Origin of the sequence: uncultured Amphritea sp. (assembly GCF_937127095.1) — a bacterium.
Lineage (GTDB): Bacteria > Pseudomonadota > Gammaproteobacteria > Pseudomonadales > Balneatricaceae > Amphritea.
On the sequence record NZ_CAKZLP010000075.1, the window covers coordinates 1 to 57,671 of the forward strand.

A 57,671-nucleotide genomic window follows, 5' to 3' on the forward strand; every position below is an offset into this window, starting at 1 on the left:
TCTCTATAATGTTCCTGCAGGTTGGGCGGCGCCTGAATACTGATAGTCGGATCAAGAATCAACCGGGCCACAGCCAGCGTTTTCAGCATATCCTCATAACTGGGCTCAGGTGCATGGGCCATCGCCGTACCCGGTTTAGCTCTGAAATTCTGAATGATAACTTCCTGGATATGTCCGTACTGCTGATGGATCTCATTAATAGCAACCAGGCTATCAATACGCTCCTGCCAGGTCTCTCCAATACCAATCAGAATGCCGGTGGTAAAAGGCACGTTATGTTTACCGGTGAGCTCCAGCGTGCGTAATCGCTGCAGAGGGACTTTATCCGGACAGGCATAATGAGCTTGTCCTTTCTCCATCAGCCGACGGCTGACATTTTCAAGCATCATCCCCATACTGGCTGACACCGGGCGCAGTTTAATAATATCCTGCTCCGACAAAGTACCGGCGTTTACATGGGGCAACATGCGGGTGTTCTCAATAACCATCAGACACATATCGTAAAGGTAATCGATAATCGTACTGTAGCCTCGATCAGCCAGAAACTTCCTGGCTTCAGGGTAGGTTTTCTCCGGCTTCTCTCCCAGGCTGAAAAGAACCTCCTTACACCCCTGTTTTTCTCCCTGATAGACGACTGCCATCACCTCTTCTGGTGTCATGATGTTAGCCTCAGAAGAGCCAGGAGGTTTTACAAAGGTACAATAGCCGCAGGTGTCGCGACACATATTAGTCAAAGGAACAAATACTTTCCTGGAGTATGTGACGACATCACCCCAGTGAAGGTCACGCAGTGCTGACGCCTGCTGTCTGAGTCGTTCAATCTGGCGACTATCGGCATATTCAAGGTTATACGCTTGCTCAACAGAGATCATCGAAAAGCCTCCTGGGTTATTTTTTTTGTCATCAGGCAACTTAACTACGCCACCAGAAAGTATCTATGATCAATATAGAATAATTTTACCACTTGGTCAAATAAAACAAGCCCCTACATTAACTAATACTTTCAACAACTTAAGCTTACAGCCAACTGAGTCCTGTTCTGCACCCTGAGTTTTTTAAAGATATCGGATACATGCCTTTTAACTGTCGACTCCCGTATCCCCATTTCAAAGGCGATCTCTTTATTCATCAGGCCTACTTTCAAATACCTCAGTACATCGCGTTGTCGGTCAGTCAGATACTCAAGCTTGTCTTTAGTGAAAAAGGTGTTGGTCATCGGGATCTGTTTAACTAAATCACCCGCCGTTTTACTCTTTTCAGTTTCATGATAAGCCTGATATGAGAAGCGCTCTGATTGACTTCTGCGGGTAAGAAAAGCGAAGACTCGGCTGACGATCTCTTCAACAGGCTCCCCATTTTTTATAATGCCTGAAATGTTTAAAAACTTTAGTTTTATATCCAGTTTTTCACTGACTTCATCACAAATAACGATAATGGGATTATCCGTTTTATACAGATAGGACGTAATCATTCCATGATTAGCGGTCAATAAAATGCTTTCATGGACGATGATAAGGTCAAAGGTTTTACAGTGCCGGGCAGTTTTCACAAACTCGCACTCGTTACCTGCATCGGAAAAACCGATGGCATAGTCTCTTTGTCGGAGAACGCTTTTTAACCCCTCTCTTAATAAGGGCCTTGGGTCGATAATAAGAATTGTTTTGAGCTGCATTTTTTACCTTCATTATTATTTTTATAAAGGCGCCCCGACTTATCATGATGGGAAATCATATATCGGAGAAGTTGAGAATCAGATCACATAACAGACCCCTTAGGGTCTGTTATGCAAAAAAGAGTTACCGTCTCAGCTAGGAAACGAAAAAGAAACACCTTCACGCACGCCGCTTGAAGGCCAGCGCTGTGTGATCGTCTTACGCTTGGTGTAAAACCGAACCGCATCAGGGCCGTAGGCATGCAGGTCACCAAACAGTGAACGTTTCCAGCCACCGAAGCTGTGATAAGACACCGGCACGGGCAACGGCACGTTGATGCCGACCATACCCACCTGAATATTGTCAGAGAAGTAACGTGCCGCCTCACCGTCGCGGGTAAAGATACAGGTACCGTTACCGTATTCGTGATCGTTGATCAGTTGCATCGCCTCTTCCATGGTATTCACCCGTACAACCTGCAATACCGGCCCGAAGATCTCTTCCTGATAGCTCTGCATATCGGCCGTCACCGCATCGATCAGCGTCGCGCCGACAAAGAAACCATCAGCAAAACCTTCAACTTCAGGATTACGGCCATCCACGACAATCTTCGCACCATCGGCTTCAGCGCTATCGATATAATCGTTCACTTTCAGCTGATGTGCCCGGGTGATCACCGGACCAAAATCATTCTCACGATTGCTGTAAGCACCAACCTTCAGTGGCGCCATCGCCGCGCGCATCTTCGCCACCAGTGCATCCGCCGCTTCATCACCTACAGCAACGGCTACGGAAAGCGCCATACAGCGCTCGCCTGATGAACCAAACGCAGCGCCCAACAGTTGGTTGACCGCGTTGTCCATATCAGCATCCGGCATGACAATGGCGTGGTTTTTAGCGCCGCCCAGTGCCTGACAACGCTTGCCATTGGCATTCGCGGTGCTATAGATATATTCCGCAATCGGTGTTGACCCGACAAAGCTAACCGCTTTCACACGGGTATCGGTCAGCAAGACGTCTACCGCTTCTTTATCACCGTTCACCACGTTGATAACACCGTTTGGCAGACCGGCTTCCTGCAGCAGCTGGGCGATAAACATGGTTGAGGACGGGTCACGTTCAGAAGGCTTCAGCACAAAGGTGTTACCGCAGACAATCGCCATTGGATACATCCACAGGGGCACCATCGCCGGGAAGTTGAACGGGGTAATACCCGCCACCACACCCAGTGGCTGAAACTCACTCCAGGAATCGATACCGGGGCCAACATTGCGGCTGTGCTCGCCTTTCAGTAATTCTGGCGCACCACAGGCGTATTCAACATTTTCAATACCCCGTTGCAGCTCACCGGCGGCATCATGGGCGATCTTGCCATGCTCTTCGCCGATCAACTGGCAGATCTTATCGGCATGCTCTTCCAGCAACGCTTTAAAACGGTACATCACCTGGGCACGCTTTGCCGGAGGGGTGTTACGCCAGGCTGGAAACGCCTGTTCAGCCGCAGCAATCGCCTCTTCAACGGTGGCCACAGATGCCAGGGCGACCTGTTTGCTCTCTTCACCGGTGGATGGATTATAAACAGGCTGTGTGCGAGCCGCGTCTGTACGCATCTCGCCGTTAATCAAATGACCTAAAGTTTGCATAGTAACCTCATCAGTAGTTATTTTTTTATCGGGGTGTATCACGTTAGCAACGTCGGTTAATCGAGTTCCATGATCGATTCGCCAATAGCATTAATGACGTTATCGATCTCTTCCCGCTCCGTTATAAACGGCAACCCCAACTGGATAGTGTCGCCGCCGTAACGCACATAGAAACCCTTTTCCCAGCATTTCATCGCTATCTGGTACGGACGCAAAGCCGGTTCTCCGGGGGCTGACTCAATCGTAATGCCGCCGGCCAGGCCATAATTACGGATGTCGCTGATGTACTGAGTCCCTTTAAGGCTATGCAGCGCCTGTTCAAACACCGGACTCATCTCTTTCACCCGAGGAATCAGTTTGTCATTTTCCAGAACATCCAGAGATGCCAGCGCCGCAGCACACGCAACTGGATGGCCGGAATAGGTATAGCCATGTGGAATCTCCATCATGTATTCCAGCCCACCGGTCTCCATAAACGTTTGATAGATTTCGGCTTTAGCGATCACCGCGCCCATAGGCACAGCACCATTGGTTAACTGCTTTGCGACATTGATCATATCCGGCACAACACCGAACTCTTCAGCACCGGTATAAGAGCCCATGCGACCGAAACCGGTAATGACCTCATCGAAAATCAGCAATATATCGTGTTGATCACAGATCTGCCGCAGCCGTTGCAAATAACCCTCGGGCGGTGGAATGACACCCGCTGACCCCGCCATCGGCTCGACAATAACCGCGGCAATATTGGATGCATCATGCAGCGCGATCAGCTCAAGAAGCTCATCCGCTTTCTCGACACCCTGCTTCGGTATTCCCCGGGAAAAAGCATTTTCTTTCAATAGGGTATGAGGCAGATGATCAGCATCAACCCCCAGGCCGTAGAGGGTACGGTTAGCGCCGATACCTCCCACACTGAAACCACCGAAATTAACCCCGTGATAACCTTTTGAGCGCCCGATCAGCTTGGTCTTTGTCGCTTGCCCTTTCTTCCGCCAGTAAGCCCGGGCGATCTTCAGGGAGGTATCCGCGCTTTCAGACCCCGACCCGGTAAAGAACACATAATCAAGCCCGTCGGGAGTCAGCGCTTTGATTCGGTTTGCCAGCTCAAACGCTTTAGGATGTCCATACTGAAAAGCAGGTGCGTAATCCAACTGCTGCAGCTGCTTCGATACCGCTTCAGCAATCTCTGGACGACAATGACCTGCACCACAGGTCCATAAACCTGACAAGCCATCGAATACCTGACGACCGCTGGCATCGGTGAGATACGCACCTTTTGCTTCAACAAACATCCGAGGATCATTTTTAAACTGGCGATTCGCGGTATAAGGCATCCAGTAAGCTTCCAGCTGATCACGGGTCATACCCGCGGCTTTGCCAGGATCAAATTCAAACATATCAATCACCTCGTTAAGGTCTTCTTATTATCAGGCTATCGCTCAGACACCATGACGTTCTGTCTGGATGTAAGCGCTTAACTCACCACATCATCTACCCCGTCTGGTAACGGTTAAAGCCAAAAGAATTTACTTTCAGGCAACTAAATACTTACCATTTGGTAAAATTAATGTGTATTTTATAACCATCTAACAACACTCAGTCAATCGATGTTGAGGTGTATATGACAAATAAAAATGTAATAGGCCATATCGCCGGAGCCGATCTCAGGACGATCAAAATCTTTAAAACCGTGGTTAGCTGCGGCGGGTTTTCTGCTGCAGTATCAGAACTCAATATCAGCAGAGCTGCGATCAGTATTGCGATGTCTGACCTTGAACAACGGCTATCGTTGAAACTTTGCAACCGGGGAAGAAGTGGCTTTTCCCTCACCGATGAAGGGGAACAGGTTTACCTTGCCGTCCTTAAGCTTCTCTCCTCTCACCAGGAGTTTCAGCAACGTATCAACACGATCCATTCAGAGCTTAAAGGCGATCTGGCAATCGGCATTACCGACTGCCTGATTACATTGCCCAGGATGTATATTACCGATTCACTTAAGGCGCTGAAGCAGCAGGCCCCTGAGGTGAATATAAATATTGAGATGATTCCGGCTAACCAGGTGATAAAAAACCTGCTCAGTGGCCAGATACAGATAGGGGTTGCGCCGGTCATCAGTAAAAATCTGAATCTACAATATGTTCACCTCTACGATGAAGAATCCTGTCTTTATTGCGGACATGAACATCCCCTGTTTAACACCTCAGACAAACACATCAGTTCGGAACAGATTGCTGAATATGACATGGTTGCGCCCTCGTATCCGCAATCATCAGAGATCAGAAATCATCTGAGTCAGTTTAGTAAGAGTGCTCAGGCATCCGATAGAGAAGGGATCGCTTTCCTCATATTAACCGGTTGTTATATTGGCTATCTGCCCACGCATTTTGCTCAGCGATGGGTGGAAAAAGGTTTACTAAAACCCCTTTTGATTGAACGCTTTAAGTTTGTCACGCCCTATGCTGCCATCGCACGAAAAGACCTGGCGCCCAACCTGATTCTCTCCTGTTTTATGGACCGGTTACATCAGTTAATTGATACACCTTTGGCGCAATAACAGGCGAACAAAAATCATATACACATCTAAAGTAGTGCTCGATGACCGGTTCTATACATAACAGAAAGACATTATAAATCATATACTTAAAAACAATATCGGATTGTTCTAGCCGTCGTATAAATAAATTTGCCATAGGCGTCAATAAAAACTATATTTACCAAACGGTAAATTTTTGACCGCCGTAAAAACACTCTTTACAACACTAAAGTCCATTAAGAACTTTAAAAATAAGAATAAGAGGAAGTCCAATGAAGAACGCATCAGCTGACTCTTCATCCGCCATAAAAGTGGGTGAGTTCTACGAGCTTAAGACCGGCTCTGATGTCTCCGAAAGTGCTCACTACAACGAAGATATTGCCCCCACCCAGGTTAAAGAACGTACCTGGAATGTCTGGAATGTCGCTGCTCTTTGGGTGGGTATGGCGATCTGTGTTCCAACCTACACCCTGGGCGGTGTATTAACTGCTTATTTCGGTTTGTCCGTGATGGAAGCACTGATGGCTATTCTCGTAGCCAATATTATCGTGCTGATTCCACTGACGCTGAATGCCTTTCCCGGTACTAAATTCGGTATCCCCTTTCCGGTACTGCTGCGATCATCTTTTGGCATGGTCGGCTCCAATATTCCCTGTCTGATCCGGGCGATGGTCGCCTGCGGCTGGTTCGGGATTCAGACCATGTTCGGCGGTCTGGCTATCCACATCATGCTGTCGCACCTGATTCCCGGCTGGGAATCTCTCGGCGGTACCGGTGAAGTGATCGGCTTTTTCACCTTTCTGACCATCAACCTCTATATCGTGATTAAAGGGGCCGAGTCGATTAAGGTTCTGGAAACCCTGGCAGCGCCGCTGCTGCTGGCGGTGGGTATTGGTCTGATGATGTGGGCCAGCCCGAAAATCTCCTATGAAGCGTTGCTCTCTATCCCGGCAAGCCGTCCTGAGGGCGCGTCCTTCTGGGGTTATTTCTTTGCGGGTGTCACCGCGATGGTTGGCTTCTGGGCAACCCTGTCCCTGAATATTCCTGACTTCAGTCGCTATGTCCGTTCACAAAAGGATCAGATTGCCGGACAGATTATCGGCCTGCCACTGACGATGTTCTTTTTCTCTGCCCTGGGTGTCGTACTGACAGCAGCATCAACAACCCTGGTCGGGGAAACGATCTCTGACCCGGTCACCCTGATCGGTAAGATTGACAGCCCGGTCTGGGTAGTTATCGCCATGGTGATTATTATCATTGCGACCCTGTCGACCAACACCGCCGCGAATATTGTCTCCCCCACCAATGATTTCCAGAATGTTGCACCGAAGAAGATCAATCAGACCCGTGGCGCACTGCTGACCGGCCTGATCGGTATTTTACTCATGAGCTGGGAGCTGCTGAAAAAGCTCGGAGTGATTGAATCGGATGTCAGTGTTGAGGCGATGTACAGTGGCTGGCTGCTGGGCTATTCATCCCTGTTAGGCCCGATTGCCGGCATCATGATCGTGGATTACTTCGTGATTAAACGGCAACAACTGAGCCTGCCGGATCTGTATAAAACCCACGGGATATACAGCGGTTTTAACATCAATGGCTTTATCGCATTTGCGGTGCCTGTGGCGCTGACCCTCTACTCCCTGATCACCGGACAACTCGGCTGGTTCTATCAGTATGGCTGGTTTACCGGGTCCATCCTGGGTGGTTTAACCTACTGGTTATGCGCTAAAAGCTTTGCAGCAGAAACTGCTAGCCTGGTAACGCAAAACGACTAAATCATTGCCCTCTGCTTACCTGCAGAGGGCTTTTTTTACGCGTTAGCGTTTAAATTTTTAACGGCAGACAGCGGTCTGTCAAACAGTAAAACATTGAGGAGTTGTGCCTATGTCCATTCTTATCCGAAATGGCACTGTCGTTAACGCCGACCAGACGTTTCGTGCAGATATCTATTGTGAAGATGGAAAGATTGTCGCCATCGGAACAGAGCTAGACGTTCCATCCACGGCTGAAATCATTGATGCGGCAGGTCAATATATTATGCCCGGCGGTATCGATCCTCATACCCATATGCAGCTACCTTTTATGGGCACTGTCGCGACCGATGACTTTTTTACCGGCACCGCTGCAGGACTGGCCGGTGGTAATACCACTATCATTGACTTTGTTATCCCAGCACCCCAGGAATCACTCCTGGACGCTTACAAAAAATGGCGTGAGTGGGCTGAAAAATCAGCGGCTGACTATAGTTTTCATGTGGCGATTACCTGGTGGGATGATTCAGTCGCCGCGGATATGGAAACCCTGGTTAAAGAGTATGGAGTTAACAGTTTCAAACACTTTATGGCGTACAAAAATGCCATCATGGCGAATGACGAAACCCTGGTAAAAAGTTTCCGCCGTTGTATGGAACTCGGCGCTATTCCAACGGTACACGCCGAAAATGGCGAGCTGGTATTCCAGCTACAGCAAGAACTGTTGAGCAAAGGCATTACCGGTCCGGAAGGCCATCCGTTATCCCGTCCGCCTATTGTGGAAGGTGAAGCGGCTAATCGTGCGATCCAGATCGCACAGGTCATGGATGTACCGATCTATATCGTACATGTGTCATGTAAAGAATCCCTTGATGCCATCACTCGTGCCCGCAATGAAGGTCAGCGGGTGTATGGGGAATGCCTGGCGGGCCATCTCGCTATCGACGACAGTGTTTACCGCAATGAGAGTTTTGAATTTGCGGCAGCCCATGTCATGAGCCCACCATTCCGTTCCAGTGAGCACCAAAGCGCACTGTGGAAAGGTCTCCAGGGTGGCAACCTGCATACCACCGCCACGGATCACTGTGCATTCTGTGCGGATCAAAAAGCTGCCGGTAAAGATGACTTTTCCAAAATACCTAACGGTACCGCTGGCGTAGAAGATCGTATGGCCGTTCTGTGGCATGAAGGAGTCAACAGCGGTAAACTGACGATGAATGAGTTTGTCTCTGTCACCTCGACCAATGCAGCCAAGATTTTCAACATCTATCCACAGAAAGGCTCCATCTCTATTGGTGCTGATGCGGATATTGTGGTGTGGGATCCGGAGGCCAGCCGAACAATCTCGGCAAAAACGCATCACCAGAATGTCGACTTTAATATCTTTGAAGGGAAAACGGTTAAGGGCATTCCCACACACACGATCAGCCGGGGCAAAGTGGTCTGGGCCAATGGTGAACTTAAGGTTGAGCAGGGCGCTGGACAGTATATCAACCGGCCCGCATTTAATCCGATTTTTGAAGCACTTTCAAAGCAGGCTGAACTAAATGCACCACTGGCAGTGAAACGCCAATAAAGCCTCTTCAGCCAAGACCAAAGAGGAGGAGCCACCGCCTTCTCTTTGGCTTAAATCATCAATACGGGAACAAAAACGCCATGATCGTTTGGTTGAGTATGCTTGCAGCACTGATAGCCGGAAGTATGTTACCCCTCCAGGCAGGGGTGAATGCACAACTTGCCCGTGCCGGTGGAAATGCGCTGTGGGCATCGGGCATCTCTTTTTTCGCAGGCACCCTGACACTGCTGGTGGTATACAGTAGTCTTCGGTTACCCTGGCCTGCGTTGAACGACTTAAAAGAAGCCCCGCTGTGGGCCTGGACTGGCGGCCTGATGGGCGCATTCTTTGTCACCTGCATGGCCTTTTTCGCTCCCAGACTGGGGGCAACAACACTGTTGGCACTGGTGATTACCGGGCAGATCCTGACCTCTCTGGTGTTAGATCACTTTGGTGCTGTCGGCTTTAATGTGCATGAAATTAATCTATGGAGAGTCTTTGGCGTCATCCTGATAGGGACGGGCGTTTTTTTAGTACGAAAATTCTAACGCGGCGATCCTGCCCGATCTTTAATTAACACATCCAGTTCAGCCCACCAGCGCACTCCATTGGAGCAGGCCGCACCATAAATAAGCAGAAAAACAGTTATATTACCAATAATCCTTCGACTCAAGCCCCCTAAGCAGCTATACAATCCACCGATACTCCCTTTTAACCTACGGAAATAAAGGGTTATTTTTACCAAACCCATTTAATTTTACAACTGGTAAAATATTGGCATATTATCTGCAACCCCCTTATTAAAAGCTATCAGGCTCAACATGAGGAAGAAGGATGAGTATACATAAGCCAGGCAGATCATCTGCCGTACAAGTTGGAGAGTTCTACGAGCTAAAGACCGGCTCTGATGTCTCCGAAAGTGCTCACTACAACGAAGATATTGCCCCCACCCAGGTTAAAGAACGCACCTGGAATGTCTGGAATGTCGCTGCCCTTTGGGTGGGTATGGCGATCTGTGTTCCAACCTACACCCTGGGCGGTGTATTAACTGCCTATTTCGGCTTGTCCGTGATGGAAGCACTGATGGCTATCTTAATAGCCAACATCATCGTGCTGATTCCACTGACGCTGAATGCCTTTCCCGGTACTAAATTCGGTATCCCCTTTCCGGTACTCCTGCGCTCATCGTTTGGCATGGTTGGCTCCAATATTCCCTGTTTGATCCGGGCGATGGTCGCCTGTGGCTGGTTCGGGATACAGACCATGTTCGGTGGTCTCGCCATCCATATAATGCTTTCACACCTAGTACCGGGGTGGGAATCGCTCGGCGGTACCGGTGAAGTGATCGGCTTTTTCACCTTTCTGGTGATCAACCTCTATATCGTCATTAAAGGCGCAGAGTCGATTAAGATCCTGGAAACTCTGGCGGCTCCTCTGCTGCTGGCGGTGGGTATCGGTCTGATGATGTGGGCCAGCCCGAAAATATCCTACGAAGCTTTGCTCTCTATCCCGGCAAGCCGTCCTGAAGGGGCTTCTTTCTGGGGCTACTTCTTCGCAGGTGTTACCGCGATGGTGGGCTTCTGGGCAACGCTGTCACTGAACATCCCTGACTTTAGCCGCTATGTCCGTTCACAGAAAGACCAGATCGCTGGTCAGATTATTGGCCTGCCACTGACCATGTTCTTTTTCTCGGCGCTCGGCGTAGTACTGACCGCAGCGTCTACTACCCTGGTAGGCGAAACTATCTCTGATCCAGTCACTCTGATCGGTAAAGTTGACAGCCCGGTCTGGGTGGTTATCTCGATGGTAATCATCATCATTGCCACCCTGTCGACCAACACAGCAGCGAATATTGTCTCTCCGACCAATGATTTCCAGAATGTCGCACCGAAGAAGATCAACCAGACCCGTGGTGTGCTGCTGACCGGCCTGATCGGTATTTTACTCATGAGCTGGGAGCTGCTGAAAAAGCTGGGGCTGATTGAGTCTGATGTCAGTGTTGAGGCGATGTACAGTGGCTGGTTGCTGGGCTATTCGTCCCTGCTGGGCCCGATTGCCGGCATCATGATTGTGGATTACTTCGTGATTAAACGTCAGCAACTGAGCCTGCCAGATCTGTATAAAACCCACGGGATATACAGCGGGTTTAATATCAATGGTTTCATCGCGTTTGCCGTTCCTGTGGCGCTTACGCTCTACTCCCTGATCACCGGACAGCTCGGCTGGTTTTATCAATATGGCTGGTTTACCGGGTCCATTCTGGGCGGTTTAACCTACTGGTTCTGCGCTAAAAGTTTCTCCTCTCAAGTCAGCAAGATGGTCGCCCAGGGCGAATAATCCCCTATGACGCCTCCGCCCCCTGTCTTCATCAGGGGGCTCTTTTTCTCATGTCATCTGCTCACTAACAGACCGTGCAATTCAGGGTTTTCAGCTTATTGTTTGTTAACAGTACGAAGCTGTGAATAATCACGGCAGAACAGATAAAGCCCACTGCCAATCACAATCACGCCGCCCAGATAGGCGGGCAGATCAGGCAGATCTCCGAATATTAACCATCCCAGTCCCAATGCCCAGAAGATCTGCGAATACATAAAAGGAGCCACGGTAGTGGCTGGCGCATATTTATGCGCGCTGATGATCAGGCTATGAGCCATTCCGCCAAAGAGCCCGATGCAGAGAAGCGCAATCCACGCCAAAGTGGAGGGCGGCACCTGCCAGACAAAAGGGACAAACAGACTCGTTGTTATGGCGCCGACCATCGCGGTATAAAACAGCGTCACCTGCAACGGGTCATTACCCGATAGTTTTCGTGTCGTCACGTTATAGATAGCAGCGCAGCACGCCGAGCCAAAGATACACAGAGCACCGAGCCCGGTCTGCGCAGAATCAAGATCGTTAAGGCCGGGGCGAACAATAACCAGGGTACCCATGAAACCGACGGCAATAGCAACAATCGATGCGACCTTAACCCGCTCACCCAGCAGTGGAACTGAGATCAATAACACCAATAATGGCACCGTGAAAAAAATCGCGGTGGCTTCCGCCAGCCCCAGCATCGTCAGGCCAAAAAAGAACAACACCGTATCAATCAACAGGATCAGTGAGCGCCCCACCTGTGTGGATAACTTTTCGGACTTCAGCAGGGTCACACCATGCTTCGGCCAAAGCCAGACGACCATCAACAGCAGATGCCCTAAATAGCGCGCCCAGACGACCTGTGCGACCGGCAGAAACTCGCCCAGATATTTTGCTAAGGCTTCCTGCACAGAGATAAACAGCATGGCACCCAACATGCAAAAAATTCCGCGAAGAGGGTTGGTTTCCATAAGACCTCAAAACTGAACAAAACGCCTGAAAGGAGTAGAGGAGTTGTATAATCCCAACACCTCATCAACAGATAAATAGTTACAGCACGATGGTCATTCAATGTAAGAATGAGCTATCAACCACATTAAGACAATAAGACGAAAACAGCCCGGCCTGTCGCTATTCAGCCGGGTTGTTGATCTATCGTTTTGGATCAGGCGGTTTCGTGCAGTGCCGCCGTCAAATCCATGATGGCCTGTTTTCCATCGCCAAACATCATCACCGCATTGTCCATGGCGAAGAGCGGATTTGGCAAACCGGCAAACCCGGGGCTAAGGCTTCGTTTTACGATAACCACGCTTTTTGCCTGGTCGACATTCAGAATCGGCATACCATAGATCGGACTGCCTTTATCTTCTCTGGCCATAGGGTTGGTCACATCGTTAGCGCCAATCACAATCACCACGTCTGTTTTACAAAAATTGGGATTCGACTGCTCCATGGTTTTCATAGCGTCATAATCTACTTCTGCCTCTGCCAACAAGACATTCATATGGCCAGGCATCCGCCCGGCAACCGGGTGAATCGCAAACTCAACGGTCACACCCCGGCTCACCAGAGTATCAGCAAGCTCGCGCACCGCATGTTGTGCCTGCGCCATTGCCAGTCCAAACCCCGGTACAATCACCACTCTTTCAGCATCCTCCAGCATCAGGCTCACGTCATCCGGCGACGCTGAAGTCACCTTACCTTTATAAACTTCGTCAGCATCAATGCTATTACCATCAGCGACGGCCATTTTACCGAACAGAACGTTCAACAGAGATCGGTTCATCGCGACACACATGATCTGAGTCAGAATAATACCTGAAGCGCCCACCAGTGCACCTGAGATAATCAGAACAGTGTTGCCCATAATGAAACCAGCTGCAGCCGCCGCTATGCCTGAGTATGAGTTCAGCAAGGCGATCACCACCGGCATGTCAGCACCGCCGATAGGCATGACCAGAGTGACCCCCAATATCAGTGCTAAAGCCACTAGCAGAACAAAACCACCGATCCCGGCCTGACCGGTTACCAACAGGAAAACAGCGGCCAGGGATGCCAGCAACAACCCCAGGTTGATAAACTTCATTCCACTGAAGCCGAACGCCTGTCCCGACAAAATCTCCTGCAGCTTACCAAACGCCACCGCACTTCCGGAAAATGTCACGGTACCGATCAAGACCGCCAGCATCACTGCACAGTTCGCAATCAGCAGAACGTCACCGGAAACGGTGCTCTCGCTGGCAACAAAGGTGAAATAACTGGCAGCAGCCACTCCCAGAGAAGCACCACCCCCCAGTCCATTGAGGATCGCAACCATCTGAGGCATCGCAGTCATCTGAATCTTCGCCGCCATCAACGCGCCGATCAGGGTGCCAAGCGCAAGTCCTGCAACCACTATCTGATAGTGGATCACCTGCTGATCCAGCAGAGTAACGACGATAGCCACCAGCATTCCCAAAGCAGCCAGCCGATTACCTCTGACCGCCGTTTTCGGACGTGTCAGCCCCTTAATGCCGACCACAAACAACAAAGCGGCAACAAGATAGAAGAGGTTAATTATCATACTATTCATCATCAGCCCCTCCGCTTAAACATCTTAAGCATGCGATTGGTGACCATAAAGCCGCCCACCACATTGATCGTTGCGAAAACAATGGCAATAAATCCCAGCAATTGCACAAGGACACCGGGCGCTTCACCCGAACCGGTTGCCAGAATAGCGCCCACAATCGTAATGCCAGAGATAGCATTACTACCCGACATCAACGGGGTATGCAGGGTGGGTGGAACTTTAGTGATCAACTCAACGCCGAGAAACACAGCCAGCGCAAAGAGCGAAAGCAGAATAATAAAGGCATCCATTATGCGACCTCCTCCAACAGGGATTCACGAACCAGTGGAGGCAGATTTAACTTTTCACGCATCCGGGTGTTAAGGATATCCCCTGCATGGGTCACGACGGCTTCCTGAAGTATCTCGTCATCAAAATCCAGTTCATAGTGACCCTGATCATTGAGCAGGTGGTTGAGCAGGTTCTCTATATTATTGCCGTACATCTGGCTGGCATGCTGTGCGACGGTGGACGTGATGTTGTCAGGGCCGATAATCGTCACTCCATGCTCAACGATCACTTTGCCATGCTGTGTCAGTTCACAGTTACCGCCCCGCTCTGATGCCAGATCGACAATCACAGCGCCACGTTTCATCTGCGCCACCATAGCGGCCGTAATCAGCACCGGAGACTTAGCCCCGGGAATAGCGGCGGTGGTGATGACGATATCCTGCTGACTTAGCACTGCAGTCATCAACTCCCGCTGACGCTGTAGAAACGACTCGTCCTGCTCCTTAGCATAACCGCCCTGGCCTTCGGTGGTTTCGGCCTCAAGCTCCAGTTCAATGGGTTTCGCGCCAACAGAGATGATCTGTTCCCGTGCCGCGGGACGAACATCATAAGCCTCAACAACCGCGCCCATCCGCTTGGCGGTGGCGGCAGCCTGCAAACCCGCGACACCCGCGCCCATAATGAATACCCGGGCCGGACTCAGGTTACCTGCCGCCGTCATCATCATCGGGTAGATTCGCTGTGACGCACTGGCCGCCAGCACAACAGACTTATAACCGGCAATCGTTGCCATCGAGGAGAGCACATCCATACTCTGAGCCCGGCTGATCCGAGGAATCAGCTCCATGGCAATGCTACTGACGCCCTTCTCAGCCAGATCGAGAAACCGCTCTGGCTCCGCTAAAGGATCCATCATGCCAATGAGTAGTTGTTTGTTTTGCAGCGCAGCCGCTGTCTGATTCAGCATCGCACCGGACAGATTAACCCGCACCAGGACATCCGACTGTTGATAAATATCGTCAGCCGATGGTTTTATCTCTGCGCCAGCCTCCTGATACTCCTGATCGCTAAAACCGGCCGCCAGACCTGCCCCATGTTGAACCGAAAAAGTAATCCCTTTCTCAGACAGACGGGCGACATTTTCAGGCGTCAGCGCAACTCTGGATTCATTTTCCGATGTTTCTTTTGCAATACCAATTCTCATATCGATACTCCCTAAGCGGTCCCTTTATTCAGGCAATAGGAAGCCTGTGCGCGTGTTTTTACACGCACAGGGATCTCTATTTATGAAAAAGTGTCTGGAACCAGACTTAGCTATTTTTTAGATTTATTATTAGCGTTTTTTTGAAGGGATCAGTTACAGGCCTGATTCAGAACAGCCTGGAATAGTACATTGCACCCGGCATGGAGGTCTTCGGGCTTAGCGTTTTCTTCTTCATTATGGCTGATACCATTTTCACATGGCACAAACACCATACCAGTTGGCGCTACACGGGCGATATAGCAGGCATCGTGACCGGCACCGCTGACAATATCACGATGACTATAGCCCGCATCCGTTGCCGCCTGGCGTACGGAATCAACACAACCTTTATCAAAAGGAACCGGTGGCGAATACCAGATCTGCTCAAACTTCATTTTCAGACCGATCTGATCTGCAATCTTTGCAGTCACTTCGCGCAACTCCGCATCCATTTTAGACAACACATCATCATTCGGATGACGGAAGTCGATGGTGAAAAAGACTTCTCCCGGAATAACATTACGAGAGTTCGGGAATACCTGCAGCAGACCGACGGTCGAACAGGCATTAGGCTGGTTCGACAAACCGATGCGATTGACTTCATCAATGATCCTGGCAGCCCCCAGCAGTGCATCTTTTCGACGCAGCATCGGTGTAGGGCCCGCATGAGCTTCCTGGCCCGTCAGAGTGACCTCATACCAGCGCTGTCCCTGGGCATCCGTTACAACACCGATAGTGGTTTCCTCCTCTTCAAGAATAGGTCCCTGCTCGATATGCGCTTCAAAAAAGGCTTTTACCGGGCTGCCAACCTCATGTTCACCGGCATAGCCAATTCGCTGTAACTCTTCACCCATGGTCTTGCCATCAAGATCCGCACGGCTTAAACCATACTCAAGATCGAATACTCCGGCGAAAACTCCCGACGCCACCATCGCAGGGGCAAAACGGGAGCCCTCTTCGTTGGTCCAGATAGAAGCCTCAACCGGATGATCTGTTTCGATATTATGATCATTCAGGGTACGGATCACTTCCAGGCCGGATAGTACGCCATAAACCCCATCAAACTTACCGCCGGTAGGCTGAGTATCAATATGGCTACCCATCACCACCGGAGGCAGATCATTATTCTTACCCGGACGGCGGGCAAACACATTACCCATCTTATCAACACGTACGGTGCAGCCTGCCTCTTCACACCACTGAGTGAACAGATCACGTGCCTGCTTATCCAGGTCGGTCAATGCCAGTCGACAACAGCCACCTTTCTCGGTGCCACCGATTTCGCCCATCTGCATCAGGCTATCCCAAAGTCGTTGCTGATTTGTAGTTATGTTTTTCATCGCTAAAGGCTCCTATTTAACTCTATTGGGGATGCCCGAAAGAGGGCCGGGTAAAGTTTCCCATCAAGTAAAGCTAGTTTATTTTTACCACTTGGTCAAATTAATTTTTACGCCTATCCGAAGAGACAAAAGATCTCTCAGATTCAATAAAATCAGGCTTAAAAGTCGACAGATACAGAGGCCGGTACCCCTGCAGAAACGCTATGGCCACCCAGGGCCAGAGCGCATAAATCCGGTAAAAAGACTGAAAAGTACTACAGATTAACCAGATGACCCATGCGGATCTGTTTCGTTTTCATATAACCCAGATTCTGATGATGATAATCGGCCTGAAGTGGCAGACGATTAACTTCCAGCCCGTGCGCTTGCAAGCTGCTAACTTTTTCCGGGTTGTTCGTCAGTAAGCGTAGTTTTGATATCTTCAGTGCTTTCAGTACGGCGGCGGCAATCACATAACTGCGACTATCAATAGGCAAACCCAGTTGTAAATTTGCATCGATGGTGTCCAGCCCCTGGTCCTGTAACTGATAAGCTCTGAGCTTATTCTTTAAACCTATGCCCCGGCCTTCCTGCCGCAGATAGATCAGAACACCGCATCCCGCATCACTGATGATTCTCAACGAGCCATCAAGCTGTTCACCACAATCGCAACGGGAGGATGCAAACAGATCACCGGTGGCGCATTCCGAGTGAATCCGGATGATAGGTTCAGACACCTGGGCAGGATGCCCCATCAGCAGATAAATATGTTCTTTACCATCAGCAGGGTCGGTAAAGACAGTCATCGAAAACTCACCATAAGCGGTGGGCATCGGCACCGTAACCGGATCAGAGAGGTCCGGCAGACTGGTATGTTCAGACATAGAAACTCCGCATAACCGTATGGGTAAAGCCCTTGGCTCCAACATCGTCCTGACACAAGCCGGGTTGAAGTCAATATGCAGAACCGACCCGGGCCCACAAGGGCCCGGGCATCTACAAGATTACTGAGTGAATTTTGGAATAATATGCTTGCCGTATTTCTCTACAATACTTTCCTCATCACCGTTATCCAGATAGATATTGAACTGAGTAGTCCCTGCTGCTTCGAGATCTTTCAGCTTAGCAATATGATCATCTACAGAGCCCAGAACACAAAACTCATCAACGATATCAGGAGTAATGAAGTCCAGGAACGGGTTATCGCTCTGTCCATGCTTAGAGTAGTCATAACCCTGACGGTTCTTGATATAAGACGTCAGGCTTTCGGGGACCTGGCCACTGCTGTCACCATACTTTTCAACAATATCAGCCACATGGTTGCCCACCATCGCCGGGAACCATTTGGTCGCTTCCAGGCAACGCTCTTTGGTACCAAAATAAGCAGGCGCAGACGCGATTACCTGATAGTTACTCATATCACGACCCGCAGCTTCACCGGCTTTGATCGCCTGATCTTTAAACCATTCAACCAATGATGGAGAGCCTATCTGCAACACCACACCATCACCGACTTCACCCGCAGTCTGCAGCGCTTTAGGACCATAGGCTCCAATATAGACAGGCAGTTCATAACCTTGCGCCCATGGGAACTTAACCGGTGCAGGGCAATCGTCATACATCACCTCATCACCCCGCACCAGCGCCTTAACCTTGGTGGTAAATTCGGCGACCCGCGCCAGGTTAGCAGGTTTCTTACCCAGCACCCGTACACCGCTGTCACCACGACCCAGGCCGATATGAAAACGGCCATTACTTTGCAACGCCAGACTACCGAACAAACTTGCCGCCTGAGACCAGTCACGGGCATTCGGATGTGTTACACAGGGACCAAAACTGATCTTAGAGGTGTGCTCCATACACATCGCCATAGCAGGGTATGACTCGCGCCAAAGAACATGCGAATCATAGAACCAGCAGTGTGTAAAACCTGCGTCTTCTGCTTGTTTAGCCAGGTTACGTGCCCGTTCCGGGCTAATAAAACCTTTAAAAGTAATACCGAAATCCATAGTTATTCTCCTGATAAGGATTTTTTTGTTGTCGTGTCAGTGGTCGCGATTAATGTTGAGGAGCCCAGATCTTCACCCCAGCGTGGGAGAAGGGCACCTTTTTAGAAATATTCAGACGAATCAGAATCGGGGTAATTGCTTCGATGCAGCGGGCATTAACCGCGGGCCCGGCGTTATAAGCATTCACACCCAGAGTGCTAATCAGCTCCATCACTTTCTCTTTGGCAGCCAGATCATTACCGCATACCAGAATGTCACAGTTGATTGCCTGCTCCAGCTTGTTCAACGTGGCGGCCGATACATTGTGCAGAGCACCGACCACTGGAATATCGTCACCCAGCAGCGCCTGTGCGGCCTCAGTGGCAGAGCCTTCAGCCGGCATATCCACTGCTTTGGGATCACCGTCTGCCAGAGGGACAACAATATCCACCAGAATTTTCTGACTCAGGTCTGCCTTAATCGCCTTAAGCGTGGCATTGTGAGCTGAAAACGGCACCGCCAGAATAACAATTTCGTCTGCTGCAGCGGTTGCTCCCCGGTTATCAGTCCCACTAATTACACCGGATGCTGCTGGCTGTTTCTCATTCAGTTCATGAGCAATCTCTGCGGCCCGTTCACCATCACGAGAGCCAAGAGCAACATCAATACCGGCAGCAGCAAAACGCAGAGCCAACCCTTTCCCTTGCGGGCCTGTTCCACCCAAAATAGCAATTTTCATCTAAATAGATCCTCTTGTTGTGGGCGCACCAAATCACGGGCAGAACTCTCACAGCTCTGCCAGTCAACGCCTTTAAATATCAAAACCGGCTTTTTACCGTTTTTACTCATCAGCAAGCCGGAAGCTGCTGCAATCTCATCCGCCAGCGCGGGAACCGTTACTGAAAGAACCCGGCCATAGGCGTCCTTATCCCCAGCCATATCGACTTTTGCGGGCACATTGGCCAGCCCGACAGCGACATTCACCAGACCCATGCGCCAGGGGCGTCCGAAGGTATCGGTGATAATCACCCCCAATGCTTTACCGGTTGCCTGCTCAATCGCACCACAGATCTCTCTGGCACTCCGGTCAGGGTCATGGGGAAGAATAATGACTTTGCCCGCGTCATCGACATTGGACTCATCGACGGCAGCATTGGCACAGATAAAGCCCAGACGATGCTCCGCAATAATGGTGCCTTCCTGCTGATCGGCACGTTTAGATGTTCTGACTAAACGCTTCGATTCGGATAACACCACCTGCACTTTTCGCGGGTCCTTATTCAGGTCTGCACCCAGTTTCAAGGCTTCATCGGTGGGGGTAACATCCTCCAGAGCAATAATCTGGCCTTCCTGTTTTGAAACAACTTTATGGGCGATAACAATGATGTCGCCATCATCGAGGCGATATTGGTTTTTATCGATGGCCGATAGAATGATGCCGGGCAGATCATCTCCGGGTTTAATATCCGGGATCCCGCTGAGTGCATGAATACTGACCTGATCGTGATTGTTGTTATTCATAATAAAGATTCCTAAGCCGACATTTTTTCAGACCAGACCTCAGCACGGCCTAAATCTTCGGGTCGATCAACATCATAAGAAAGGTTTTCAAGAAACAATCGGGTGCTTTCCAGTCCTTCTGCAAAAGCCGACAACAGATGTATCTGGCAGGAATCAGGCCCGAAACTGAACGGCATAACATTAGGGGGGGTAGTCATAATGGCGTTTGTCCCACCATCGTAAGAGGGACAGACAACAACCGATGGGGTCGCAACACGATGGCTCAGCAGACATTCAATCTCATTAAAATCGATAGCTTCGATATCACCCGGAATAACCAGCTGAGTCTCTACGCCCCGTTTCGCGTTGTATTCTGCCGCCATCGTGACTGCAGCATTGAGTCCGGCCAGTTTCCGCTCCTCAAGCAATACCTCTGCACCATGGCTTTCGGATATCTCCTGAATGCGCTTAGATTCGGTCACCACAAGCAGGTTATGTTGTGGATAATACTGACGAAAAAAACTCAGGTTTCTTTCAAACAGACTAAGGGTTAACTTTTTCCGCTGACTCCGGCTTAACACTGCTGCCAGCCGGCTCTTAGATCGTTCAGGGCTTTTCATCGGAATAACAATAGATAACTTCATAGCCATGTCCTCCGCTACACTGCGATCTGTTGGCCAGAATCGCTGGACATATGGGATGACACTGGCGGTGAAAACCTCTTTTTTGACTTAGCAGCCTGGTAAACATGCACCAGGGTTTCTGCCAGCCTGATCTTGTTTTGCCGGTTAAACATCAGGGTGTCGGTGGCCAACACATGCTCCACGCTAGCGGACAGTTCAGAAACAGCATTGCGATCCTGCTGATCGATCACCAGCGCATCAATCAGGCCGTTATAGACATCGGCAACACCCAACACGTCGCTGCGATAACCGGCTACTTTCATCATATGATCAGCAGGCCCTTTGACGGTTTCACCATTAATCAGAGGAGAGACGGCAACCTTAAATGCAGTAGAACTTAACAGCGCTTCGGTCATACCCGGAATGGACAGAATCGGTTTAATACTGACAATCGGATTACTGGGGGCAATCACTATCAGGTCGGCTTCAGCAATCGCTCTCAGTGACTCAGGCGTAGCTGTCGCTTCGTTGATACCGTCTATTTTGAAATCCAGAATTTCAGGGAGACAGGCATACTTTACGAAGTAATCCTGAAAATCGATCCAACCACTGTGAGTCATCACTTTATTCTGAATACAGCTGTCTGTGGGCAGGATAATCGGCGTTTTCACACCATATGAGCGAGCGATCCTGGCGGCGATCTCACTGGGCCGCACCCCCTGTTTGCGCAGCTCTGTACGAAAGATATGGGTGGCGAAGTCTTTGTCGCCGAGATACATCCAGGTATCAGATCCCAGTTTTTTCAACTGCTCCAGAACCTGGTTAGTCTCGGCTTTTAAACCCCACCCCTTATCCGTATCGATCTCTTCAGCCAGGGTGTAAGTCAGGGTATCAATATCCGGCGAAACCCAGAGACCATGAAACGCCTGATCATCGGCAACATTACCAATCACACTGAACATCTCTGCATGCTGGCTGAAGGCAAAGCCTTCCGCCATTTTGGCACCACCGACACCGCCGCTCAGCAACACAATATTCAAGGGCTTATTCATGACGCTATCCTTACGGCATCAGCCGAGGTCGCAATCAGTTCAACAGTAGAATCTCTGTGAATCAGTGAGCGATTGCCGTTGTCTCGCTCATACTCTTCAACAACGCCATAAAGGGTGTTGCGACGAACAGGATCGCGCCCCGCAGCACTGATCATGCGGATCATATCTTCAGGCACAATTTCCTGTTCGTTCTTACCCCCTGCGGCCCGGGAGATACTTTCGTTCATCAGCGTACCTCCGAGATCATTGGCGCCGGCCTGCAACATCTGTTGAGCATACTCAGGCCCCAGCTTGACCCAGGAGGCCTGGATGTTATCAACCCAGCCATTCAGCATCAGACGGGCAACCGCATGCATTTGCAGATTTTCTTCTGGCGTGGGGCCAGGCCGGACATTGGGAATATTCATGTAGAGCGGGGATTCGTAATGCACAAAGCCCAGCGGCACAAACTCGGTAAAACCACCGGTCTGCTTCTGAATCGCTCTGATCTTGCCGATGTGGGATGCCCAGTGTTCCGGGCCATCGATATGGCCATACATAATCGTGGCGGTGGTAGGTAACCCCAGCTGATGAGCCGTGGTGATAATCTCTACCCACTGCTCGGTGGTCAGCTTATCCCGGGTTAACTGCTGACGAATCTCAACATCCAGAATCTCAGCCGCAGTGCCGGGCATGGAGCCCAGACCATGATCAATAAGATCCTGAATAAACTCAGCCACTGAAACCTTACTTTTCAATGCACCAAACCAGATTTCAAAGGGAGAAAAGGCGTGGATATGCATACCCGGAATACGGTTTTTGATCGCCTTCAGAATCTCTCGGTAATGGCTGCCATCAATATCAGGATGCAAGCCCCCCTGAATACAGACTTCGGTAGCGCCGCGGTTCCAGGCCTCTTCCGCCCGATCTGCAACCTGTTCAAAACTGAGCAACTCGGCAGTCGATTCATCTTTGCGTTTCGCAAAACCGCAGAACTTGCAGCCCATATAGCAGACATTGGTAAAGTTAATATTGCGGGTAATAACAAAACTGGCCTGATTGCCAACCGCCTTCTGACGAATGAAGTCTGCAGTCGAAATAAGCGCATCAAGCTCGGCACCCGTCGTACCGAACAGGGTCACTGCATCAGCCTCTGATAACTCAGCGCCCTCTATCACGGAGGTCAATATAGTGCGGATGCTCACGTCAATACCATCTAACAGAGCGCTCAGACTAGGCTCATCAGCTACGCAATGATTCAAACTTAAAATACTGGGAGCGTTCATATTCCTTTCCTTAACTTAAATTCAATGGCACCTAAGAAAAGACGTGGTGTTCATTTTGTGTGGGCAATGTTGAACTGCCGACACTGAACGAACCGTCCGGGAATAAGACTTCACAATAGACAAAACGATGGCAAAAGGTCCTTGCTCGATGACACATCGACACGAGCGGACTGAGGAAAAAGCTGTCTTACATAGCAGCTGCTGATGACTCAAAATAACTTCAATATTCATCAGTCCCATTTCTCCGTGTTTATTCTTATTCTCGGTATAGGCCTGCATCCACAAACTTTTTACCAAACGGTAAAATAATACTAGACTAATATTTACCATATGGTCAAGAGTTTATTCGAAGATATTTACACCCTATCCGAAATAAAGATAAGTCATTGAAATTAAATAAGTTAAGCTATTAAAATCCGGCCAAAATTTGATTTCATCGGACATTGAAGACAACACTAATGAGTAACCAAACTCAATTTCCAGACAGACAAATTGATAGACAGCAGCAATAATCGGGGACTTAAAAAGGCAGAGTAAAATGAAGAGGGGCTATCTACCAGATATAAAAAAACCAGATAAAACCCGGTTACGGGTATTATCTGGTTCCTGTTTTTCGTTGATACTAATGCAAGAGCTTACTTACTTCATACCAAGCCCTTTGATTACCAGATGTGTTAAAAACTCGGTGGCATTATCAAAATCATCGTCCTGCAGTTTTTCTTTTCCCAGAGAGATGCTTATCTGAGATGAGAAGTCCGCATAGGTTTGGGTAGACGACCATATCATGAAAAAAAGATGGTATGGATCGACATCATCCATTATCCCGTCGGCAATCCACTCTTTAACCAGTTTTACATCTGCATCCAATGCCGGGGTCAGGTGTGATTTGAGATATTCCTTCAGGTAGGGCGCCCCATTAATAATCTCTATCGCGAAAACCTTTGAAGCATTCGGATTACTGCGGGATAACTCAACTTTGCCGCGTATATAATTACGCAACATCTGCTTCGGGTTCTCTCCGAGTTGATCCAGCAAAGCCATCTTCTCGACCCACATATCGAGAATATTTTTCAGAACCTGTTGATAGAGAACCTCTTTAGAAGAAAAGTAATAGATCAGATTTTGCTTAGACATTCCCGCTTTTTCAGCAATCGTTTCAAGCGCAGTTCCGTTAAAACCATTCTGAGAGAAAAGATGCTCTGCCACGCTGAGAATTTTATTCTCATGCCCCTCCCGAATACGGGAGCGGCGACGAGGTTTGTCAATAACGACTTCTTCCGATGAATTCGGCATGATGAATGAATACCCGATATAAAAACCAGTGGCTATTTTACCATGCGGTAATGACCGAATCGACCAGCGATCTCTACACAAAACGTAGAATCAATCAGCGGTCCGCTCAAACATCAGGTCCCAGACACCATGGCCGAGACGTTCACCGCGCTTCTGGAACTTGGTTACCGGGCGCCATTCTGGCTGAGGTGAATACTGACCTTCACCGGCGACGTTGTTATAACCGGGCGCAGCGGACATCACTTCCATCATATGTTCCGCATAGTTTTCCCAGTCGGTGGCCATATGGAATATGCCGCCGACGTTGAGCTTCTTACGGATGGTTTCAGCGAATTCGGGCTGAACAATACGTCGCTTATGATGCTTTTTCTTATGCCAGGGATCGGGAAAGAACAGTTGCAGTGTGCTCAGGCTGCCATCGGGGATACAGTTGGCCAGCACCTCAATTGCATCATGACAGAACACCCGGATATTGGTCAGGCCCTCTTTTTCAGCGTTACTCAGCAGACGGCCAACACCCGGGCGATGTACCTCGATACCGATGTAGTTGTTCTCCGGCTGGGCCTTGGCCATCTCGATCAGCGAGTCACCCATGCCGAAACCGATCTCCAGCACCACCGGAGCTTCGCGACCAAACACCTCAGCCAGGTCCAGCATACCCACACCTGGCTCCAGCCCCATCACTGGCCACTGGGTCTCCATCGCTTTCTGCTGGCCTTCGGTCATCCGTCCGGCGCGCAGCACAAAGCTTTTCACGGTGCGCATGTACTTTTCCCCGGTTGATTGCTCCGGGGTCTGCTGTTCAGTTTTGTTCTCTTCTGACATCGGTCTGGCTTCTCACTTAAAACAAAGCAGCCTGATCAACGGATCAGGCTGCTGAAATCTTTCATCTAATCAGACCGCCTTGCGACGATCTCATCGTTAAATCAATTATTTACCGACAATAGTACCTTCCATCGGCGAGGAAGCGCTGGCATATTTCTTCCGTGGCATCCGTCCAGCAAGGTAAGCTTCACGACCCGCCTCAACCGCTTTGCGCATCGCCGAAGCCATCAGAATCGGGTTACGGGCACCGGCAATGGCAGAGTTCATCAGTACCGCCTCACAGCCCATCTCCATCGCTACCGCCGCTTCTGAAGCGGTACCTACACCGGCATCCACCAGCACTGGTACTTTACAGTCTTCCATAATCACATTGATATTATGCGGATTCAGAATACCCAGACCGGAACCGATCATCGATCCCAGCGGCATAATAGAGACACAACCAATCGCTTCCAGCTCCTTGGCTACAATCGGGTCGTCGCTGGTATAAACCATCACTTTGAAACCATCGCGCACCAGAATATCGGCCGCTTTGATGGTTTGTACCACGTTCGGGTAGAGAGTTTTCTGATCGCCCAGCACTTCCAGTTTTACCAGATCATGACCATCCATCAGTTCGCGGGCCAGCATACAGGTACGCACCGCATCTTCGGCATTAAAGCAGCCCGCAGTATTGGGCAGAATGGTGTATTTGTCCGGGGAGATAACGTCCAGCAGGTTCGGCTCATCCGGGTTCTGGCCGATGTTGGTGCGCCGTACCGCCACCGTAACAATCTCAGCGCCGCTGGCTTCAATCGCCAGGCGAGTCTGTTCCAGATCACGATATTTACCGGTACCAATTAACAGACGGGACTGAAAGCTGCGGCCTGCAATAATCAAAGGATCGTTCAGTTGTTCAGACATTATTCTCTATCCAGTTAAATTCTGTAATATTCGCTCAAACACGCATCAGCGCTGACTATTCAGCCGCCGCCAATCGCATGAACCACTTCCAGTCGGTCGCCTTCCTGCAGCACTGTTTCGGCATGCCGACTGCGGGGGACGATCTCCAGATTCAGTTCCACCGCCACCCGCCGCTCACCCAGTTGCATCGTTTCGATCAGACCGGCGACAGAGGTATTTTCCTGAATCTCCAGAGTGTCACCATTTACCTGTATCAGCATTGAGATTGATCCACTTTTATTCACTTAACTGCCGGAAAGAGACCCGGCCAAGATTTAACCAGCCCGCAAGAAACAGCACGCCACCCACCGGGGTGACCGCACCCAGCCAGTGCTGACCTGTTAGCGCCAGCACATAGAGGCTGCCGCTGAAAAAAACCATACCCGCCATAAACAACACGGCGGTCTGACGTAAACCTCTGTCGGACTGGCGCAGCATCAGTAAGCCGACGCCGAACAGCGCCAGGGTATGAAACATCTGATACTGAATGCCGGTTTGCAGTACCTCGTATAAACGCTCACTTAGCCGCGCTCTGAGCATATGTGACGCAAATGCGCCGAGGGCTACCGTAATAAAGCCACTCAGGGCGGTGCAAAAAATGACAAATCGGGCAGACATAACAGTTTCCGAAACATTTGAGGTGGCTATTCTAACAAAGCTTGGCGGTGGCGATAAGCAATAAAAAAGCCGCGCTCAGCAGAGGGCGGCTTGATAACCGGCATAACCGATACCTGAGTGATCAGGCTTCGAGCATGGCCGTTTTAATCTTCTTCATGGCGTTCTTTTCCAGCTGACGAATCCGCTCTGCGGAGACTTCATAACGAGCAGCCAGTTCATGCAGAGTGGCTTTCTCTTCACCCAGCCAACGCTGTACCAGGATATCGCGACTACGCTCATCCAGTTGCTCCATCGCCTCACCCAGACGCTGATTGGAATCAGCTTCCCAGTTAGAATCTTCCAGCTGACTGGCAGGGTCCTGACTGTGATCTTCGAGGAAGTAAGCCGGAGACTGGTAAGCCCGCTCATCATCGTCACCCACAGGCGCATCAAACGCCATATCGGTGCTGCTCATCCGGCCTTCCATCTCCCGGACAACATGTTCGTCCACGCCCAGATCGGTCGCCATCGCGGTGACTTCAGCGTTGGTCAGCCAACCGAGGTTTTTCTTCTTGCTGCGCAGGTTGAAGAACAGCTTACGCTGAGCTTTGGTGGTCGCCACCTTAACAATACGCCAGTTACGCAGAATAAATTCATGCATCTCCGCCTTAATCCAGTGCACCGCAAAGGACACCAGGCGAACCCCCATGGTAGGGTCAAAGCGCTTAACCGCTTTCATCAGTCCAACGTTGCCTTCCTGAATCAGGTCTGCCTGGGACAGGCCATAACCGGAATAGGACTTAGCCACATGGACGACAAAACGCATATGAGATAATACCAACTGACGCGCCGCTTCAAGATCGTTCTCGAAGTACAGACGTTCTGCCAGTCCGCGTTCCTCTTCTACTGTGAGAACAGGAATCGCAGTCACCTGACGTATATATGCCTCCAGATTCTGACCGGGAGATAATACTTCAATGACTCGCAGGCTTTTGCCCATTTCTCAACCTCATTACTTATTCATTAAAGGGTGTCGATATAAGTTACAGCTATGACACCCTTTTGCCAGATTAGTTCCGACTATATAAACCGCTATTCTTAGCCTCAATGACACTCACAACAGTGTTATTTTCACTGACTGCTTTTACTACCTAAGCTTTTACTACCCAAGTTTAGCGAACCAATAAAGATAACGGCAACATTAGCAGATGGCAAGCACTACTGTTGAGCCACTTTACCTATATTTACATTCACTACAGAGCTATCGTCCGTAAACACTATACGGATAACTACTGTGGCTGGATCTGCCGCAGATGTCGTCCCACCGCCAGCCATGCGCCGCAAAGCCCCAACACTATACTGATCACAAGTAACAGTATTGTTTCAACAAACCCCAGCCCGGCCAGTTCAAACTGACTATCGTAAAGACTGACTAACGCTCCGACAGGGCCGTCCAGAAGCAGCAGACTCAGCTGAATCAGCAACCAGGCAAACACCCCTCCGGCAACGCCAAACCAGATGCCGTCATAGAGAAAGGGACGACGCACATAGGCATCGGTTGCACCCACCAGTTTAGCAATCACGATCTCCTCACGGCGGCTCTCTATCGACAAGCGGATGGTATTGCCAACCACCAGCAACACCGCCATAACAAACAGTGCGGTCAACACCCACACCGCCCGTTCCGCCAATACCACAAACGCCGCCAGCCGCTGTACCCAGGCCATATCAACGATCGCCTCATCGACCTGCGGCAACGCCTGCAGCTTCGCCTGCAACAACGGCACCGAAGCGACGGACAAATCTCGGGGCATCACCATCACCACGGCGGGCAGCGGGTTGCTATCGAGAAAGCTGAACACATCGCCAAACCCGGACATCGCTTTAAACTCCAGCATCCCCTGTTTGGCCGTTATCAGCTCGGTTGCGGCTACATCTTCCCGTAATAGTAATTCACGACTCAGGGTCTCAGCCTCAGCATCCGTCACGCTCAGCTTCAGATACAAGGCAACCCGGGGGTCACCATCCCAGCCGCTACCCAACTGCTGCAGATTTTTCAACCCGGTATAGAGGGAGCCCGGCAACGCCAGGGCGATTGCCAGTACCGCCAGGGTCATAAAGGTTGTCAGTGGTTGTGACAGCAGCGAGTAATAGGACAGCCGGGCGACTTCAACATGGTGACGCAGATAGCTGCGGCCCCGGTCGGCGACGTTTAGCTGATGATGCTCGGCACCCCGGTGAACCTTGGCATCCCGTTTGGTCGTGGGCTCGACCCGGACAGCCCCTTTGCCGCGCTGATTATTTTCCATCACTGACCAACCTGCCCTGGTTAAGCGCGATCACCCGATGGGGCATCCGCGCAATCAATCCCAGATCGTGACTCGCTATCAGCACCGTCGTGCCAACCTGATTAAATTGCTGAAACAACCTCATCACCTCTTCTGACAACTTAGGGTCCAGGTTGCCGGTGGGCTCATCCGCCAGTAATAGTTGCGGCTTATGTACAATCGCCCGTGCAATGCCCACCCGTTGCTGTTCACCGCCGGACAGTACCACCGGGTTCAGCTTCTCTTTACTCAGCAGCCCCACCTTGTCCAGCGCCGCACGCGCCCGACGGGCCGCATCAGCGGGATCAAAGCCACAGATACGCAGGGGCAGTACGATATTGTCAAACACCGAACGGTCAAATAGCAGCTGATGATTCTGGAACACCACACCGACCCGGCGACGATGATAGGGAATCTGGTTGTTACCAAGACGGGCAAGATCCTGATCACCCACCAGTACGCGACCATTAGAGGGACGTTCCATCAGCATCAGCAGTTTCAGCAAAGTACTCTTCCCAGCACCCGAATGGCCGGTCAGAAACGCCATTTCGCCCTGATCAAGGCTGAAATTCACCTGACTCAGGGCGTCATAACCATTGGGGTAACGCTTAGTTACATTGTCGAAACTAATCACCGGCAGCTTACCTTAGAGAGACTTCGAAAAGTTATTAGCGGTTATTCAACCGACCTTCAAGAAAAACGTCTGACATCAGCAATATCAGTCAAACAGGGCGGTGACAAACTCCTTCGCTTTAAAGGGCCGCAGGTCATCCACCTGCTCGCCAACACCGATATAGCGGATCGGCAGATCCAGCTGTTTAGCGATGGCAAAGATAATACCGCCTTTTGCCGTGCCGTCCAGCTTCGTCAGACTGAGACCACTGACACCAACCGCTTCTTTAAACAGCCGCGCCTGACTCATAGCGTTCTGACCGGTACCGGCATCCAGCACCAGCATCACCTCATGGGGAGCATCCGGGTCGAGCTTCTTCATCACCCGAACCACTTTTTCCAGTTCCTGCATAAGGTTGTCTTTGTTCTGCAGACGACCGGCGGTATCGGCGATCAACACATCAATATTCTTGGCCTGCGCCGATTGCAGTGCATCATAGAGCACCGATGCTGAATCAGCCCCGGTATGCTGCGCCACCACCGGCACGTTATTGCGATCACCCCACACCTGCAGCTGTTCAACCGCCGCGGCGCGGAAGGTATCACCGGCGGCGAGCATGACAGACTTGCCTTCGGCCTGATATTTCTTCGCCAGTTTACCGATAGTGGTGGTTTTACCCACGCCGTTGACACCCACCATCAACAATACAAACGGCCCTTTCGCCTGACTGAAGTCGATCGGTTTTTCGACCGTTTCGAGCAGTGACGCCAGCTCAGCCTTCAACGCGGTATACAGCGCATCGGCATCGGCCAGCTGCTTGCGTTTTACCCGCTCGGTGAGTTTGCCGATAATCTCGGTGGTCGCCTCAACCCCCACATCAGCCATCAACAACTGGGTTTCGATCTCTTCCAGCAGTTCATCATCGATCTGCTTGGCCCCCAGAAACAGATCCCCCAGCCCTTCGGTCAGGTTTGCCTTGGTGCGGCTCAGACCCGCTTTGATGCGGCCAAAGAATCCGGTTTTCTGTTCAGGCTCTGGGGTGGTCGCCGGAGACTCATCTGTCACTTCAGACACTGTCAGTTGGGTATTTCCAGCGCCAGCTTCGACGACGACCTCAATTTCGGGCTCCGACTCCGGCTCAACAACAGTGTCAGTGACCTCATTTTCAACCGCTACCGATGCAGACCCCTCGATAGCGCGGTCATCTGCCACCGCTGTAACAGTCTCCGTCTCCTGTTTTTCGACAACAGGCGCGTCAACAACTGCTGCATCAGCCTCTGGCGATTCAGCGGGCGAGGGTTCAGAGACTTCGTCCTGCGTGTCAGCAGACTCCGGGTGGTCTTTCTGAGACTCATCTTTCTCAGAACTAAAAATTGATTTAAGCTTCTTAAACATGCTTGATTACTGTCCGATGTCAGGCGCTGAAGGTGCAAAAAAACAGGGGGATCCCTGTTCCAATTGCGAGTCGTCCTGTATGTTTCATTTAGGCCGCTTATCTTACCATAGTAAAGTCCGGCTGGGGCACTGAAAACAGGCCATAAAATGACCAGGAACAACTGATGTCGGAAGCCAAATCGCCACTATTCAACCGAACCTATCTGAAGGTTATTGCCTGGATCGTCGCCATTGTAATTGTGTTACTGACCGCAGGTCAGAACAGCTCCACTGACTTCATCAGTATAAAGAAGTTGCCAGAGCATCCGCTGTACTACGTTAGTCAGGATAAAGCCCCCTACCTGCAGCTCAGGTTTCTTCTGCGCACTGGTGCTGCAATCAATGGTGACCAGCAACTACTGCAAAAACTGTTATTGCAACAGGTGCAGCAGCAACTGGCAGGCCTGTCCGACCAGCCACTGTTCAGCCGACTCGAAGCCGCGCTAACCTCTGAGGCCTCAGCAGACCACATAACCATCGCCTTAACCCTGCCCGCAAGTCACAGCGAAGAACATGCTGCAATCGGCGAGATCGCAGCGACGCTGCTACAGCAACTCGGCCGTTACCAGCCCGACCGCGACCTGGAAAAGCGCTGGGAACTGCTGGAAGCCGAACAGTATCTCAACCTGAAAGACCCCGAGAGCCGCCTGCTGAATCATTTCACTAACCAGATAAGCGGTCCGGTATCGATCCACCCTCTACAGCGCTTCAGCGACTTTTATCACAACAGCACCCGCCCGGCAGCGATCACCCTGACACTCCAGGGGCCAGACGCAGAGCACTTATCTGAGTCTCTGGCTGAATCACTGAATCCGTTGCTAAGCGCAGCACCCGACAGCACGCTCAGCGCAACTGTAGCGCTGGCACCCGAGCCTCAGCGACTGCCTCCGCAGAACAACCAGACTTACATACTCTGGGGCGTTGCCCTGCCGGGCCGCCAGCAGGAAAACTTCGCCACCGAACTGCTAGCGGTCAGAACACTGCAACAACTGATGCAACAGCAGGGTCTGGCAACGTCACGACTAATCTGGAAATCACTGGACACCCAGGGCTATCTCGCTATGATCCTGCAGGGTTCGCAGATCAACGCCGGGACCGATCTGACACAACTGCTGGATTCACTGCAGGCGCAGCTCAGCGATGAGCTGATCGACAACACCCGCACCGCGCTGCAGACCAGTTTCGATACACAGATGGAGCAGACCGAAAATCAGTTGGGCCTGCTGGATACCATCGCCTTCTATCAACTACCGACCGACTACCTGAACAGCTTTAACGCCAGCCTCAAACAGGCCGACAACCAACAGGTTCGGCAAAAGATCAGCAACCTGCTCAGCAGTTCGGGCCGTTATCAAATAACCCTGCCCGCCTACTGACAGACACCGAGTTCGACATTAAGGAATCAACATGGCCAGACGCCGTCCAGAGCGAAGCTCTCAAAAAATCAGTTCAGGAAATCAGCAGCTGCGCATTATTGGCGGCGAATGGCGTGGCCGTAAGCTGAACTTTCCGGAAGTTGAAGGTCTCAGACCCACCCCCGACCGGGTCAGGGAAACCCTGTTCAACTGGCTGGCACTGTACATCCCCGGCGGACGCTGCCTCGACCTGTTCAGCGGCAGCGGCGCACTCGGCTTCGAAGCCCTCTCCCGCGGCGCTGCGCATGTCACCATGATCGACAACTCCTCAATGGTAATACGTCAGCTACGGCAAAACATTCAGGATCTGAAAACCCAGTCTGCAGAACTGATCACCGGTTCCGCACTCGACTGGCTGGAAAAACGCAGCAGCGACCTCGAAGTTCAGTTCGATGTTGTGTTTATCGACCCGCCCTTCCGCCAAGAACTCGCCGAGCAGTGCTGCCTGCTGCTGGAACAGAAAAGCATGCTCGCAGACAACGCCATGATCTACCTGGAAACCGAAAAAGAGCTAACCAATCCGATGGTGCCGGATAACTGGGAACTGTATCGGGAAAAAACCGCCGGACAGGTGACTTATCGGCTTTATCAAAGAGCAGGAGCGAGTAGCTAGATCGCCGCTACGCGGCTGCTAGTAGTTAGACGGAAACTTCGTTTCCTTGCTAGAAAAAGCACAGAAAAACAGCTGTTGTGGCCATTATTGGGCTATTAGGATAAAGTGAAATTCGATGGGTAATGGGAGTACCCGTATCGTAGTCTGTGATTTTGATTAGCCTATGTAGCTCGGCTAGGCACTTAAGACAGTTCAGGCGGATATTCAGGATGAATACCATTGATCCTATTTCCTCTCTGGGAGCCTTCGCATATTTAGTCACACATTCGCGATACTTATGACTTCTGCGATACACCTTTTAAGATGTGTCTGAATAATAAATTGTTATATTTTTACTAAATGGATAAATACTAAATGTCTGAAGAAAAACGTAAATGTCAGATCGAAGAGTATGGAGTAAGTAAAAAAGGTACTTTTATTAAGTATGCACCTATCCAATACTACGATGAAGCAAATCAATCTTATATCGCAGAAAAGGCAATAGTAGAGCTGGATGATGGGAAAGTTGTGACAGTAGACCCCCAATGTATTAGGTTCTGTATAAATGGAAGTTAAACAACATACAAGTCAATAAACTAGGAGTGAGAATGGTTGGCTAAACTTGAGCGAAGCGAAGCCAACCATTTTTAACTTGGTATTGCAGGAGCTGGCCTCCCGAGTTATTTATGTCGAAAGATGACCTGAAACAACTCTCAGGCTGAACTGTCGTTTGCTGAAGTTGACTGAGAGTAACAGTAATTATCGATACATCTTCAACTCGATGGGTACTTTTAGAATCAATTTAACTCAGAAGAGGCACACCTCTAAAGTCCAATGAAGCATATGAATTTTTGGCGTTATTTTGGTTTATAAAGATCAGCACGTTTGTCTGCCCGCGCCTATAGACTTATTTATTATAAACAATGTAGGAAATTTGATTTTGAAAAAGTGGTTTAGTAGAACTGTATTTTTAATTTACATGGTAGTTGTTACACCGCAAGTTGCAGCTGAAGATAAATATCTAATGGATGGAAATATGCTATATGACCGCTTAAGCAATGCATCGCAAGCAGGAAAGAATCATGGTCTGGGCTATATAGCGGGCATTATAGATTTAGCAAAATTTCAGAAAATTGAATACCTACAATGTATTCCTTCTGGTGTTCGTAATGATCAGATGGGAGATATTGTTAAGAATTTCATTAAGGACTATCCCAAATACCGTCATGAAATAGGGGTAATATCTGTCGTAATGGCGCTAGAAACAGCTTTCCCTTGTAAGCAGTAGATAATCCATATCTATCTACTTTATGTCGAAACCAGACCTTCCATACACTTCATTCAATATGCAATTTCAGGCCTGGCCTTTTTGCTCTTCTCACAAATTCCCGCCCCCATAAAACCCGCTTCAAGCCTCCGCGCTAACGGAGGCTCTGACTAGCCACTAGCAGTCGCGAAGCGACGTTCTAGCAACTAGCCACTAAAGAGCTACCTCGCCGGCACTGCATCATCAACATAATACCGAGCCTTCATCTTCTCGATCTGCTTCAGCGTGGTGCCGTCGTTGGTTTTGAAGGTGAGGTCGAAGCGCTGGCCCGGACGGACGATGCCGGGTTGATGGGCGACGTAGCGGTATATCTTTCCGCCACTGTCCTGGGCCATAAAGCCCATGATCACGCCTTTGAGCGGCAGGTTGCCGGAATAGCGCCAGCGGGTGGTCCAGCTTTTGTCGCTCGCGCGGCGCTGTTGTTCCAGTTTCATGTAGCTTTCCACGGCTTTGACAAACTGGGCATACTGAGCCTGTCGTACCGCTTCCTGTTTCGCTTGTTGGTGACCAACATAGGCGCCCAGCGCGGTGGAGAGAATGGCGGAAACGCCGCCGCCTTCACCGGCAGTGGCGGCATCCTGGTTTTCCCGTTTTTGCCACAGGCTGTTATTGTCTAGCAGGGCTGCTGAATTGGGGTTGATCCGGCCCGGCTGGTAATATTGTTTTACCCGGTCAGCCAGCGCCTTTGTCTCTGCTGCACGCTCGGCATTTACCGGGTGATCGTGGGCAAACAGGCTGCGGGCGTTACCCTCCTGTCTCAGCTGTCGCTGCCAGATGCCGGTGGCGGCATAGGGATCATAGCCTGCCAGTGCCGCGTATAGCACGCCGATACGATCCGCTTCCCGCTCCAGTTCATGGGTGTAAGCTGCCTGATAGCCGTCCTTACGCGCAGCGCTGGAGGCCAGCAGACTAATCTGCTGCGTTGTCTGTCGCTCACCCACATGGTTAGCCACGGTATGGGCGATCTCATGGCCGACAACCGCCGCCACCTCGGCATCATTGAGCTGTTGCATCAGCCCGCGGTGGACGACGATATAAGTGCCTCCGGTGGTGAACGCGTTAAAGGTGTCACGGTCGATCAGTATCGGCTGCCAGCGCTCCTGACTCAGGTGACTGACCTGATGTATACGATCAAAAATCCGCACCAGACGCTGGTACTGTTTACGATCAAGCGCGGCATCAAGCTTCCGGCCCGCTTTCTTCTCCTCAGCCAGTAGCTGTTCAACCGCGGCATTGCCCTGGCGTATCTGGGCACTGCGGTCAGCCGCGCTGAGGGTTCGTTGGCCGGTCACCCGGTCAGTTTCTGTTATCGACTCAGCCACGTCATACAACCCTTTATCAATATTCTGCAGAGTTTGGCAGCCACTCAACAGGGCGACACTGAGCACCATTAGCAGCAGAGCTAAGCGTTGTTTTACTATCATCCGATCACCTTTCATTCGTCCATCTCAACCAATATATTCTATATTATTATTAAAATAATTTTTCTTATAACCACCAAAGATCAATACATTCCATTATTGTATTTGTGATAGCCTAGCAATTCAGCTAATATCGCGCACTTGCGGATTTGCTAATATTCATTCAAGCAGAGTAGACGTGAACTCATAATGAACATTGCAGTATACCCGGGTACATTTGACCCTATAACAAATGGCCACGCCGATCTGGTTGAACGTGCATCCAAGCTGTTCGATAAAGTTGTTGTAGCCATTGCATCCAGCCCCAATAAAGAACCACTACTGCGGCTGGAAGAGCGGGTTAGATTGGTAGAAACGGTAACATCGCATCTGGATAATATCGAAGTGATCGGCTTCGATTGCTTATTGGCCGAGCTGGTTCGTCAGCAGAATGCTAATATCATCCTGCGCGGTCTGCGTGCTGTTTCAGACTTCGAGTATGAGTTTCAGCTTGCCAATATGAACCGCAAGCTAGCGCCGAAGACAGAGAGCATCTTTCTGACGCCGGCGGAGCACCTGTCCTTTATTTCATCGACGCTGATTCGTGAAATCGCGAGTCTGGGCGGTGATGTAGAACAATTTGTGCATCCTTCAGTCAATAAAGTACTGAAAGATCATTTCGGACGCTAATTTTCAAGTAATTACGAGTCAGTGAGGTAGCCACAATGGCATTAATTATCACAGATGAATGCATTAACTGTGACGTATGTGAGCCGGAATGCCCTAACGAGGCGATTGCTCCCGGTGATGAGATCTATGAGATCAACCCTTCAAAATGTACTGAGTGTGTCGGTCACTATGACACGCCGCAGTGTGTTGAAGTGTGTCCGGTAGACTGTATCCCTAAAGATCCGGATCACGTTGAAAACGAAGATCAGCTAATGGAGAAATACCATAAGCTAACCGGTAAGTAAGTACTTACATTGGTTATAAAAGCAGGCTTCGGCCTGCTTTTTTTATGGCTGATATTTCTCGTTCCGGTCTTTACCGTTCAGAGTGTCAGCTGCAGGGTATTCAAACCGTAACGCTGATCGATTAACCGGCCAATCGCCGTGCCGCCCACCGCCAGGTGGTAGGCGTACTGCATATGCAGGCAGCGGACTTTATCCCAGTGGCGAATGCCGCCGATGCCATACTGACTGAACAGCGCGGTAAAACCCAGCTCATCAATACGCTGCCGGTCGCTATCAGCCATCAGCTGCCAGCGCAGATCAACATAGCGTTGCTGGTCGGCCAGATGTGCCGCACGCAGCTCATCGTCGGTTTCCAGTTGCTGCTCTATCCGTTTTACCTCGCCGCCGGTTTCGATCTCTGCAATCGCCTGATAAAGATCTTTGGAACTCAGCCAGTACAGCGTCGGGAAAGGCTGATCATCCACCAGCGAGCGCATCTGCAGTACTGCGGGGATGCCCTGTTCATTCTGCCAGGCTATATCTACCAGTCCGCGGGGTTTACGGCCCAGCTGTTGTTCGATCAGTTCACGTTGGTGTGCAGAGACTGACATTAAAGCTCCTGTTCCTGTTTTCCGTGTTGTTTCTGACCCGCTGCAGAACGATCCAAACGCTCGGCCAGGGTAACCACCTCTTCACCGGCAACCGGCACTCTGGCGGGCATAATCAGGGCGCAGTTATCGAATGGCGCGGCGATCAGCTCCTGATCATCGGTGGCGATCAGTTCGCCCTTGTTATACTGCTCAAAACCTCTGACCGACTCAGCAAAACGAAACTGTTCGCTCTGCGCCGTTAACACCGTGTCGATACGGTAATGGCCCGCACTGCTATCCGGCTGGTAGCCCCATTCAGGCAGTTCAACCGCAGGGTCAAGCATGCCATGCAGCGCGATAAAGCGTAGAGTGACCGCCAGCGCCTGAGCCGTAGTTGCTTTGGCAAAATGCTGACCGCACTCGGCCACCAGAGACACGCCGCCATCGGTGTTCTGTTCATGTTCAGAGATCAGGATACCAGGGTGATAACTGCCCAGATCATACAGCAGATGTGGGAACGGGAACCCCAGCTGATCAGCAAAATCACGATTAGATGAGGTCTGGGGATAGATCAGCATCGGCGCTACGGCAAAGGTGGTGGAGTGCAGGTCCAGCAGGCTATCGGCATTTTCAACAAATGGCAGCAAAGCCACGGCACGCCGTGTTTCAAGGCTATTCGGGCAGGTCAGCCGGGAGGGCAGCCAGATACGATTCATATCCTCATCGAGACAGCGACTGGCAAACGGTCGCTGAGGATCGAAGGTTTTATAGGCATCAACATTAGCAAAGATCAGCGTCAGCGCGCCTTTCAGCGGCCGGATATTGTTTTCCAGCAGCCACAGCAGGGCGTTCGCGCCACAGATCTCATTGCCGTGGGTGAGTGCCTGAATCACCAGTTCTGGCCCTTGCTGGCCTGAATCCAGCCGATGTACATAATCAACCCCGCAGTTACCCTGCTGCCAGGCACTCAGATCCCGGGGCAGTAACTCTATAGGGGCATCAGATTCGGCAATGGAAAACCGGCACGGTGGAACAGACATAGAAATTCAGATACCTGATAATTAAAGATTTAAACGCTGGCGTACTGCTCATCCCGTCCCAGCCAGCGATGAATAATCGCATCACTCAGCTGCGGGTCAGTGGCGATCTGACTGGCGACCTGTTTCACCCGGGTCAGCAGATCAGCATCCCGCTGCAGATCGGCAACTTTAAACGACATCATACCGGTCTGTCGGGTGCCCAGCACCTCACCCGGACCACGCAGCTCCAGATCTTTTTCTGCGATACGAAAACCATCGGTGGTTTCGCGCATCACCGCCAGCCGCTCACGGCCCTGCTGCGACAGCGGCGCATGATACATCAACAGACAGAAACTCTCGACCGATCCCCGGCCCACCCGACCCCGTAGCTGATGCAGCTGGGCCAGGCCCAGGCGTTCCGGGTTTTCAATAATCATCACCGATGCGTTGGGCACATCAACGCCCACCTCAATCACCGTGGTGGCCACCAGCAGATCCAGCTCGGCGGCTTTATAACTGGCCATAATGTCAGCTTTCTCCGCGGGTTTCATCCGGCCGTGGATCAAACCGATACGCAGTTCAGTCAGCGCTTCACGCAGCTCTTCAGCGGTCACCTCGGCGGCCTGACACTGCAGCGCTTCCGATTCCTCGATCAAAGTGCAAACCCAATAGACCTGCCGCCCCTGACCACAGGCATCACGCACCCGCTGCACAACCTCGGGACGCCGCTGATCGGAGATCACCACCGTATTGACCGGCGTACGCCCCGGAGGCAGCTCATCGATGATGGAGCAGTCCAGATCCGCATAGGCACTCATCGTCAGGGTGCGGGGGATCGGCGTAGCGGTCATTATCAACTGATGGGGAGCACGATGATCGGTGCGGCCTTTCTCCCGCAACGCCAGCCGCTGATGCACCCCGAAACGGTGCTGTTCATCGACCACCACCAGTCCAAGATTGGCAAAGTTTACCCCGTCCTGAAACAGCGCATGGGTACCGACGACCACCTGCGCTGAACCATCTCCGATCACATCAAGCTGGGCCTGCCGTTTCTTACCTTTCAGCTTGCCCGCCAGCCAGGCGACTTGCAGCCCTAGCGGCTCCAGCCAGTTGCTGAAGTTGATAAAATGTTGTTCTGCGAGGATCTCAGTCGGCGCCATCACCGCCGCCTGAAAGCCCCCTTCAACCGCTTGCAGCGCCGCCAGGGCCGCGACCACCGTTTTACCGGAACCAACATCACCCTGTACCAGCCGCAACATAGGATAGGGCTGGCTCAGATCCGCAGCGATCTCCTGGCTGACACGCTGTTGCGCACCGGTCAACGGGAAAGGTAGCTGCAGCAAAAACTGATCCCGATAGTGGGTGGTGGTTGCCAGTTGCGGCGCACCTGACTGGCGGGTGCGTTGCCGCAGCTTCAGCAGCGATAGATGATGTGCCAGCAACTCTTCAAATGCCAGTCGCCGCTGGGCCGGGTGATAACCGTCGAGCAACTGTTCCTGATCCGCATCCACAGGGGGACGGTGCAGGTAGTTCACCGCATCATTCAGCGGCGGTAAGCGCCACTGCTGCCGCAGGTTTTCCGGAATCAGTTCTGTCAGGGAGCCGTTCGCCAGATAGGCCAGTGCGCCATCGGTCAGCGCTCGCAGGCGGGCCTGGTTTAGCCCCTCAGTGGTAGGATAGATCGGCGTTAGCGACTCCTCAACCGGAGTAATGACCGTATCATCCACCCGTCGATATTCGGGATGGTAGATCTCCAGACCACTGGCACCGGTGCGTACTTCGCCAAAACAGCGAATCCGTGTACCGGTTTTCAGATTATTTTTCTGCGCGGCGGAGAAATGAAAAAACCGCAGGGTGATCGTGCCAGTGCCATCCTGTAGACGGCAGACAAGACTGCGGCGTCGCCCCATGGCGATATCCGCACCTTTCACCTCCCCCTCAATAACGCCCTCATCACCGGGTCGCAAGCCGCCAATCGGCATGATGCGGGTGCGATCCTGATAGCGCAACGGCAGGTGAAACAGCAGATCCTGCAGGGTGTAGATCTCTAGTTTTTCCAGCTTTAACTGTAACGCGGCCCCAACCCCTTTGAGTTCGGTGACCGGCAGTTGCGCCAGGGCAGGTCCGTTCATATCAGTGTTTGTTATCCGCTACCGGACAGCTATTGAGCGCTTCTATCAGCAGGTCAATCGCCTGAGGTCTGGGGAAACTGGCACGCCAGGCCAGTCCAACGCTACGCACCGGCGCAGGCGCTTTAAACGGTTTGGTCACCACCATATCTGACTGGTAATAGCCCCCGGTGGCTGATTTCGGAATCACGCTGGCACCCAGCCCCGAGGCGACCATCATGCGAATCGTTTCCAGTGAGCTGCCTTCGGTAATGGTATGTCTATCGGATGAATGGCCGGAGATCGCCGGGCAGGCTTCCAGCACCTGATCACGAAAGCAGTGCCCCTCACCCAGCAGTAACAGATCCTGTTCATGCAGGGTCTGACTATCGATCTGCTCTTTTCCTGCCAGCGGATGGTCCTTCGGCAGCAGCATCATGAACGGTTCATCATAGAGCGGCCGGGTAAGGATATCCGGCTCATCGAATGGCAGCGCGACAATAATCGCGTCCAGCTCACCATTGCGAATTTTGGGCCGCAGGTTTTCGGTAAAATTCTCTTCGATGTAGAGTGGCATTTTCGGTGCCCGCTTCTGCAACTCAGGCACCAGCTGCGGAAACAGGTAGGGGCCGATGGTATAGATAGCCCCCACCCGCAGCGGACTGGCCAGCTGATCTTTGCCCTCCTGAGCCAGGTCTTTGATCGACTCTGCCTGCTCCAGCACCGTCTGTGCCTGACGTACAACCTTCTGCCCTACCGGTGTTACCCGAACCGCATGTTTACTGCGTTCGAACAGCGCCGTCCCCAGTTCATCCTCCAGCTTTTTAACCGCGATGCTTAGCGTCGGCTGACTGACAAAACAGCGCTCAGCGGCACGGCCAAAATGTTGTTCCTGGGCCAGGGTAACAATGTAACGTAACTCAGTAAGAGTCATACGAGGCTTTCCTTTGTTATGATACTGACTCAACCTGAAACAGGAAAAGTACTGTGAAGCATATGTCAAACAGGGATCAGATTCTAATCGCCGGTTGCGGTGACGTCGGCAGTCAGCTGGGACTGAACCTGGCCGCCGCAGGGCACCAGGTATTTGGCCTTCGACGTAATATAAACCAGCTGCCCCCTGCGATCCAAGGGATTGCCGCTGATCTGAGTCAGACTGACACGCTTAAGGGTCTGCCGCAACAGCTGGACACCGTTTTCTATGTGGTTGCAGCGGGCTCGCGGGAGGAATCAGTCTACCGCCAGGCCTATTCCGGCGGGCTACAAAATCTGTTACAGGCATTGCAGCAACAGGGCATCCACCCCCGGCAGCTGTTTTTTGTCTCCAGCACAGCGGTCTACCATCAGCAAAATGACGAATGGGTGGACGAGAGCAGCGCCACCGAGCCGGATAATTTCTCCGGCAGAATCATGCTCGACGCAGAACAGATCGCCCTGCAAAGCGGCATTCCGGCCACGGTAGTGCGCTTCAGCGGGATCTACGGCCCCGGACGCAACTACATGCTAAGCCAGGTCAATCGTGGCACCGGCTACCCCGCAGACCCGCCACGCTACAGCAACCGGATCCATCGGGACGACTGCGTCGGGGTGCTGCAGCATCTCTGGCGGCGGTCACAGCAGCAACCACTGGCACCGGTTTATCTCGCCAGCGATGATCAGCCAGCACCGCTGCACGAAGTCGGCGACTGGCTGGCAGCACAGCTGGGGGTTGAGATCACCGAACGTTCAGCACGGCGAACCATCGGCAGTAAGCGCTGCAGTAATGCCCTGCTGAAACAGAGCGGTTATCAGTTCAGGTATCCTGATTATCAGTCCGGATACGCCGAACTGATCAAAGCGTTTCTGCGCTAAGCAGGCAGGTTGCGAAAACTATTCTGATTACTTCTGGTCGATATGTGGATCCCGCAGCTGCGGGTCCAGGTCGTCCGGAGTGTTGCTGTGATGGTAGTACTGATAACGGTTGAAGCGGTATTCCATAAAGCGGAACAGGGCGATGATCAGCGCGCTGATCGCCAGATAGACAAACCCGGCAGCGAGAAACATCTCCAACGGGGTATAGGTGCGGGCAATAATTGTGCGCGCCATGCCGGTCAGATCTAACAGCGTAATCGTGCTGGCCAGGGCGCTGCCTTTGAGCATCAGAATCACCTCATTGCCGTACGCAGGCAGGGCGATGCCAAAAGCTCTCGGCATAATGATGCGGCGGATCTGCACAGACTTACTCATCCCCATCGCTTCCGCGGCTTCAATCTCTCCGGTAGGGATCGCCTGAATCGCACTGCGAAACAGTTCAGCACTGTAAGCCGCAGTATTCAGACTGAAAGCGATAATGGCGCACCAGTAGGGCTGCTTTAGCACTGGCCAGAGCAACGACTCACGCACCGCTTCAAACTGAGACGCACCGTAATACACCAAAAAGATCTGCACCAGCAGCGGCGTACCCCGAAAAAAATAGATATAGGCAAACGGCAGCGCCTTCACCCAGGTGCGGCTCGATGCACGCATCAGCGCCAGCGGCACTGCCAACGCAATACCGATCAGACCGGAGATCAGCACCAGCTCCATGGTCAGCCAGGCGCCTTCCAGCAAGCGGGGAAAATACTTCCAGATGACGTCCCATTCCCAGGTCATGCGCGATTCCCCCGGGCAGCCGGGTTAGCAACCCGTTCCATAAACATGGTAAAGGCCGTGGTCGCAGCGGTCAGCAACAGGTAGATACAGGCGGCCACCATAAAGAAAGTAAACGGCTCTTTGGTCGCGCTGATCGCCACCTGGGACTGACGCATAATATCGTTCAGGCCCACCACGGAGACCAGCGCAGTATCTTTAAGCAGCACCTGAAACAGATTACCCAGGCCAGGAATCGCCAGACGCCAGACCTGCGGTAAAATAATGCGGAAAAAGGTGCGCAGGGTACTCATGCCACAGGCCAGCCCGGACTCCCACTGCCCTTTCGGAATCTCCAGCAACGCCATGCGAAACACTTCGGTGGCGTAGGCGCCAAAGGCGATGGACAGGGCCGCCACACCCGCTACAAATGGCCCGATCTCGATATATTCGGTGTAACCAAACCATCCGGCGATCCACATCAACAGCTGGGAGCCGCCAAAATAGATGGTCAGCACCAGCAGCAGCTCGGGCAACCCTCTGACCAGCGTGGTATATCCGGTTGCCAGCCAGCGGGCAAGAGGATTTTTTGACAGCTTTGCCGCTGCCCCTATCAGGCCAAACACCAGACCGACCAGCAAGCTGGACAGCGCCAGCTGGATGGTCATCCAGGTACCGGATATCAGGAGATGGCCAAAGCCTTGCAGATCCATGAAATTCGCCTAAAAAACGGGCCGGTCAAAGCCCGCCCCGGTTAGCAATGCTGGTTTAACCCGCGATTAATAGATTGAGAACGGGAAGTACTTCTCATTGATCTTAGCGTAAGTACCGTCGGCAACAATCGCTTTGATTGCAGCGCTGAACTTATCTTTCAGCGCATCACCCTTGCGTACTGCTATACCGATCTCGTCGTTGATATCGATATCGGCACCGTTAAACGCAAACCCTTTGCCGTCGTCAGAGCGTAACCAGTCATAGGCCGGAAATTTATCCGACAGCAGCGCATCCAGACGACCGGATGCCAGATCCAGATAAGCGTTATCCTGAGTATCGTAGAGTTTTACCTCAACCACATCGCCCAGATTATCTTCCAGATACTGACCAGCAATCGTAGCCCGCTGCGCGCCGACAGTTTTACCCTTCAGCCCCTCTTTAGTCACTTCAATCGTGCTGCCTTCCGGTGTCACGAACGCCAGTACGTTGGAATAATACTTTTCCGAGAAGTCGACAACCCGCATACGCTCTTCGGTGATCGACATAGAGGCGATAATGGCATCGTATTTACGCGCCCGCAGCCCCGGAATAATGCCGTCCCAATCCTGCGCGACAATCTCGCAGTCAGCCTGCATCTGCGCGCACAGCGCTTTAGCGATCTCGACATCAAAGCCGATCAGCTCACCATTGGAATCCACCATATTAAACGGCGCGTAAGCCCCCTCAGTGGCGATTCGAATCTTATCACCGGCAGTGGCCATCTGCGCAGCCATCAGGCCCGTGGCAACAAGGGCAGCGGTGGCAAACAATTTGCGTATATTCATCATTTTTCCCTTTAAATGGTTCTTATTAAATGGTTCTTTGATTCATCAATAACATACTGCTTTTAAAACGGGTCATCGGTCAAACGCTTAGCTGTGGCTGGCCATAAACTCCTGCACGCGCTTGGATTTCGGATGATTGAACACCTGATCAGGCGGGCCCATCTCTTCAATCTGCCCCTGATGCAGGAATATCACCTGACTGGATACATCTTTGGCGAAGCGCATCTCATGGGTGACGATCAGCATGGTGCGCCCCTCTTCAGCCAGCTCTTTCATCACCGCCAGCACTTCGTTGACCAGTTCAGGATCAAGTGCCGAGGTCGGCTCATCAAACAACAGCACCTGCGGGTCCATCGCCAACGTCCGGGCAATGGCGACGCGCTGTTTCTGCCCGCCGGAAAGGTTATCCGGGTAAGCATTGCGTTTATCCGCCAGACCGACCTTTTCCAGCAGCTGCTCGGCCCGGGCAATCGCCTCAGCTTTGGGCTGTTTCAGCACCTGAGTCGGCGCTTCGATAATATTTTCCAGGATGGTTTTGTGTGGCCAGAGATTGAAATTCTGAAAGACAAAGCCGATGCGGGCACGCATCTGTTCCAGCTGTTTACGGTTTACCGCGACCAGATTACCATCTTTACCGGGTTTCAGATCAAGGCTTTCATCACCCACCGTGATCTCCCCCCGGCTGGGGTTTTCCAGCAGATTAATACAGCGAAGCAGGGTACTTTTACCGGAACCACTGGAGCCGAGAATCGAGATCACATCACCATCATAGGCGGTCAGCGAGACCCCTTTCAGGACCGCGAGATCACCGTAGGACTTATGAATATCGTTCAGCACCAGGGCTGTTGGGGCATTCGCCATGATCAGGCTTCCGTCTGGTATGTATTGTGCCGCTGGTAGCGGGTAATAACGCGAAGGATAGCACTCATCTCGTTATCAGATACTAAGAATAAGTTAAGCAGGATCCTCTGCCGCTATCACACATGTTTCCTATCAGAAACATAATAGAATCAGACAATTTTCCACAAAACAGGCGCGGAAGCAAACAAAAATAGAATTGAAGGAGAGGCTCTGGGAGGAGAGCAACAAGCGCAGAACACAAAAATGGCCCCGAAGGGCCACTTTAATCGGTACGGTTTACACCGGCTTATTGCGGCGAAAATTAACTACCAAACTGGCTCAGCAGTGTTTCCTGGGCGCTGACCAGATCTTCACCTTCGGCGGGTTTATTCGGTGTGTAACTGCCATCAGAGTGCAACATCCAGCTACGGCTGTTATCGGCCAGATAGAGATCCAGGTCTGCCTTAATCCGCTCAGCCAGCTTTCCGGTTAGCGGAAACCCGGTTTCAACCCGGTTAAGCATATTACGTTCCATCCAGTCAGCACTGGAACAGAGCACATCGGGCTTACCTTTATTGCCAAAATAATAAACCCGGGTGTGTTCCAGAAAGCGGCCGATAATGGAGCGAACCGAGATATTTTCAGAGATCCCCTCAATACCGGGACGCAGACGGCACATACCGCGGACAATCAGCTCGATTTTCACCCCTTTCTGCGATGCCTGATACAGCGCACGAATCAGCTGAGGCTCGGTCAGACCATTGATTTTAACGATGATATGACCATTTTTACCATGCTTTGCTTCCCGCTCGATCATCTCGATCATGCGCGCATGCAGGGTAAACGGCGCATTATGCAGTTTTTTCAACCGCAGAATCTTACCCATACCGGTGAGTTGCTGGAATATTTTGTGAACATCCTCTCCCACATCGACATCGCTGGTCATGTAACTGTAATCGGTATACAACCGAGCAGTCCCCGAATGATAGTTACCGGTGCCCAGATGTGCATAACGCACCAACTTGCCCTCTTCACGGCGCACAATCAGCATCATTTTTGCGTGGGTTTTAAAGTCAACCACACCGTAAACGACCAGTGCACCGGCCTCCTGCAGACGGCCCGCCAGTTGCAGGTTGGATTCCTCATCAAACCGGGCGCGCAGCTCGATAACCACGGTCACCTCTTTACCACTGCGGGCGGCATCCACCAGCGCATCGACAATGTCAGAGTTGACACCGGTACGGTAAAGGGTCTGTTTGATCGCCAGCACCTTAGGATCTTTAGCCGCCTGCCGCAGCAGATCGACCACCGGTGAGAATGACTGGAACGGATGGTGCAGCAGTTCATCTTTCTGTCGCAGCACATCAAAGATATTTTTCTGCTTATAGCGGCCCGACATACCCGGTGTGAATGGCTTCCAGCAGAGCTGTTTACAATCAACCAGATCACGCAACGCCATCATCCGCGTCAGGTTAACCGGGCCATCAACCCGATAGGTATGCGCTTCATCCAGGCTGAACTCACGCAGCAGAAAACGGATCAGGTTTTCAGGGGTGCGCTGGTCTACCTCAAGGCGCACGGCAGCACCATACTTACGGGAGTGCAATTCGCCCCGCAGAGTACGGGCAAGGTCTTCAACCTCTTCCGAGTCAAAGGTCAGGTCGGCATTACGGGTGATGCGGAACTGATAACAGCCCTCAACCTTCATCCCCGGGAACATCTCATCGGCAAACTCATGGATGATGGAGGAGAGGAAGATCAGGTTATCACCGCCATTGCAGAGATTATCAGGCAGACGGATCAGGCGCGGCAGGGAGCGGGGCGCAGGGATAATCGCCAACCCACTTTCCCGGCCAAACGCATCCTTACCATCCAGCTCAACAATAAAGTTAAGACTCTTGTTGACCAGACGGGGAAACGGGTGGGACGGGTCAAGCCCGATAGGGCTGACAACCGGCTGCACCTTCTCTTCAAAAAAGACACGAATCCACTCTTTCTGCTCATCGGTCCAATCCCGGCGACGCTGAAAGTGGATATTCTCATTTTTCAGCTGCGGGAAGATCGTTTCGTTAAGAATTTTATACTGGCGCTCAACCTGAGCATTACAAATCTCACAGATGCGATTCATCACCGCCTGTGGATGCAGGGCGTCAGGGCCTACCGACTCACGTCCATACTTCAGCTGCGCCATCAGCTCAGCCACACGAATCTCAAAGAACTCATCCAGGTTACTGGAAAAGATCAGCAGAAACATCAACCGTTCCATCAGCGGATGACTCTCATCCAGCGCCTGCTCCAGCACCCGGATATTAAACTGCAGATGGCTCAGCTCGCGATTGATATACAGCTCAGGGGCTTTCAGGTCCAGCGGCAGCTCTTCAACCGGCTCCGTTACCGCAATCGCTTCACGGCTTTCAACCAGCGCAATAGAGGCTTCAGCGGCTTCATTAGAGGGGTCTCGCTGTTCGTTAACAGACTGAATTAGCTGTTCAGTCGCCTTCTCGATAGTCTGCGTAGAGGCCTGATTGATGACCGACTCACTCGCCTGCTCTTTGATCTGCTCTGTCATTACTGCACCTTTACAACCACTATTTATTTTGATTATCCCTGCAGCAACTGAATGTCACTCATTCAGTAACTGCGCAGCCCGTTTGGCAAAATAGGTCAGAATGCCATCACACCCCGCCCGTTTAATACAGGTCAGAGATTCCATCATTACGCTACGCTCATCCAGCCAGCCATTCTGAAATGCCGCCATATGCATCGCATACTCACCGCTAACCTGATATACAAAGGTTGGTACTTTCAGTTCAGTTTTAACCCGACGAACAATATCCAGATAGGGCATACCCGGCTTCACCATCACCATATCGGCACCCTCTGCCAGATCCAGCGCCACCTCGTGCAAGGCCTCATCACTGTTAGCAGGGTCCATCTGGTAGTTGAATTTATTACCTTTACCCAGATTACCAGCAGAACCTACAGCATCACGGAAAGGGCCATAGTAAGCACTCGCATACTTTGCAGAGTAGGCCATAATACGGGTGTTTACACGGCCATTCATCTCCAGTTCTTCGCGGATAGAGCCGATCCGGCCATCCATCATATCGCTGGGTGCAACAATGTCAGCACCGGCCTCGGCATGAGACAGCGCCTGACGCACCAGCGTATCAACGGTGCGATCATTTAAAACATAGCCATTGGTATCAATAATGCCATCCTGACCATGGGTGGTGAACGGGTCCAGCGCCACATCGGTAATCACACCCAGTTCCGGGCAGGCATCTTTAAGCGCTTTAACCGCACGCTGCGCCAAACCATCAGGATTATAAGCCTCTTCCGCCAGCTCAGTTTTAGCACTCAGCGGCGTCACAGGAAACAGTGCAATCGCAGGGATGCCAAGCGACACCAGTTCGCGGGCTTCTTTAACCAGCAGATCAATACTCATCCGCTCGACACCCGGCATTGAAGGCACCACTTCACGCTGATTTTCCCCTTCAATTACAAACATCGGGTAGATCAGATCATCCGGCGTCAGCACGTTTTCACGCATAAGACGACGGGAAAAATCATCAGCCCGCATACGACGCATACGGGTTTCAGGGAAAAAACGCTGACTATTAGTAAATGACACGGAAATCTTCCTCCAGAAGCGGCTATTTGACCGGAAAACAGTTACGTTATTATGACAGAAGCCACTTGGTGGCGACTATAGATAAAGCGCTATAGTTGGCGACTGAGTATTTTTTTATACTGGCAATAGCCCATCACGCCTGACAGTCGATGCAGTAATTACCAGGAATCAGTTGTCAGACTCTTACCTTCACCCTTAAGGGAGTTCAGTTTATGAAAAAAGTTGCAGTGGTTTTATCCGGATGCGGTGTTTACGACGGTTCGGAAATCTATGAATCCGTACTAACACTACTGGCGATTGAACAGGGCGGCGCCAGCTATCAGTGTATGGCCCCCAACATTGATCAGATGCATGTCATCGATCACCGCAGTGGTGAAGTCATGGCCGATCAGCAGCGCAATGTGCTCACCGAGGCCGCGCGCCTGGCCCGCGGAGAGATTCTCGACCTGGCAGAAGCCAATCCCGCTGACTACGACGCACTGATTATCCCTGGCGGCTTTGGTGCAGCCAAAAACCTGAGCAATTTCGCGGTTGCCGGCGCTGCTGCGGTGGTCAATCCAGACCTGATCACCTTCGCCCAGGCCATTCATGCCGCAGGCAAGCCGGTGGGCCTGATCTGCATCGCGCCAACCATGACGCCGCTGCTATTTGGTGACGCCCTCTGTACCATTGGCAATGATAAAGAGATCGCCACGGCGATTGAAACCATGGGCGGTCAGCATCAGGATTGTGACTGCAGCAGCATTGTTATTGATGACACCCGTAAAATTGTAACAACACCCGCGTACATGTTAGCGGGTAGCATCAGTGAAGCAGCCGCCGGCATTAACAAACTGGTTGATAAGGTGCTGCAACTTTCCTGATCGCTGTTATGATTGGTCTCAATAATTAAAGCAATATGATAGTGAGCCGTTCTATGCCATCAGAGATGTTTGCCTGTTATTTCAAGTCCAGCCCGGCGCTAAAGCTGAACTGATGGCGCGCTCACTGCCTTTTAGAATCGGCCTTATCGTTACAGTGCTTTCGGCTGTGCTAAGCGCAATACTATTGCTGATCGGCTTCACCCTGATCAGCAGCGCCAGTATCAGCGAGCTTCTCACCGTCACACCCGAGTCGGTTGCCATAGTCGTCGCTGCATTTGTTGCTTTATTGCTACCGACACTGATGCTCTCCCGCGCTCTTGTGGCAAAACTGCTCATGCCTCTGCATCAACTCACCGAGAAAACCCGGGACTTCAATATCGACGGCAACGCAATCCGCTTTGACACCGATGCTGACGATGAGTTTGGCCAGTTGAGTAAAGCGTTGCAGGAGATGCAGGAAAATCTCAGCGATAGCCATGCCCGGCTGGAACTGATGGCCTATCGCGATTCCCTGACAGGGTTATCCAACCGCCGGGGGCTGCATCAGGAACTCAGCAAACTGATCCTGTGGACACGCAAACAGGAAAGCCGTATCGCCCTGTTATATATCGATCTGGATCATTTCAAACAGATTAATGATTCTTCCAATCACGCCTATGGCGACCAGATTCTCAAAGATGTCGCCCAGCGACTGCTGACCGCGGTAGCACAACAGACCCAAAACAGTCAGTTGCCCTTTCCTGAAGAACTACTGGTGTCTCGCCCCGGTGGTGACCAGTTTGTTATGATGCTGCCCGACATTCGTCAGGTGGATGAAGCGGAACAACTCAGCAACCGGATTATCGCAGCGATACAGCGGCCGTTTAAGGTCAGTGACCGCACTTTTAACCTCTCCTGCAGCATCGGTATCACCCTGTTCCCGGATGATGCCAACAGCGCTGACCGGATGTTAAAGCACGCTGATATCGCTATGTCTGAAGCCAAGCGTGCCGGACGCAACTGTGCCCGCTACTTCCTTCCGGTGATGCACCGGCAGGTGGAAGAGCGGGTGATGATTCAACAGGGAATCAGTACCGCAATTGCAGAAAATCAGCTCTATCTGGAATATCAGCCCATCGTCCAGTTGCAGAAAAACCGGATTGTCGGGGCCGAGGCGCTATTACGCTGGCACCACCAAAAACGCGGTAGACTAGGGCCTGAAACCTTTATTCCAATCATCGAAGAATCGGATCAGATCGGCGCACTAACCGTCTGGATTATCGAAACTGTTGCCGCTGATATCCAGGCATTACCCCGCCAGAAAGATGCCATCAAACTATCGATCAACATCTCTTCAGCTATTCTCAATAAACCGGAACTGGCGCAACAGGTTAACGAAGCGCTGTTGAAGGTTGAAGCACCAGATCACCGCATCTGTCTGGAGATTACAGAAACCAGCCTGATGAAAGATATCGACAGCACTCTGCCCCTGCTACAACAATGGAAGCAGGCCGGGTATAGTATCTGGATCGATGACTTCGGTACCGGCTATTCATCTTTGAGCTATCTGGCACGACTGCCGATTGACGGGGTAAAAATTGACCGCAGCTTCATTCGTGATTTCGACAATTCCAAACCGGTTATAGAGGCGATTATTGCCCTGGCAGACACCATGAACCTGCTCACCGTATCAGAAGGGATTGAGGAGTCGGCACAGCAACAGTCAATGATCCGTCTTGGATGTGATTATGCCCAGGGTTATCTCTATTCAGAACCACTCTACATTGATCAGCTAAAAGACAAACTCGAACTGCAGGCCCTCAGAGACTCCCGCAAGACTCTCAAATTCAGGCCCCGCAGCGACCGATCACCGGCCTAATACAGGTCGGTTTACTCAGAGGATTACCCGTTCTGTGGATACTTTGATTAGATTTTTGACCTGTATCACCTAAGATAGACATTGCTCAAAGAAGAGTTTATTCCGGCCGTAACAAACGAGTATTGTGCAGTCTGATCTCAGATCAACATCGGAAATAAAAGGATGAAATACTTAACCGCTATGTATATTTCGCTAAGTGAATCGCTGGGTATCTATACGCTTGATCAACTCTACGAGCTATTCAGCAACAAGCAGCATAGCCTGCCAATCTCGCGACACCGCGCGACGATTATGCAAAGCCGGGTATTTTTCTTCTGTGCCATTTTTGCAGTACTAGTGCCAACCTGGTCACTGATAGATCTGTTGTTTCTGCCTGGACAACTGTGGAGCGAACTGCTGCTGATCCGCATACTATCCGGAACAGCCTTTGTTCTGCTCGCCTGGCAAGCACGCAAAGAGGCGAGCCTGTTGCGCGCGCGCTTGCTACTGGCAGGCATGCTGTCGGTGACTCCACTGTTCTATCTGGTCTCAGACCAATGGTTGCAATCTTATGAGTTAAGCGGCACTGAACAGGTGGTTGCAGAACTCTATGCCCTGCTGCCCTTTGTGATGATTGCCGGGCTGACCCTGTTTCCGCTAACCCTGAGAGAGCTACTGGCCTACGCAGCACCGATGCTGGCGGTGGTTGTGCTGGCGGTTATTCCGCAGGCTAAAAGTGATATCCCGCAGGCAGTGTCAACTGTCTGGCTGTTCACCCTGATCCTGGGCGTTGCGATGTTTTCATCCCTCAACCAGCTACGCTATATGCTCTCTCAGGTAAACCGGGCCAGCTATGATGTCCTCACCGGTCTGCTAACCCGCAGAGCAGGGATCGAGATGCTTGATCTGCAGTTCCGCCTGACCACCATGAGTGAAAGTAATCTGTCGATTCTCTATCTCGACCTTGATCACTTTAAAACAGTCAACGATGTTTACGGTCATGAAGCCGGGGACGTGGTGCTGAAAGCAGCTGCACAACAACTATGCGCGACTGTGCGTAAAGGCGACAGCGTCATCCGTTGGGGTGGCGAAGAGTTCATCGTCATACTCCCCACCGCCACACCGGCTGAAGCTAACGATGTCATTACCCGGCTGATGAATGCGGGCCTGGGCGACCGCCCGGATGGCACCCCGGTCACCGCCAGCATCGGCGTGGCAGAAGTGCAGGCTGATACGGTAAAAGACTGGAAAGCGATGATCGAACTCGCTGACCATCGTATGTACACCGCTAAAACCGGCGGACGGGCACGAAGCATGGGCATCAACGAATCACAACTAATGTGGCCGGGAAATCCCCTGAGCCCGGCTGACGAAAGCTCTACTCAAGAAAGATCTACTCAAGAAAGCTCTACTGACCAGGACTCTGCTGAAATGGTTAGCGACAACAGCTAAGCTCCATCAATCTTCAATTTTCCGGCCGGTTAATCGTACTTAATCGGCGGGAAAAGGAATCAGCTCTTTCACCACCCGACGGCACAGATCCCGCAACCAGATGCTGCCCGGGTCCTGATCGACCGCTTTCGGCCAGACCAGGTAGTAATCCGTGTCTTTTGACTCAAAAGGAAGCGCTTTAATGGTAAGACCGAAGCGCTCGGCATACTGAGATGCCAGCAATCCGCTGGAACTGAACAATAGCTGGGTCCGGCCAACCGCCTCCAGTGCGGCCATAAAGTAGGGGGTTCGCAATGCAAAACGCTTCTCCCGCGCCAGCTTTCCCAATGCTTCATTACCCGTTACTTTAGCACCACCGCCCAGACTTACCAGCACATGGGAAAACGACAGATACTCCGCAACACTCACCGTATCCTGTGCTGCCAGAGGGTGATCCTGTGCCATAATCAGCACATATTTTTCCCGGCCAAGCAGTTGTCGCTCAAAGTGATGCGGCAGCTGAATAAAACTACTGCACAACACCACGTCACAGATCTGGTCAGGCTCTTCCAGTAAACTGGTTTCCGTTACGGTCGAGGTCACCAGAGATGCATTCGGGGCTTCCCGATAAAAACGCTCCGCAATACTGGGACCATACGCCTGAGCCTGATAATGGGTGGTTTGCAAACGGAAGGTGCGCTCACTCAGATGTGGCACGAACTGGGGTACCGCCATCAGACTGGCCATCTGCTCCAGCATCTGTCGCACCGGATTTTCCAGAGCGATCGCTTTAGAGGTGGGAATCATCCCCCGGGCGGTGCGCACAAACAGCGGATCATCAAACGCTTCACGCAAACGGATCAACACCCTGCTCATCGCCGACTGACTAATAAACAGCCGGTCTGCTGCACGCCCGACATTACGCTCCTCAAGCAGATAGAGCAGCCCGGTCAGACTTTTAATATCCAACTGTTGAAACTGGCCTGACAACATAAGACTGCTCATCTGATCCACTCCCTCGTCTCTTTTCCAGCATTACCCGTTTTTTGCATAAAGCTATGAACTATTATGCATTGGAAACAAAGCGGAATAAACGCCATGCTTCAGGCTCTGGTTTTTTTAACACTTACGAGCATTAAGATGACTCTGGATAGTCGACGATTTTTATATGGCCTGTTTTTCTGCTGTATAACCCTGGTGTTCTGGGGCATGATGCCGATCGCCCTGAAGCTTTCAACCGGGTTTATCGATCCGGTCACCTTCACCTGGCTGCGCTTTACCTTTGCCGGTGCAGTGCTGGTCATCTGGCAGGCCCAGCGCGGCAAACTTTCAGAATTTCGCAACCTGACGCGAATCAACATAGTCAGGCTGATGGTTGCGGGGACAATGCTGATCGTGAACTACACTTTCATGGTCTGGGGGCTGAGCTATCTCCACCCGGGCGCAGCGCAACTCAGCTTCCTGTTAGCGCCACTATTTCTCACTCTGGGAGGCTGGTGGTTTCTGAAAGAACGGGTATTCTGGCAACACTGGGTCTGCTTTGCTTTGATGGGCGGCGGTATGTTGCTGTTTTTTCATCCCGCAATTCAGAGCAGTACCGGACTAACAGGCATCGGCTTTCTGATCATTCAAGTGTCAGCCCTGGGCTGGAGCGCATACGCCCTGATTCAGAAATCACTGTTCAGGGTGTTGTCGCCCTCTAATATTCTGCTCAGCATCTATCTCTATGCATTGGTGGTCATGCTGCCCTTTAGCCAACCAGCATCACTGCTGACGCTCGACTCCCACGACCGTTGGATCGCCTTTTTCTGCTGTGTTAGTACACTGATTGCTTATGGATCATTCGCCCAGGCAATGCATTACTGGCAGACCGTACAAGTGAGCGCCTGCGTTGCCATAACACCGGTCATTACCTTTTTCCTGACCGAAGCCTGCGTCGGTTATGGACTGTTCCATGATGTAATTTTCTCTGCCGAGGCCGACCAGCTAAGCCTGTTGGGGATGGGACTGGTGGTCATTGCCGCGATAACCGTGCAACTAATCACCCCCTTTCTTGAAAAACGCCGGATAAGGGCACTTCACACACTAACGGTCGCGACAGACCGTTGAAAAGCGGTACATTCTATCGTTACTAATTGTACTGTATTTGATTGCACCGTAACTGAGTCAGATGATCGCCATATGCAGCGACCAGCCGGTGGGCGACTGGTGCGCTTACCCGCAAGGCCGCCTGCTGCGATAAGTAAAACCCGCAATACCGAGTCAGGCTATCAGTGTTAGACCTCTTACAGGTCGGTATTACTGGTCAGTCTTACAGATCGGTCTTAGAGAGCAATGGGAATCGCGGTTTCATTTTTAATCTCACGCAGGGCAAAGTTGGATCGCACCTGACTAATCCCTGGTAGGCTGAAGATCTTGTCATTCAAAAAGCGATCATAGGCGGCCATATTCTGAATGATCACCCGCAGAACATAATCTGTATCGCCGGTTACCGCAAAACACTGCAGGACTTCCGGGTAGCCCTGTACGGCTTGTTGAAACTCCATGGCATGATCCTGCTGATGGCGGATCAGCGTCACCATAATCAGCACGCAGAGGTCATAACCCAGCGCCTCCGGGCTAACCAGCGCCGTATACTTTTTCAGTATCCCTTTTTCATCTAAAGTTTTTACCCGGCGCCAGCACGCAGCTGAGGAGAGGCCAACCTGGTCTGCCAGTTGCTGGTTAGAGATACGACCATCATCCTGCAGGGCAGCCAGAATATGGCGATCATAACGATCAAGTTTTTCAGTCATACACTTACATATCCATATAAAAACAAAATAATCATTGCATAATCAACAAAAAATCTAAAGATTCTTTCTTATTGTTCATGAATATTCAGATAATTCGCAAGCACCTTTCGTGAAAAAAAACCTACACTTTTCGCCATCAGATGGGCAATTGATTCAGATCAATACAAGCGTCCCACCAAAAACAATAAAAACGATTGCTGAGGTGTATGGCATGAACCATTACGACAAGAGTCTGGATCAGAACAAAAGTGGCCTGAATGCTATCGATACGTCCCTTGCCGACGCTGCGGCGACGCAAAATTTAGACTGCTATACGCTCAATGATCGCTATCTGCGCAAGACCGGACGCGTGTTCCTGACCGGAACCCAGGCACTGGTGCGTCTGCCTATGATGCAACGGGAATTGGACCGCAAACATAATCTTAATACCGCAGGTTTTATCAGTGGCTACCGTGGTTCGCCCTTAGGCGGCTATGACCAGGCGTTGTGGCAGGCAAAAAAACTACTGCAGGCACAGGACATCGATTTTATCCCGGCGGTGAATGAAGAGCTGGGCGCCACCCTGGTGCTGGGAACCCAGCAGGTCGAAACCGCTGAAGATAAGAATGTCGATGGCGTGTTTGCCATCTGGTACGGCAAAGGCCCGGGCGTTGATCGCGCCGCAGATGCGCTTAAACATGGCAACGCCTTTGGCAGCTCGCCTCACGGAGGCGTGCTGGTCGTCGCTGGAGATGATCACGGCTGTGTGTCCTCCAGCATGCCGCATCAGTCCGACGTGGCATTCATGTCATTTTTTATGCCTACCATCAATCCGGCCAGTATTTCAGAGTATTTCGAGTTTGGCCTCTGGGGCATTGCACTGTCCCGCTTCAGCGGTACCTGGGTCGGGTTCAAGGCAATTTCAGAAACTGTCGAAAGCGCTGCCTCGGTCGACATTGCTGAATTGCCGCAATTTATCCTTCCACAGGATTACACTGCGCCAGAGGATGGTCTGCACTATCGCTGGCCGGATCTGCCCGGGCCACAGATGGAAACCCGGATCGAAAAGAAGCTTGAAGCGGTGGCGGCATTTGCCCGCGCTAACCCACTGGACCGCTGCCTGTATAACCTCAAACAGGCCCGCATGGGTATCGTCACCACCGGTAAAGCGCACCTTGACCTGATGGCTGCACTGGACATGCTGGGGCTAACTGAAGCGAAGCTGCGCGCACTGGGTATTGATATCTACAAAGTCGGCCTGGTCTGGCCACTGGAAAAGCATGGCGCTATGAACTTCATCCGCGGCAAGGTAGAGGTTCTGGTGATTGAAGAGAAGCGCGGCATTATCGAAAGCCAGATCAAAGAACACCTGTCGGCCCCCGATGAGA

General features: G+C 51.5%; 55 protein-coding genes (1 of these 55 running past the window's edge). 17 read left to right on the top strand and 38 right to left on the bottom strand.

Going from position 1 to position 57,671, the window contains the following annotated elements; genetic code table 11:
* From cofG to Q0499_RS18735, 4 genes are all read right to left on the bottom strand, one after another.
* Positions 1-872 (bottom strand): 7,8-didemethyl-8-hydroxy-5-deazariboflavin synthase CofG (gene cofG, locus Q0499_RS18720; protein ID WP_299202716.1); only part of this gene is annotated, 872 nt, incomplete at its 3' end.
* A 131-nt stretch (positions 873-1,003) separates the two neighbouring features.
* The gene (locus Q0499_RS18725) at positions 1,004-1,672 is read right to left on the bottom strand and encodes a response regulator transcription factor (RefSeq protein ID WP_299202719.1); all 669 of its coding nucleotides are present in this window, start codon (positions 1,670-1,672) and stop codon (positions 1,004-1,006) included.
* A gap of 132 nt (positions 1,673-1,804) precedes the next feature.
* Positions 1,805-3,295 (bottom strand): CoA-acylating methylmalonate-semialdehyde dehydrogenase, encoded by a 1,491-nt coding sequence (locus Q0499_RS18730; protein ID WP_299202722.1) that lies wholly within the window; start codon positions 3,293-3,295, stop codon positions 1,805-1,807.
* 56 nt (positions 3,296-3,351) lie between these two features.
* Positions 3,352-4,695: an aspartate aminotransferase family protein gene (locus tag Q0499_RS18735; protein ID WP_299202725.1), complete on the bottom strand. Its 1,344-nt coding sequence runs from the start codon at positions 4,693-4,695 to the stop codon at positions 3,352-3,354.
* Between the two features lie 224 nt (positions 4,696-4,919).
* Between Q0499_RS18735 and Q0499_RS18740 the strand changes: the two genes are divergently transcribed.
* From Q0499_RS18740 to Q0499_RS18760, 5 genes are all read left to right on the top strand, one after another.
* Positions 4,920-5,852, top strand: a complete 933-nt coding sequence (locus Q0499_RS18740; protein ID WP_299202728.1) for a LysR family transcriptional regulator — start codon at positions 4,920-4,922, stop codon at positions 5,850-5,852.
* Positions 5,853-6,103: 251 nt separating this feature from the next.
* Complete coding sequence (locus tag Q0499_RS18745) at positions 6,104-7,606, top strand: NCS1 family nucleobase:cation symporter-1 (RefSeq protein WP_299202731.1); 1,503 nt, start codon at positions 6,104-6,106, stop codon at positions 7,604-7,606.
* A gap of 109 nt (positions 7,607-7,715) precedes the next feature.
* Positions 7,716-9,158 carry a dihydropyrimidinase gene (gene hydA / locus Q0499_RS18750; protein ID WP_299202734.1) on the top strand — a complete coding sequence of 481 codons (1,443 nt, stop codon included), beginning with the start codon at positions 7,716-7,718 and terminating at the stop codon, positions 9,156-9,158.
* Between the two features lie 80 nt (positions 9,159-9,238).
* Positions 9,239-9,685: a DMT family transporter gene (locus Q0499_RS18755; protein ID WP_299202737.1), complete on the top strand. Its 447-nt coding sequence runs from the start codon at positions 9,239-9,241 to the stop codon at positions 9,683-9,685.
* Between the two features lie 286 nt (positions 9,686-9,971).
* Entirely contained in the window at positions 9,972-11,474 is a 1,503-nt protein-coding gene (locus Q0499_RS18760) for an NCS1 family nucleobase:cation symporter-1 (protein WP_299202740.1), read from the top strand.
* 95 nt (positions 11,475-11,569) lie between these two features.
* On the opposite strand, the gene Q0499_RS18765 is transcribed toward Q0499_RS18760, so the two are convergent.
* From Q0499_RS18765 to ftsY, 21 genes are all read right to left on the bottom strand, one after another.
* Positions 11,570-12,463, bottom strand: coding sequence for a DMT family transporter (locus tag Q0499_RS18765; RefSeq protein ID WP_299202743.1), 894 nt, complete (start codon positions 12,461-12,463; stop codon positions 11,570-11,572).
* A 194-nt stretch (positions 12,464-12,657) separates the two neighbouring features.
* Positions 12,658-14,064 carry an NAD(P)(+) transhydrogenase (Re/Si-specific) subunit beta gene (locus Q0499_RS18770; protein ID WP_299202746.1) on the bottom strand — a complete coding sequence of 469 codons (1,407 nt, stop codon included), beginning with the start codon at positions 14,062-14,064 and terminating at the stop codon, positions 12,658-12,660.
* A 2-nt stretch (positions 14,065-14,066) separates the two neighbouring features.
* A complete protein-coding gene (locus Q0499_RS18775; protein WP_299202750.1) occupies positions 14,067-14,354 on the bottom strand; it encodes an NAD(P) transhydrogenase subunit alpha in 288 nt (95 codons plus the stop codon).
* On the bottom strand, positions 14,354-15,538 hold the full coding sequence (locus Q0499_RS18780; RefSeq protein ID WP_299202753.1) for a Re/Si-specific NAD(P)(+) transhydrogenase subunit alpha: 1,185 nt from the start codon (positions 15,536-15,538) through the stop codon (positions 14,354-14,356). The genes Q0499_RS18775 and Q0499_RS18780 overlap by 1 nt, the downstream gene beginning before the upstream one ends.
* Positions 15,539-15,687: 149 nt before the next feature.
* Complete coding sequence (locus Q0499_RS18785) at positions 15,688-16,917, bottom strand: Zn-dependent hydrolase (RefSeq protein ID WP_299202756.1); 1,230 nt, start codon at positions 16,915-16,917, stop codon at positions 15,688-15,690.
* Positions 16,918-17,171: 254 nt separating this feature from the next.
* Entirely contained in the window at positions 17,172-17,780 is a 609-nt protein-coding gene (gene ribA, locus Q0499_RS18790) for a GTP cyclohydrolase II (RefSeq protein WP_299202759.1), read from the bottom strand.
* Positions 17,781-17,900: 120 nt separating this feature from the next.
* Positions 17,901-18,905, bottom strand: a complete 1,005-nt coding sequence (locus tag Q0499_RS18795; protein WP_299202762.1) for a TIGR03842 family LLM class F420-dependent oxidoreductase — start codon at positions 18,903-18,905, stop codon at positions 17,901-17,903.
* 49 nt (positions 18,906-18,954) lie between these two features.
* Positions 18,955-19,623, bottom strand: a complete 669-nt coding sequence (gene npdG / locus Q0499_RS18800) for an NADPH-dependent F420 reductase (protein ID WP_299202765.1) — start codon at positions 19,621-19,623, stop codon at positions 18,955-18,957.
* On the bottom strand, positions 19,620-20,405 hold the full coding sequence (cofE, locus tag Q0499_RS18805) for a coenzyme F420-0:L-glutamate ligase (protein WP_299202768.1): 786 nt from the start codon (positions 20,403-20,405) through the stop codon (positions 19,620-19,622). Before cofE ends, npdG begins: the two co-directional genes overlap by 4 nt.
* A gap of 11 nt (positions 20,406-20,416) precedes the next feature.
* Positions 20,417-21,028 (bottom strand): 2-phospho-L-lactate guanylyltransferase, encoded by a 612-nt coding sequence (gene cofC / locus Q0499_RS18810; RefSeq protein WP_299202771.1) that lies wholly within the window; start codon positions 21,026-21,028, stop codon positions 20,417-20,419.
* A 14-nt stretch (positions 21,029-21,042) separates the two neighbouring features.
* Positions 21,043-22,059, bottom strand: a complete 1,017-nt coding sequence (gene cofD, locus Q0499_RS18815) for a 2-phospho-L-lactate transferase (RefSeq protein WP_299202774.1) — start codon at positions 22,057-22,059, stop codon at positions 21,043-21,045.
* Positions 22,056-23,324 carry a 5-amino-6-(D-ribitylamino)uracil--L-tyrosine 4-hydroxyphenyl transferase CofH gene (cofH, locus tag Q0499_RS18820; RefSeq protein ID WP_299202777.1) on the bottom strand — a complete coding sequence of 423 codons (1,269 nt, stop codon included), beginning with the start codon at positions 23,322-23,324 and terminating at the stop codon, positions 22,056-22,058. The genes cofD and cofH overlap by 4 nt, the downstream gene beginning before the upstream one ends.
* Positions 23,325-23,963: 639 nt before the next feature.
* On the bottom strand, positions 23,964-24,617 hold the full coding sequence (locus Q0499_RS18825) for a TetR family transcriptional regulator C-terminal domain-containing protein (RefSeq protein ID WP_299202782.1): 654 nt from the start codon (positions 24,615-24,617) through the stop codon (positions 23,964-23,966).
* Between the two features lie 90 nt (positions 24,618-24,707).
* On the bottom strand, positions 24,708-25,442 hold the full coding sequence (trmB, locus tag Q0499_RS18830; RefSeq protein ID WP_299202785.1) for a tRNA (guanosine(46)-N7)-methyltransferase TrmB: 735 nt from the start codon (positions 25,440-25,442) through the stop codon (positions 24,708-24,710).
* A 105-nt stretch (positions 25,443-25,547) separates the two neighbouring features.
* Positions 25,548-26,345: a thiazole synthase gene (locus Q0499_RS18835; RefSeq protein ID WP_299202788.1), complete on the bottom strand. Its 798-nt coding sequence runs from the start codon at positions 26,343-26,345 to the stop codon at positions 25,548-25,550.
* Positions 26,346-26,404: 59 nt separating this feature from the next.
* Positions 26,405-26,605 carry a sulfur carrier protein ThiS gene (gene thiS, locus Q0499_RS18840; RefSeq protein WP_299202791.1) on the bottom strand — a complete coding sequence of 67 codons (201 nt, stop codon included), beginning with the start codon at positions 26,603-26,605 and terminating at the stop codon, positions 26,405-26,407.
* 16 nt (positions 26,606-26,621) lie between these two features.
* Complete coding sequence (locus Q0499_RS18845; protein WP_299202794.1) at positions 26,622-27,002, bottom strand: DUF423 domain-containing protein; 381 nt, start codon at positions 27,000-27,002, stop codon at positions 26,622-26,624.
* A 121-nt stretch (positions 27,003-27,123) separates the two neighbouring features.
* On the bottom strand, positions 27,124-27,981 hold the full coding sequence (gene rpoH / locus Q0499_RS18850; RefSeq protein WP_299202797.1) for an RNA polymerase sigma factor RpoH: 858 nt from the start codon (positions 27,979-27,981) through the stop codon (positions 27,124-27,126).
* Positions 27,982-28,270: 289 nt separating this feature from the next.
* Positions 28,271-29,290, bottom strand: a complete 1,020-nt coding sequence (gene ftsX, locus Q0499_RS18855; RefSeq protein WP_299202800.1) for a permease-like cell division protein FtsX — start codon at positions 29,288-29,290, stop codon at positions 28,271-28,273.
* Positions 29,280-29,942, bottom strand: a complete 663-nt coding sequence (gene ftsE / locus Q0499_RS18860; RefSeq protein ID WP_299202803.1) for a cell division ATP-binding protein FtsE — start codon at positions 29,940-29,942, stop codon at positions 29,280-29,282. Before ftsE ends, ftsX begins: the two co-directional genes overlap by 11 nt.
* Positions 29,943-30,026: 84 nt before the next feature.
* Complete coding sequence (gene ftsY / locus Q0499_RS18865) at positions 30,027-31,316, bottom strand: signal recognition particle-docking protein FtsY (protein ID WP_299202806.1); 1,290 nt, start codon at positions 31,314-31,316, stop codon at positions 30,027-30,029.
* 164 nt (positions 31,317-31,480) lie between these two features.
* Here ftsY and Q0499_RS18870 point away from each other — a divergent pair, with 164 nt between their 5' ends.
* From Q0499_RS18870 to Q0499_RS18885, 4 genes are all read left to right on the top strand, one after another.
* Entirely contained in the window at positions 31,481-32,731 is a 1,251-nt protein-coding gene (locus Q0499_RS18870; protein ID WP_299202809.1) for a hypothetical protein, read from the top strand.
* A gap of 31 nt (positions 32,732-32,762) precedes the next feature.
* Positions 32,763-33,383 (top strand): 16S rRNA (guanine(966)-N(2))-methyltransferase RsmD, encoded by a 621-nt coding sequence (gene rsmD, locus Q0499_RS18875; protein ID WP_299202812.1) that lies wholly within the window; start codon positions 32,763-32,765, stop codon positions 33,381-33,383.
* A gap of 354 nt (positions 33,384-33,737) precedes the next feature.
* Positions 33,738-33,938: a hypothetical protein gene (locus Q0499_RS18880; RefSeq protein WP_299202815.1), complete on the top strand. Its 201-nt coding sequence runs from the start codon at positions 33,738-33,740 to the stop codon at positions 33,936-33,938.
* A gap of 364 nt (positions 33,939-34,302) precedes the next feature.
* Entirely contained in the window at positions 34,303-34,650 is a 348-nt protein-coding gene (locus Q0499_RS18885) for a Rap1a/Tai family immunity protein (RefSeq protein WP_299202818.1), read from the top strand.
* Positions 34,651-34,850: 200 nt separating this feature from the next.
* Here Q0499_RS18885 and Q0499_RS18890 read toward each other — a convergent pair whose 3' ends face one another.
* Entirely contained in the window at positions 34,851-36,113 is a 1,263-nt protein-coding gene (locus Q0499_RS18890; protein WP_299202821.1) for a M48 family metallopeptidase, read from the bottom strand.
* A 186-nt stretch (positions 36,114-36,299) separates the two neighbouring features.
* On the opposite strand from Q0499_RS18890, the gene coaD reads away from it, so the two are divergent.
* Complete coding sequence (coaD, locus tag Q0499_RS18895) at positions 36,300-36,779, top strand: pantetheine-phosphate adenylyltransferase (RefSeq protein ID WP_299202824.1); 480 nt, start codon at positions 36,300-36,302, stop codon at positions 36,777-36,779.
* A 35-nt stretch (positions 36,780-36,814) separates the two neighbouring features.
* Complete coding sequence (locus tag Q0499_RS18900) at positions 36,815-37,063, top strand: YfhL family 4Fe-4S dicluster ferredoxin (protein ID WP_299202828.1); 249 nt, start codon at positions 36,815-36,817, stop codon at positions 37,061-37,063.
* A 77-nt stretch (positions 37,064-37,140) separates the two neighbouring features.
* On the opposite strand, the gene Q0499_RS18905 is transcribed toward Q0499_RS18900, so the two are convergent.
* Genes Q0499_RS18905 through Q0499_RS18920 form a run of 4 tightly spaced genes read right to left on the bottom strand, consistent with a single transcriptional unit; the run spans position 37,141 to position 41,693 of the window.
* On the bottom strand, positions 37,141-37,653 hold the full coding sequence (locus Q0499_RS18905) for a DUF501 domain-containing protein (RefSeq protein ID WP_299202831.1): 513 nt from the start codon (positions 37,651-37,653) through the stop codon (positions 37,141-37,143).
* Complete coding sequence (locus tag Q0499_RS18910; RefSeq protein WP_299202834.1) at positions 37,653-38,672, bottom strand: succinylglutamate desuccinylase/aspartoacylase family protein; 1,020 nt, start codon at positions 38,670-38,672, stop codon at positions 37,653-37,655. The genes Q0499_RS18905 and Q0499_RS18910 overlap by 1 nt, the downstream gene beginning before the upstream one ends.
* 29 nt (positions 38,673-38,701) lie before the next feature.
* Entirely contained in the window at positions 38,702-40,783 is a 2,082-nt protein-coding gene (gene recG / locus Q0499_RS18915) for an ATP-dependent DNA helicase RecG (RefSeq protein ID WP_299202837.1), read from the bottom strand.
* A gap of 1 nt (position 40,784) precedes the next feature.
* The gene (locus Q0499_RS18920; protein ID WP_299202840.1) at positions 40,785-41,693 is read right to left on the bottom strand and encodes a hydrogen peroxide-inducible genes activator; all 909 of its coding nucleotides are present in this window, start codon (positions 41,691-41,693) and stop codon (positions 40,785-40,787) included.
* Positions 41,694-41,755: 62 nt separating this feature from the next.
* Between Q0499_RS18920 and Q0499_RS18925 the strand changes: the two genes are divergently transcribed.
* Positions 41,756-42,610 carry an SDR family oxidoreductase gene (locus Q0499_RS18925; protein ID WP_299202918.1) on the top strand — a complete coding sequence of 285 codons (855 nt, stop codon included), beginning with the start codon at positions 41,756-41,758 and terminating at the stop codon, positions 42,608-42,610.
* 27 nt (positions 42,611-42,637) lie between these two features.
* Here Q0499_RS18925 and Q0499_RS18930 read toward each other — a convergent pair whose 3' ends face one another.
* From Q0499_RS18930 to hemB, 6 genes are all read right to left on the bottom strand, one after another.
* The gene (locus Q0499_RS18930) at positions 42,638-43,390 is read right to left on the bottom strand and encodes an ABC transporter permease (protein ID WP_299202843.1); all 753 of its coding nucleotides are present in this window, start codon (positions 43,388-43,390) and stop codon (positions 42,638-42,640) included.
* Positions 43,387-44,079: an ABC transporter permease gene (locus Q0499_RS18935; protein WP_299202847.1), complete on the bottom strand. Its 693-nt coding sequence runs from the start codon at positions 44,077-44,079 to the stop codon at positions 43,387-43,389. The genes Q0499_RS18930 and Q0499_RS18935 overlap by 4 nt, the downstream gene beginning before the upstream one ends.
* A 66-nt stretch (positions 44,080-44,145) precedes the next feature.
* Positions 44,146-44,904 (bottom strand): ABC transporter substrate-binding protein, encoded by a 759-nt coding sequence (locus tag Q0499_RS18940; RefSeq protein WP_299202849.1) that lies wholly within the window; start codon positions 44,902-44,904, stop codon positions 44,146-44,148.
* Positions 44,905-44,991: 87 nt separating this feature from the next.
* On the bottom strand, positions 44,992-45,765 hold the full coding sequence (locus Q0499_RS18945; RefSeq protein ID WP_299202853.1) for an ATP-binding cassette domain-containing protein: 774 nt from the start codon (positions 45,763-45,765) through the stop codon (positions 44,992-44,994).
* Positions 45,766-46,066: 301 nt separating this feature from the next.
* Positions 46,067-48,313, bottom strand: coding sequence for a polyphosphate kinase 1 (gene ppk1 / locus Q0499_RS18950; protein ID WP_299202858.1), 2,247 nt, complete (start codon positions 48,311-48,313; stop codon positions 46,067-46,069).
* A 54-nt stretch (positions 48,314-48,367) separates the two neighbouring features.
* Positions 48,368-49,378 carry a porphobilinogen synthase gene (gene hemB / locus Q0499_RS18955; RefSeq protein WP_299202861.1) on the bottom strand — a complete coding sequence of 337 codons (1,011 nt, stop codon included), beginning with the start codon at positions 49,376-49,378 and terminating at the stop codon, positions 48,368-48,370.
* 212 nt (positions 49,379-49,590) lie between these two features.
* Between hemB and elbB the strand changes: the two genes are divergently transcribed.
* The 3 genes from elbB to Q0499_RS18970 all read left to right on the top strand — a co-directional run bounded on the left by elbB (position 49,591) and on the right by Q0499_RS18970 (position 53,530).
* On the top strand, positions 49,591-50,241 hold the full coding sequence (gene elbB, locus Q0499_RS18960) for an isoprenoid biosynthesis glyoxalase ElbB (RefSeq protein WP_299202864.1): 651 nt from the start codon (positions 49,591-49,593) through the stop codon (positions 50,239-50,241).
* A gap of 112 nt (positions 50,242-50,353) precedes the next feature.
* Entirely contained in the window at positions 50,354-52,099 is a 1,746-nt protein-coding gene (locus Q0499_RS18965; protein ID WP_299202867.1) for an EAL domain-containing protein, read from the top strand.
* 162 nt (positions 52,100-52,261) lie between these two features.
* Entirely contained in the window at positions 52,262-53,530 is a 1,269-nt protein-coding gene (locus Q0499_RS18970) for a GGDEF domain-containing protein (protein WP_299202870.1), read from the top strand.
* 39 nt (positions 53,531-53,569) lie between these two features.
* Here the strand turns inward: Q0499_RS18970 and Q0499_RS18975 are convergent, their stop codons facing one another.
* Entirely contained in the window at positions 53,570-54,514 is a 945-nt protein-coding gene (locus Q0499_RS18975; RefSeq protein WP_299202873.1) for a LysR family transcriptional regulator, read from the bottom strand.
* A gap of 135 nt (positions 54,515-54,649) precedes the next feature.
* On the opposite strand from Q0499_RS18975, the gene Q0499_RS18980 reads away from it, so the two are divergent.
* Positions 54,650-55,618, top strand: coding sequence for a DMT family transporter (locus tag Q0499_RS18980; protein ID WP_299202876.1), 969 nt, complete (start codon positions 54,650-54,652; stop codon positions 55,616-55,618).
* Between the two features lie 215 nt (positions 55,619-55,833).
* On the opposite strand, the gene Q0499_RS18985 is transcribed toward Q0499_RS18980, so the two are convergent.
* A complete protein-coding gene (locus tag Q0499_RS18985) occupies positions 55,834-56,304 on the bottom strand; it encodes an Lrp/AsnC family transcriptional regulator (RefSeq protein WP_299202879.1) in 471 nt (156 codons plus the stop codon).
* Between the two features lie 211 nt (positions 56,305-56,515).
* Between Q0499_RS18985 and Q0499_RS18990 the strand changes: the two genes are divergently transcribed.
* On the top strand, positions 56,516-57,671 hold the 5' portion of the coding sequence (locus tag Q0499_RS18990) for an indolepyruvate ferredoxin oxidoreductase family protein (protein ID WP_299202882.1). The gene runs 2,384 nt beyond the window's last position; only the first 1,156 of its 3,540 coding nucleotides appear in the window; the start codon lies at positions 56,516-56,518; its stop codon lies off the right edge, out of view.

Excerpts from the sequence above, each read along its gene's own strand:
- rsmD (WP_299202812.1), top strand. The coding sequence starts at position 32,763 with ATGGCCAGACGCCGTCCAGAGCGAAGCTCTCAAAAAATCAGTTCAGGA.
- recG (WP_299202837.1), bottom strand. The coding sequence starts at position 40,783 with ATGAACGGACCTGCCCTGGCGCAACTGCCGGTCACCGAACTCAAAGGG.
- ftsY (WP_299202806.1), bottom strand. The coding sequence starts at position 31,316 with ATGTTTAAGAAGCTTAAATCAATTTTTAGTTCTGAGAAAGATGAGTCT.
- Q0499_RS18725 (WP_299202719.1), bottom strand. The coding sequence starts at position 1,672 with ATGCAGCTCAAAACAATTCTTATTATCGACCCAAGGCCCTTATTAAGA.
- Q0499_RS18910 (WP_299202834.1), bottom strand. The coding sequence starts at position 38,672 with ATGTCTGTTCCACCGTGCCGGTTTTCCATTGCCGAATCTGATGCCCCT.
- rpoH (WP_299202797.1), bottom strand. The coding sequence starts at position 27,981 with ATGGGCAAAAGCCTGCGAGTCATTGAAGTATTATCTCCCGGTCAGAAT.
- Q0499_RS18925 (WP_299202918.1), top strand. The coding sequence starts at position 41,756 with ATGTCAAACAGGGATCAGATTCTAATCGCCGGTTGCGGTGACGTCGGC.
- Q0499_RS18935 (WP_299202847.1), bottom strand. The coding sequence starts at position 44,079 with ATGGATCTGCAAGGCTTTGGCCATCTCCTGATATCCGGTACCTGGATG.
- Q0499_RS18735 (WP_299202725.1), bottom strand. The coding sequence starts at position 4,695 with ATGTTTGAATTTGATCCTGGCAAAGCCGCGGGTATGACCCGTGATCAG.
- Q0499_RS18965 (WP_299202867.1), top strand. The coding sequence starts at position 50,354 with ATGGCGCGCTCACTGCCTTTTAGAATCGGCCTTATCGTTACAGTGCTT.
- Q0499_RS18785 (WP_299202756.1), bottom strand. The coding sequence starts at position 16,917 with ATGAAAAACATAACTACAAATCAGCAACGACTTTGGGATAGCCTGATG.
- Q0499_RS18870 (WP_299202809.1), top strand. The coding sequence starts at position 31,481 with ATGTCGGAAGCCAAATCGCCACTATTCAACCGAACCTATCTGAAGGTT.
- Q0499_RS18975 (WP_299202873.1), bottom strand. The coding sequence starts at position 54,514 with ATGAGCAGTCTTATGTTGTCAGGCCAGTTTCAACAGTTGGATATTAAA.
- trmB (WP_299202785.1), bottom strand. The coding sequence starts at position 25,442 with ATGTCAGAAGAGAACAAAACTGAACAGCAGACCCCGGAGCAATCAACC.
- Q0499_RS18985 (WP_299202879.1), bottom strand. The coding sequence starts at position 56,304 with ATGACTGAAAAACTTGATCGTTATGATCGCCATATTCTGGCTGCCCTG.
- Q0499_RS18880 (WP_299202815.1), top strand. The coding sequence starts at position 33,738 with ATGTCTGAAGAAAAACGTAAATGTCAGATCGAAGAGTATGGAGTAAGT.
- ribA (WP_299202759.1), bottom strand. The coding sequence starts at position 17,780 with ATGTCTGAACATACCAGTCTGCCGGACCTCTCTGATCCGGTTACGGTG.
- Q0499_RS18930 (WP_299202843.1), bottom strand. The coding sequence starts at position 43,390 with ATGACCTGGGAATGGGACGTCATCTGGAAGTATTTTCCCCGCTTGCTG.
- Q0499_RS18745 (WP_299202731.1), top strand. The coding sequence starts at position 6,104 with ATGAAGAACGCATCAGCTGACTCTTCATCCGCCATAAAAGTGGGTGAG.
- ppk1 (WP_299202858.1), bottom strand. The coding sequence starts at position 48,313 with ATGACAGAGCAGATCAAAGAGCAGGCGAGTGAGTCGGTCATCAATCAG.
- cofC (WP_299202771.1), bottom strand. The coding sequence starts at position 21,028 with ATGAAGTTATCTATTGTTATTCCGATGAAAAGCCCTGAACGATCTAAG.
- Q0499_RS18770 (WP_299202746.1), bottom strand. The coding sequence starts at position 14,064 with ATGAATAGTATGATAATTAACCTCTTCTATCTTGTTGCCGCTTTGTTG.
- cofH (WP_299202777.1), bottom strand. The coding sequence starts at position 23,324 with ATGAACGCTCCCAGTATTTTAAGTTTGAATCATTGCGTAGCTGATGAG.
- hydA (WP_299202734.1), top strand. The coding sequence starts at position 7,716 with ATGTCCATTCTTATCCGAAATGGCACTGTCGTTAACGCCGACCAGACG.
- Q0499_RS18835 (WP_299202788.1), bottom strand. The coding sequence starts at position 26,345 with ATGTCTGAACAACTGAACGATCCTTTGATTATTGCAGGCCGCAGCTTT.
- cofE (WP_299202768.1), bottom strand. The coding sequence starts at position 20,405 with ATGAATAACAACAATCACGATCAGGTCAGTATTCATGCACTCAGCGGG.
- Q0499_RS18755 (WP_299202737.1), top strand. The coding sequence starts at position 9,239 with ATGATCGTTTGGTTGAGTATGCTTGCAGCACTGATAGCCGGAAGTATG.
- Q0499_RS18765 (WP_299202743.1), bottom strand. The coding sequence starts at position 12,463 with ATGGAAACCAACCCTCTTCGCGGAATTTTTTGCATGTTGGGTGCCATG.
- thiS (WP_299202791.1), bottom strand. The coding sequence starts at position 26,605 with ATGCTGATACAGGTAAATGGTGACACTCTGGAGATTCAGGAAAATACC.
- Q0499_RS18890 (WP_299202821.1), bottom strand. The coding sequence starts at position 36,113 with ATGATAGTAAAACAACGCTTAGCTCTGCTGCTAATGGTGCTCAGTGTC.
- Q0499_RS18900 (WP_299202828.1), top strand. The coding sequence starts at position 36,815 with ATGGCATTAATTATCACAGATGAATGCATTAACTGTGACGTATGTGAG.
- Q0499_RS18775 (WP_299202750.1), bottom strand. The coding sequence starts at position 14,354 with ATGGATGCCTTTATTATTCTGCTTTCGCTCTTTGCGCTGGCTGTGTTT.
- cofD (WP_299202774.1), bottom strand. The coding sequence starts at position 22,059 with ATGAATAAGCCCTTGAATATTGTGTTGCTGAGCGGCGGTGTCGGTGGT.
- Q0499_RS18945 (WP_299202853.1), bottom strand. The coding sequence starts at position 45,765 with ATGGCGAATGCCCCAACAGCCCTGGTGCTGAACGATATTCATAAGTCC.
- Q0499_RS18780 (WP_299202753.1), bottom strand. The coding sequence starts at position 15,538 with ATGAGAATTGGTATTGCAAAAGAAACATCGGAAAATGAATCCAGAGTT.
- Q0499_RS18980 (WP_299202876.1), top strand. The coding sequence starts at position 54,650 with ATGACTCTGGATAGTCGACGATTTTTATATGGCCTGTTTTTCTGCTGT.
- Q0499_RS18730 (WP_299202722.1), bottom strand. The coding sequence starts at position 3,295 with ATGCAAACTTTAGGTCATTTGATTAACGGCGAGATGCGTACAGACGCG.
- elbB (WP_299202864.1), top strand. The coding sequence starts at position 49,591 with ATGAAAAAAGTTGCAGTGGTTTTATCCGGATGCGGTGTTTACGACGGT.
- coaD (WP_299202824.1), top strand. The coding sequence starts at position 36,300 with ATGAACATTGCAGTATACCCGGGTACATTTGACCCTATAACAAATGGC.
- Q0499_RS18970 (WP_299202870.1), top strand. The coding sequence starts at position 52,262 with ATGAAATACTTAACCGCTATGTATATTTCGCTAAGTGAATCGCTGGGT.
- Q0499_RS18795 (WP_299202762.1), bottom strand. The coding sequence starts at position 18,905 with ATGGATTTCGGTATTACTTTTAAAGGTTTTATTAGCCCGGAACGGGCA.
- Q0499_RS18905 (WP_299202831.1), bottom strand. The coding sequence starts at position 37,653 with ATGTCAGTCTCTGCACACCAACGTGAACTGATCGAACAACAGCTGGGC.
- Q0499_RS18760 (WP_299202740.1), top strand. The coding sequence starts at position 9,972 with ATGAGTATACATAAGCCAGGCAGATCATCTGCCGTACAAGTTGGAGAG.
- ftsX (WP_299202800.1), bottom strand. The coding sequence starts at position 29,290 with ATGGAAAATAATCAGCGCGGCAAAGGGGCTGTCCGGGTCGAGCCCACG.
- Q0499_RS18845 (WP_299202794.1), bottom strand. The coding sequence starts at position 27,002 with ATGTCTGCCCGATTTGTCATTTTTTGCACCGCCCTGAGTGGCTTTATT.
- npdG (WP_299202765.1), bottom strand. The coding sequence starts at position 19,623 with ATGAAAATTGCTATTTTGGGTGGAACAGGCCCGCAAGGGAAAGGGTTG.
- Q0499_RS18740 (WP_299202728.1), top strand. The coding sequence starts at position 4,920 with ATGACAAATAAAAATGTAATAGGCCATATCGCCGGAGCCGATCTCAGG.
- Q0499_RS18920 (WP_299202840.1), bottom strand. The coding sequence starts at position 41,693 with ATGACTCTTACTGAGTTACGTTACATTGTTACCCTGGCCCAGGAACAA.
- Q0499_RS18825 (WP_299202782.1), bottom strand. The coding sequence starts at position 24,617 with ATGCCGAATTCATCGGAAGAAGTCGTTATTGACAAACCTCGTCGCCGC.
- Q0499_RS18940 (WP_299202849.1), bottom strand. The coding sequence starts at position 44,904 with ATGAATATACGCAAATTGTTTGCCACCGCTGCCCTTGTTGCCACGGGC.